Source organism: Streptomyces sp. NPDC030798, from assembly GCF_055572275.1.
On record NZ_JBVIDR010000012.1, the window covers coordinates 169,896 to 226,494 of the forward strand.

The following is a 56,599-nucleotide window of genomic DNA, read 5'->3' on the forward strand; positions in this document are numbered from 1 at the left end:
TCACGCCGAGGGCCTGGGTGAGCCGGCGCAGCCGCCGCGTGTCCTCGGCGGCCACCACGTCGGCGCCCGCCAGCTCCTCGGCCAGCCGGGGCGGGGCGTCCGCGATGTCACCGATGGGGGTACCTGCCAGGACAAGGGTTCCAGTCACGCCCCCATCCTCCCAGGGCTGCCCGGAGCGGAGAAAACGCCCGCAACCGCGACCGGTAACGGCCATGCACGGGACTCACACAGAACGTTTCCCTACGATGGCGCGGTGACCAGTACCGCGTCCTCCACGGACCTACGGCAGGGCCAGGCACCGCACGACCAGCGGCCGACATGGCAGCAGCGGCTGCGCCGATTCGGCTACGCGCCCGCCCAGGACGCCCTCGCGGGCGACGTGCGCCGCCGGCTGGTGCCGCCGTACGTCGCGCCGAGCCCGCGCCTGTGGCAGGTGCTGGGCCTGCCGCCGGTCCTGGCCGACCGGATCGCCCGCTGGTCCGGCTGGATCGGGCCGCTGCTGGTGACGCTCGTGGCGGGCGTGATGCGGTTCTGGAACCTGGGCAGCCCGCGCGCGGTGATATTCGACGAGACGTACTACGCCAAGGACGCGTGGGCGCTCGTCCACCGCGGCTTCGAGGTGAACTGGGACAAGAACGCCAACGACCTGGTGCTGCAGACGCACGGGCATCTCGCGATCCCGACGGACGCGGCGTACGTCGTCCACCCGCCGGTCGGCAAGTACGTCATCGGCCTCGGCGAGCTGATGTTCGGTTTCAACCCGTTCGGCTGGCGCTTCATGACCGCCCTGCTCGGCACGCTGTCGGTGCTGCTGCTGTGCCGGATCGGGCGCCGGATGTTCCGCTCGACGTTCCTGGGCTGTCTGGCGGGCGCGCTGATGGCGGTGGACGGGCTGCACTTCGTGATGAGCCGGACCTCGCTGCTCGACGGCGTGCTGATGTTCTTCGTGGTGGCGGCGTTCGGGTGCCTGATCGTCGACCGGGACAAGGCACGCGAGAAACTCGCCGCCGCGCTGCCGGCCGGACCCGACGGCCTGGTGCGCCCGAACGCGCACGTGGCCGACACCTTCCGCTTCGGCCTGCGGCCGTGGCGCTGGGGGGCCGGGCTGATGCTGGGACTGGCCCTGGGCACCAAGTGGAACGGCCTGTACATCCTCGCCGCGTTCTGTGTCATGGCGGTGCTGTGGGACGTCGGCGCCCGCAAGGTGGCCGGCGCCCGGCAGCCGTACATCGCGGCGCTGCGGTACGACACCGGGATCACCTTCCTCGCGACCGTGCCGGTGGCGATCGGCGTCTACCTGCTGTCCTGGCTCGGCTGGATCCTCTCCCCGGCCGACGGCACCGGCGGCTACTTCCGCAACTGGGCGGCGACCGACGGCAAGGGCGGCCACTGGACCTTCCTGCCGGACTGGCTGCGCAGCCTGTGGCACTACGAGCACGAGGTGTACGAGTTCCACATCGGGCTGTCGTCCCCGCACACCTACCAGTCCAACCCGTGGAGCTGGCTGGTGCTGGGCCGCCCGGTGTCGTACTTCTACCAGTCGCCCTCCCCCGGCGTGGACGGCTGCCCGTCCGACGCGGGCCAGAAGTGCGCCCGGGAGGTGCTGGCCATCGGCACACCGCTGCTGTGGTGGGCGGCGTGCTTCGCGATCCTGTACGTCCTGTGGCGCTGGGCGTTCCGCCGCGACTGGCGGGCGGGTGCCATCGCCTGCGGCATCGCGGCCGGCTACCTCCCCTGGTTCATGTACCAGCAGCGCACGATCTTCCTCTTCTACGCGGTCGTCTTCGTCCCGTTCCTCTGCCTGGCGGTCGCCATGCTGATCGGCGCGATCATCGGCCCCCCGCACTCCTCCGACACCCGCCGCGTCATCGGCGCCTCGGCGGCAGGCGTCCTGGTCCTCCTGATCACCTGGAACTTCATCTACTTCTGGCCCCTGTACACGGGCACGGCCATCCCGATCGACTCGTGGCGCTCCCGGATGTGGCTGGACACCTGGGTCTAGCTGCGCAGACGCGCCAGAACGGCCCGGCATCACGCCAGGCCATCCTGGTCGTTGTTGGTCGTCCGAGGTCGTCACCGGCCATCCTCGGACGGCCCGGAGACGGCCCCACCGGGCGCGGCCGGCAGTTTTACAGTCTGGTCACGGTAGGCAGGCCGCACAGCTTTTGACCTCCGGCGATGCCGGTCAGCAGTCCCTGGTGGGCCTACACCGTCCACATCTCGTCCACGGCCGAACCCAGGCAACTCACTCGATCATGAAGCGATGCGCAGCGAGGCCGAGACTTGCAGCACCCATGAACGCGGCCCCACTCGCGCCCATCACTCCCAGAGCCGCCGCTCCAGCCATATGGAAGACCACTCCGGCGGCAGCGGCCACGCACAGGCTGGCCAGCAGGATGATCGCCAGCCAGATGCCCCTCTGCGACGGGTTGTTCCCGTTCACCTGCACCCCTCCCCTTAGCGCTCCGCGCTAAGTGACCTCGTTCGCCAACGCCTCCCTGGCGGGCAAATTCAAGGTGACAGAGACGAAAGTGCAGGTCAAAGAGGGTTACCAACCTTTGTGATGGCGAACTTCCTCGCTTGAGATGGACAACTGCGGAGCCAGCACAGGAGAGGTGGGGTGCTTATACAGGAGAACTGACACCTTCGTGATGGAAAGTAATAGGAAGTATCTCCTAGTACCCCTGGTACGCCTAGTATCCCTGTACCCCCCGTTTCTCCTTCAGGAAGGTCAACGAGTTTGCCGAACCCTCTTCACCCCTCCGCAGTGCGGCTCCTCGAGAAGGCGGCTGACCGGGCCGGACGCCATGGCAAGGTCCCCTTCCCTCCTACCTTCGTGCGGTCACAGGACGAAGGTGCGAAACCTCCGCTAGCCCGGCTGATCCAAGGAGGCCGAGGCGGAGAGGTGCGACTGAAGCTCTACCTCTGCATCACGATGATGGCCACGGCGGCGCCGTACGACATGCGCCAGCCCCCAACGCCTCAGTCGTGGACACGCATGCTCGCTCTACCACCGGAAAACGGTCCGCGCCGCATCACTAGCAACCTTCGGTGGCTGAGCGAGAATGGATTTATCAAGCTGGAACCTCGACGCGGTAACACCCCTGCCATTAGACTGGTTTCCCTAAGCGACCCTGACGCCCCGTACATGAGAGCCAGTACGCAGGGTAGATACCTAGGAATTCCTATCGAGTTCTGGACCGAAGGCTGGATTCTTTATCTCAGCGCTACCGGTATCGCACTTCTTTTTGCCCTTCTGGAAGCACAGGGCGGCTACACGGAGCCGCGGTATCTGACCAGAGACAGGCGGGAGTCTTATGGGCTTTCCCACAACACCTGGACCGTGGCCAGAAAGGAACTGGAGGCGCACAAAATATTAGCGGTTAAGCGCGCACCCCAGGGGGATGACTTTGACTACAGGAGACTACGTAACACTTATCGGATCGACGAAGAACGCCTGCTGCAAGTACCTCATGATCCCCGGTGCTTCATGTCCATACGATGAGGCGCTTTACAAGCTAGGCGTCGCATCTCAGCCCCCCGATGCCGGCCAGCAACTCCATGCACACCGGGCGCGGGACTCGTCGGGCTCTTCGGGGCGTTCGTCCAGTTCGAGGACTCCCGGGGGCCGCCGAAGAGCTGACGCCTGGCGGTCGGACATGCCGGCCCGAGAGATGCACAGGCCACCCGCGGAGTCGGGCTCGGCACGTGCGCGAGGCGAGCTGTACGCATCGGTGCGCGAGCATGGCATGCACGCGCTCAGACACTTGAAGGGCGCACGAGACAGGCAGTCGATCAAATCTTGTGGCCTTCATCAAGTGGAGGACTGCGGCGAACAGGCTGCGGACAATGTTCTGATGGATCAAGGGATAGCCGCAGCCCTCGCTGGCGTCGCGGGGCTCGTCGGAGCCGGTATCGGCGGCCTGGCCACCGCCTATGGCGCGAGGGTAGGTGCCCAGACGTCGCTGGAAGCGGCACAGATGCAGGTGGATCGGCAGGCGCGCGCCGAACATGAGCACTGGATACGAGATCAGCGCAGGCAGGTCTGCAGCGAGGTGACAGTTGCCTGGCAACAGCTGATCACGCCCCTGGCCGCATGCCTCACCTACCTGGACAGGGGCCAGCAGATACCGGAAGCGCAGCGCGGGGAGTTGGACGCCCGCCATGAAACGCTCCTCAACGCTTGCATTCTGACCGCCCTTTGGGGCCCGGATGCGCTGGTAGAAGCCGCCAACGACCTCGCCAAGGCCTCCCAGAAACTCTTCACCCTGACTGCCGAATGGAATCTAGCCCTGCAGAGCAGTGATCAGCCCGCTATCGAAGCCCACCAGCGGCGTACTCTCGCTGCGGGGGAGGAGTTCGGACCAGCACACAAGCTGTTCGTCACCACGGCGCGGAGTCTTCTGGAGAGGCCCAGCTAGAACATCCCGAGACCCGGGCCCAGCCGGGCGGTGGTGCGGAGGGGACCGCGTGACCGGGGGTCGGTGGGGTCGTTGGGGCGGGTATGAAGAGGATCACCGCGCTCACCGCGCTCACGCTGACCGGGCTCGCGCTCGCCGCGCCCGCCCACGCCGACAACGGCGGTCACGCCCGGGGCGGCATCAACGTCAACAACCGGAGCCTGTCCACCGCCAACCTCTGCGAGCGGGCCCTCGCACTCGTCCCGGTGGCCGCGCCGTGGACCGGCGACGCGGTGGACGACGCCTGCAACGACCGGCCCCACGAGCACCTGCGCGACTAGGCGCGGGGACCCGCCCGTCACGGTTGCGTCACTCCCTGGTCCTGCGTCCCGGCAAGCGCATACAGTTCTTCCGCACGCCCGCTTTTGAACATGTTCAGTAATGGCGGGGTGAACACGGGGAAACGGGGAGGGACCGGGGATGGGCAAGGGGGCCAAGGCCGTCATAGTCGGCGGGGTCTGTGCGGCGATGGTGGGCGGAGCCGGGTACGGGTTCTACACCATCGCGTCCGCGCTGAACGACGACGGCACGGCGGGCAGCACGACGAAGGCGGCGAGGACCGGGCCGCCCGGCGCCGGCGAGGTCGAGGAGGCGAGCCGGGCCTTCTTCACCGCCTGGGAGAAGGGGGACGCCCAGGCCGCGGCGGGCTACACCAACTACCGGGACGCGGCCCGGCAACTGCTCACGGCGTACGGGGACGACGCGCACATCACCAAGGTGCACATCAGGCCCGGGACGGCCAGGGGAACGACGGTGCCCTTCCATGTGACGGCGGTCGTGTCGTACCGGGGGAAGTCCCGGCCGCTCAGCTACGACAGCAGTCTGACGGTCGTGCGCGGCGAGACCTCGCACCGCGCACTGGTCGACTGGCAGCCCTCCGTCGTCCAACCCCTGCTGCGCAAGGGGGACACCCTGGTGACGGGCGAGTCCCAGGCGCCGCCGATCGAGGCCGTGGACCGGAGCGGGAAGGTGTTGACGGCCGAGAAGTACCCCTCCCTCGGCCCCGTCCTGGACGAGCTGCGCAAGCGCTACGGCGACAAGGCCGGCGGCCGGCCCGGCGTGGAGCTGGCCATCCGCCACGAGGCGAACGCGGACGGCAGCGAGGCCGCCGACACCCCGCTCGTCACCCTCGCCAAGGGCAGGGCGGGCAAGCTGCGGACGACCCTCGGCGCCGGCACCCAGGCGGCGGCCGAGGCGGCCGTGCGCGCGTACCCCAACGCCTCGGTGGTGGCCGTCCAGCCCACCACCGGCGAGATCCTGGCGGTGGCCAACCACCGCGACGACGGCTTCGACGCGGCCCTCTCCGGTGAGCGCCCGCCCGGCTCCACCATGAAGATCATCACCGCCGCGACCCTCATCGACCACGGCCTGACCACCGCGAACGGCCCGGCGCCCTGCCCGCCCTCGGCCGTCTCCGACAGCCAGACCTTCCACAACCTCAAGGATCTGCAGCCGGACGAGCACGCCACCCTCTCCGACAGCTTCGCCCGGTCCTGCAACACGGCGTTCGTCAAGTTCGCGGACGACTTGAAGGACGACACCCTCGCGCAAGAGGCGCAGGACCGGTTCGGACTCGGCCGCAACAACTGGAAGATCGGCGTTCCCTCCTTCGACGGCCGGGTCCCCGCCGCGTCCGGCTCCGACAAGGCGGCCGGGCTGATCGGCCAGGGCCAGGTCCAGATGAGCCCGCTGAACATGGCCTCCGTGACGGCCACCGCGATGACCGGCGTCTTCCGGCAGCCGGTCATCGTGCCGCTCAGCCTCGACCACCGCACTCCGGCCCGCGCGCGCGGGCTGTCTTCGAGCACCTCGCAGCAGTTGCGCGCGATGATGAACCGCACCGCGCGCAGCGGCACCGCCGCCGGGGTGATGGCGGGACTCACCGGTGACATCGGCGCGAAGACCGGCTCGGCGGAGGTCGACGGCAACGTCAAGTCCGACAGCTGGTTCGCCGGGTACCGGGGTGATGTGGCGGCCGCCGCGCTGGTCCAGGACGGCGGGCACGGCATCGACGCGGCCGGGCCGATTGTCGCAACCGTGCTACGGAGTGCGGGCTGACATCACCCGCAAAGGCGGGGACCTTACTGTGGTAGCCGTCGTTGGGGAATGTGAGGGCTGTGGGGACCCTGGGAAAGGCGCGGAGGAACTGAGACTGTGGGCAAGAGAAGGCGCGTCGCCGAGCGACGTAGGACCAGACCCGCCGTACTCGGCGGGATGATCGCCCTGGTCGTCGGCGGCGCCGGCTTCGGGGTCTACGCGCTGTACGACGGCGGTGCGTCGGCCGACGAGCGGACGGCCTCCACGACCGGCCACCGGCAGGTGAAGACCGGCCCGCTCACCGCCGCCGAGGTGCGCACCGCCTCCACCCGGTTCCTCACCGCCTGGCAGCAGGGCAAGGTCTCCCGCGCCGCGGCCGCCACCGACGACGCTACGGCCGCCACCGCCCTGCTCACCGGCTACGCCAAGGACGCGCACCTCAAGGACGTCACGCTCACCCCCAAGCCGGCGACCGGCGCGAAGGTGCCGTTCTCCGTCAAGGCGACGGTGTCGTACCAGGGCCTCGGCAAGCCGCTCGCCTACGACAGCGCGCTCACGGTCGTCCGCCGGGCGAGCGACGGCACGGCGGTCGTCGACTGGCACGCCTCCGTCGTCCACCCGGACCTCGAGGACGGCGACACGCTCGTCACGGGCGAGTCCGGCACCCCTCCGGTGACGGCGCTGGACCGCGACGGCGGGGAGCTGACCGCCGCCAAGTACCCCTCGCTGGGCACGGTGCTGGACGGCCTGCGCGAGAAGTACGGCAAGAAGGCGGGCGGCAAGGCCGGCGTGGAGCTGCGCGTCGTGCGCGGCAAGGCGTCGAAGGCGGCCAAGCTGTCCGACAAGACGCTGGTGGAGCTGAGCAAGGGCACGCCGGGGACGGTGAAGACCACGCTGAGCCCCGCCTTCCAGGCGGCGGCCGAGCGGCAGGTGGCCGCCAAGCAGCGGGCCTCGGTGGTGGTCGTGCGCCCCTCGACGGGTGAGATCCTCGCGGTCGCCAACAGCGGGCACGGCTTCAACACCGCTTTCCAGGGCTCCCTGGCGCCCGGCTCCACGATGAAGATCGTGACGTCGACCATGCTGTTCGAGAAGGGCCTCGTCACCCCGGACGCCTCCCACCCCTGCCCCAAGACGTACAAACTCGCCGGCTGGACGTTCCACAACGACGCCGACTCCGAGATCAAGAAGGGCACCTTCAAGCTCAGCTTCGGTGCCTCCTGCAACAACGCCTTCATCAACTTCGCGCCGAAGCTGTCCAACAGCGACCTGACGAAGGAGGCACAGGAGGTCTACGGCCTCGGCCTGAACAACTGGGCCATCGGCGTCCCGTCGTTCGACGGCTCGATCCCGGTGCAGAGCGGCGCGCAGATGGGCGCCTCGCTGATCGGGCAGGGCGGGGTGCGGATGAGCCCGCTGAACATGGCGTCGGTCGCGGCGACGGTGGAGACGGGCGTCTTCCACCAGCCGTACCTGGTCTCCCCGGCCGTGGACCACCGCACGCTGGCGAAGGCCGCGCGCACCATGTCGTCCAGGACGCAGGCCGAGCTGAAGGAGGTCATGCAGTACACGGCGGCGTACGGCACGGCCGCCAAGGCGATGGCGGGCCTCGGGCCCGACTACGGCGCCAAGACGGGCTCCGCCGAGGTCGACGGCCAGAAGAAGCCGAACGGCTGGTTCACCGCGTACCACGGCGACCTCGCCGCGGCGGGCGTGGTGCAGGCGGGCGGCCACGGAGGCGACACGGCCGGACCGATCGTGGCCGCCCTGCTGAAGATGGGCGGCTGACCACCCCGACGGGCCGCTCAGGCCCCCACCGGCTCGGCCGTGTAGGTGCGGCGCAGGAAGCTCAGCAGCGTCTTGCTCTCGAACTGGACCACATCGACACCGTTGTCGGAATGGAATTCCACGACGGCCTGGACGCGCCCGCAGGGCCACACGCGTACGTCGCCGCTCTCGGCCGGCGCACGCAGCCCTCGTTCGAGCAGCGCGCGGGAGAAGGACCACTCGTGCGTGCCGGGCAGCCCGATGCGAACGGAACGCGGATCACTGTCGGGGTCGTACCGCAGTACCACGGGTACGGCCCCCGGGTCCTCCTCGTCCGTGACGATATGGGCGCGTGCGTACTGTTCGACTACAGACATCGGACCGCCCTCTCACGTTCAGTGACCTGTGCGGAAGCTGCGCTTCTGCTTCCTCTCCAATGTCCCATATTTCCGGTTTCACGCCCGTCGGGCCGAACGAGACCGACTCCCTCTTGCAAAGCGTTTGCAACAAGCCTCTAAAATCGTACGGTGCATGTACCTGACGGATTCATCGACACCCCGACCTCCGCGGTCACCGGAGTCGTCGCCGCCGGCGCCCTCGCGGTGAGCCTGCGCGGCGCCCGCCGCGAACTCGACGAGCGCACGGCACCCCTGGCCGGACTGGTCGCGGCGTTCATCTTCGCCGTGCAGATGCTGAACTTCCCCGTGGCGGCCGGTACCAGCGGCCATCTGCTGGGCGGCGCGCTGGCCGCGATACTCGTCGGTCCCTGCACCGGCGTGCTCTGCGTGTCGGTCGTGCTGCTGATGCAGGGCGTGCTGTTCGCGGACGGCGGGCTGACCGCGCTCGGCGTGAACATCACCGACATGGCGATCGTCACGACGGTCGTGTCGTACGCCGTCTTCCGCGCGCTGCTCGCCGTGCTGCCCCGCGGGCGGCGCTCGGTCACCGTCGCCTCCTTCGTCGCGGCGCTGGTGTCGGTGCCGGCCGCCGCCGTCGCCTTCACGCTCATCTACGCCGTCGGCGGCACCACGGACGTGGCCATCGGCAAGGTGGCCACCGCGATGATCGGCGTCCATGTGCTCATCGGCATCGGCGAGGCCGCGATCACCGCGCTGACGGTCGGCGCCGTCATCGCCGTACGCCCGGATCTCGTGCACGGCGCGCGCGGCCTGGGGCAGCGGCTGAAGCTGCGGGTCGACGGCGAGCTGGTGGACGCGCCCGCCGCGGCGCCCGCGCCGGCCGCCGCCCGCACCTCGCGGCGCACGCTGTGGATCACCGGCCTGGTGACGTCCCTGGTGCTCGCCGGGTTCGTCAGCTTCTACGCCTCCGCCAGCCCCGACGGCCTGGAGAAGGTCGCCCACGACAAGGGCATCGACCAGAAGGCCGAGCAGCACGCGGCCGCCGGCTCCCCGCTCGCCGACTACGGCGTGAAGGACGTCGCGAACGCCCGCCTCTCCGGCGGCCTCGCCGGCGTGATCGGCGTCGGCGTGACCGTCGTCGCGGGCAGCACGGTCTTCTGGGTGGTGCGCCGGCGCCGGACGAGCGAACCGGCCGAGGCGGCCTGAGATGGGGGCAGATGGGGGTACCTCCCGCGCGAGCGCATTCGAGCGTGGGGGAGCGCACCGGCTGTACCGGCACGGGCACTCGCCCGTGCACGCCCTGCCGCCGCACACCAAACTGGCCGCCGTGTTCGCCTTCGTGGTGGTCGTGGTGTCGACTCCCCGGGAGGCGATGTGGGCGTTCGCGCTGTACGCGGTGCTGCTCGCGTCGGTGGCGCACCTCGCGCGCGTGCCCGCCGGGTTCCTGCTCAAGCGGCTGCTGATCGAGGTGCCGTTCGTGGCGTTCGCGGTGCTCATGCCGTTCGTGGCGGAGGGCGAGCGCGTGCACGTGCTCGGGCTGTCGCTGAGCGTCGGCGGCCTGTGGGGCGCCTGGAACGTGCTGGCCAAGGGCACCCTGGGCGTCGCCGCCTCCGTGCTGCTGGCCGCCACCACCGAGCTGCGCGAACTGCTGCTGGGGCTGCAGCGGTTGAGGCTGCCGCCGCTGCTGGTGCAGATCGCCTCCTTCATGATCCGCTACGGCGACGTCATCACCGACGAGATGCGCCGGATGCGGATCGCCCGCGAGTCCCGCGGCTTCGAGGCGCGGGGCGTACGGCACTGGGGGGTGCTCGCCAAGTCCGCCGGGGCCCTGTTCATCCGCTCCTACGAGCGCGGGGAGCGCGTGCACCTGGCCATGGTGAGCCGGGGGTACGCCGGTTCGATGCCGGTGATCGACGAGGTGACCGCGTCCCGGGCGCAGTGGTCGTACGCCCTCGCCCTCCCCTGCGCCGCCCTCGTCGTCCGTCTGCTGGGATGGGTGCTGTGACAGCTTCTCTTCAGGTCTCCGGTCTCGCCTTCGCCTACCCCGACGGCCACCAGGCCCTGTTCGGTGTGGACTTCACCATCGGGCGCGGCGAACGGGTCGCGCTGCTCGGGCCGAACGGCGCCGGCAAGACCACCCTGGTGCTGCATCTCAACGGCATCCTGGGCGGCGGCACCGGCACGGTGACCGTGGCCGGGCTGCCGGTCGGCAAGCGGCACATGGCCGAGATCCGGCAGAAGGTGGGCATCGTCTTCCAGGATCCGGACGACCAGCTCTTCATGCCGACCGTGCGCGAGGACGTGGCGTTCGGGCCGGCGGCGGCCGGCATCAAGGGGGCCGCGCTGCAGGAGCGGGTGGCCACCGCGCTGGAGCGGGTCGGCATGCAGGACTTCGCCGACCGGCCGCCGCACCACCTGTCCTTCGGGCAGCGGCGCCGGGTCGCCGTCGCGACCGTACTGGCGATGGAGCCGGAGATCCTGGTCCTGGACGAGCCGTCGTCCAACCTGGACCCGGCCTCCCGGCGCGAACTGGCCGACATCCTGCGTTCGTTGGACGTGACGGTCCTCATGGTCACGCACGACCTGCCGTACGCGCTGGAGCTGTGCCCGCGCAGCCTGGTCCTCAGTGACGGCGTGATCGCGGCGGACGGCCCGACCGGGGAGCTGCTCGGCGACGACGAGCTGATGCGGGCCCATCGGCTGGAGCTGCCGTTCGGTTTCGACCCGAAGTCCGTGACAATGGGCGCGTGACGAACGAGGACCGCGCCGCCCCGGGCTCGCTGCTGCTGGACGACCAGCTCTGCTTCGCGCTGTACGCCGCCCAGCGCGCCGTGACGGCCGCCTACCGTCCACTCCTCGAGGAACTGGGGCTCACCTACCCGCAGTACCTGGTGCTGCTGGTGCTGTGGGAGCGCGGTGAGACCAGCGTGAAGGAGCTGGCGGGCGCGCTGCGCCTGGACTACGGCACCGTCTCGCCGCTGCTGAAGCGGCTGGAGGCGGCGGGGCTGGTGCGCAGGGAGCGCGCGGCCGGCGACGAGCGCTCGGTGCTCGTCGCGTGCACCGGCAGCGGGGAGCAGCTCAGGGAGCGCGCGGCGCGCGTGCCCGGCGCGCTGCTCTCGGCCACGGGGCTCGACGCCGAGGAGATCGCGCGATTGCGCGAGGAGCTGTGGAGGCTCGCGGAACGGGCGGACGGGGCGGCTCGGCCGCGCCGCTGATCACAGGTCACCCACATTTCGCCGTTCGGTGCGGACAACTGACCTACCGGCCAGTACCTTGTGCACGATGTACTTGCGCACACTTGTTCCACGGGGAGGCCACCCATGACCGACGGCACCTCAGCCGACACCGCTGTCGACGCCCCTGTCGACAGCCGTCCGACGAAGATCGTGTACGTGGCCGAGGCCACCGCCCACGGCGGCCGCGACGGGCATGTGACCAGCCAGGACGGCCAGATCGGGCTGAAGGTGGCGATGCCGCCGGCGCTGGGCGGGGACGGCAACGGCACCAATCCCGAGCAGTTGTTCGCGGCCGGGTACAGCTCGTGCTTCCACAACGCGCTGATCCTGGTCGGCAAGCGCGCGGGCTACGACCTGACCGGCTCCACGGTGGCCGCGAAGGTCGGCATCGGCCCCAACAAGCACCGCGGGTACGGCCTCGCGGTCGCGCTCAGCGTCTCGCTGCCCGTGCTGGACCGGGAGATCGCCGGGAAGCTGGTCGACGCGGCGCACGAGGTGTGCCCGTACTCGAACGCCACCCGCGGCAACATCGACGTAACGATTCTGCTGGGCTGATCCCACCGAGGAATCGCAGGCGGCGGGCCGGTGTTGCACCGACTGTCGCAGGCGATCGGAAGGGACGGCGGACGTGGACGTGAACGGCACTGTGGCCGAGGGCTTCGAGCCGGTCAGGAAGGCGTTCACCGCGAACTTCGCCCTGCTCGGGGAGCGGGGCGCGGCGCTCGCCGTGTACCGGCACGGACACCGGGTCGTCGACCTGTGGGCGGGGACGAAGGACGTCGACGGCACGGCCCCCTGGGAGCCCGGCACGGCCCAGATCGTGCGCTCGGCGACCAAGGGCGTCGTCTCGGCGGCCCTCCTGCTGCTGCACCAGCGCGGCGAACTGGACCTGGACGCGCCCGTCGGCGCCTACTGGCCGGAGTACAAGGCGGCCGGCAAGGAGCGCACCCTCGTACGGCACCTGCTGGGCCACCGCGCGGGCGTGCCGGTGCTGGACCGCCCGCTGACTCCCGAGGAGGCCGCCGACCCCGACCTCGGTGCGGCGGCCGTCGCCGCGCAGGCACCGGTGTGGGAGCCCGGCACGGACCACGGCTACCACGCGCAGACCTTCAGCTGGCTCACCGGGGAACTCGTCCGGCGCGTCACCGGGCGGCCGGTGGGTGAGTGGATCGCCGAGGAGATCGCCGCCCCCGTCGGCGCCGATCTGTGGCTCGGCCTGCCGGAGACGGAGCAGGCCCGCGTGGGCCGCGTCGGCCCCGTCGAGGCGCCGGGGGCGGCGGGGGCGGCCGGCGGGCTGAAGCTCCGCCCCAAGCGGGCGGTCTCCGAGGCCTACGCCGACCCGGACTCGCTCACCCGCCGCGCCTTCGCCGCGATCACCCCGCTCCCGGACGAGAACGACCCCGCCTACCGGGCGGCCGCCCTGCCCGCCTCCAACGGCATCGCCACCGCCGACGGCCTGGCCCGCTTCTACGCGGCGCTGATCGGCGAGGTGGAGGGCGGCACGCGGCTGTTCACCCCGGCGACCATGGAGCTGGCCCGCGCCGAGCAGTCCTCCGGCCCGGACCGGGTCCTGGTGGTCGGCACCCGGTTCGGCGCCGGCTACATGCTGCACGGCAGCGCGTCCCCACTGCTCTCCCCCGGCTCCTTCGGCCACCCGGGCCGCGGCGGCGCCCTCGCGTTCGCCGACCCGGAGTCGGGCATCGCCTTCGGCTACGTCACCAACGGCTTCCACAAGAGCGTGACGGCAGATCCGAGGGCCCAGGCACTGACACGAGCGGTGCGCTCGGCGCTGGGGCACCAGGCCTGACGCGGGACGCCCGGCACTCGGCTGAGGGCAGGGCACCCGGCGCTCGCCCACCCGGCGCGACGCAGGTCGCTCGCCGCTCGGGCACCTGGCCTGACGCGGGACGCCCGGCACCCAACCCGAGCGGGGCGCCCGGCACTCGGCACTCGGCTCAGGGCAGGGCGCCCAGCGCTCGCACACCCGGCCCGACGCAGGTCGCTCGCCGCTCGGGCACCCGGCCTGACGCGGGGCGCTCGGCGCCCAACCCGAGCGCCGCCTGGCGCTCGCACACCCCCGCCCGGCACCCTCTGCTCGCCGCTAGGACACCCGGCCTGACGCGGTGCGCTCACCGCTAGGACACCCAGCCCGACACCCTCTGCTCACCGCAAGGACACCCAGCCCGACGCGGTGCGCTCACCGCAACGACACCCAGCCCGGCACCCTCTGCTCGCCGCTAGGACACCCGGCCCGATGCGGTGCGCTCACCGCAAGGGCACCCGGCCCGATGCCGTCGGCTTGCCGCTGGAACGTCCGGTGGGGCGCTCGAGCCTCGGCCGAGGGCCGACCGCGGAGGCCGGGTGCCGAGCCGGGTTCTCATACGTGGATCGGGTGCGACGTGCGGCCGGACTCCGAGTCGATCTCGCCGTGCGCCTTCGTCAGCAGCTGCATCGCCAGTTCGTTCAGGGCGCGGGCACCCGCTATCTCCTCGCCGACCCGGGGCTGGTTGGAGTCGACGCGGTGCCGGGTGGCGTGGCCGTGGGCCCGGACCTCCGTGCCGTCGGGCAAGCGCACCAGGGCCGCCGCGCGCGTGTGCTGATCGTCCTCCTGGAACTCCAGCTCGACGTGCCATCCCACAGCGGTGTGCATCATGTCGACCACCTCCGAATCACTGATTCCAGAGTGCTCCCGGGCGCGCGGATCGTCACGTCGGCGAACGCGTCCCTCAGCCACCGCTCTTCTCGTCGAAGCTCGCGAAGTAGGCGGCGGCCATGTCCTCGTCGGCGTGCCCCTGGGCCGCGGCGCGGGCGAAGCGCTCGGCGGTGGCGGCGGCCACGTCGAGCCGTACGCCGGCGCGCTCGCCCGCCGCCACGATCAGCCGCGCGTCCTTCTCGGCGGTGGCCACGGCGAACGACGGCGGGGTCAGCCGCCCGTCCAGCACCAGCGCGGACTTGGCCCGCAGGTACCCCATGTCGAGCGGGCCGCCCTCGATGAGGCCGAAGAAGCTCTGCGGATCGACGTCGAGCCCCCGGGCGAGGGCCAGCACCTCGCCGGCCGCCGCGGTGGCCGCGAGGACCCAGCTGTTGGCGACCAGCTTCAGCCGGCTCGCACTGCCCGCGCCGCCGTCGTCCCCGGTCCACACGGTCCGGGCGCCGACCGCGTCGAAGACGGGCGCGACCGTCTCCCGGCCCTCCTCGGGCCCGGCGGCCAGCACGGTCAGCTGACCGGCCTCGGCGGGCTGGCGGGTGCCGAGGACGGGGGCGTCGTAGAAGACGAGACCGTGCTCACGGGCGAAGGAGCCCAGGTCGGCGACGAGTTCGGTCCCGGCGGTGGTGCACTGCGCCCACACGGCCCCCGAGCGCAGGCCGGGCGCGGCCTCGCGCATGACGTCCAGGACGGTGTTGCCGTCGTACAGCATGGTCAGCACGACGTCGGCGCCCTCGACGGCCTCGGCCGGGGTGTCGCTGACGCGGGCGCCGTCCGCGGCGAGCGGTTCCGCCTTCTCGCGGGTGCGGTTCCACACGCGGACGGCGAGCCCGGCCCGGCACAGGTTGCGCGCCATGGCGGCGCCCATGATGCCGGTGCCCAGAACGGTGACGGTCGGCTGCTCGGTCATTGACGGCTCCCTCGTACGGCAGGTGACGTTGCTGTCATCCTGCTACCCGGTGTGCAGCATCAGCCCGATTCCCACGACCACCAGACCGGCCGCCGCGATCCTGGGTGCCCCGAAACGCTCCTTGAAGAACACGGCGCCGATGGCCGCTCCGACCAGGATCGAGGACTCCCGCAGGGCGGCGATGGGTGCGAGGTCGGCGCGGGTCTGCGCCCACAGGACGAGGCCGTAGGCGGCGACGGACAGCGCGGAGCCGAGGAGCCCGAGCGGGGCGAAGGGGCGCAGGACGCGCACCGTCTCGCGCCGCCACCGGCAACAGACGGCGTACGCGGGAATCGTCAGCCCCTGCAGCACCATCAGCCAGGCGGTGTACCCGAGCGCGGAGCCGGAGGCGCGGACGCCGAGCCCGTCGACGACGGTGTAGGAGGCGATCGACAGCCCGGTCGCCAGCGCCGCCCCGATCGCCGTCCAGTCGGGCCGCCGCCCGCGCAGCCCCCACAGCGCGACCCCGGTCAGGCCGGCGCAGGACAGGGCGACTCCGGCGGCGGCCCAGCCGTCGGGCACCTCATGCGCGAAGAGGGCCGCGAACACGGTGACGACCAGCGGGGCACTGCCGCGGGCGATCGGATAGGCCTGCCCGAAGTCACCGAGCCGGAACGAGGTCATCAGCAGGACGACGTACACGAGGTGGATGACCGCCGAGCCCAGCAGGTACGGCCAGGCGCCGGCGGCCGGCAACGGCGCGAACGGCGCCAGGAGCAGTCCGATCAGCACCCCGCCGGCGAGGATCAGGGTGAAGCCGACCAGCTTGTCGGTGATGCGGTGGGCGATGGCGTTCCAGCTCGCGTGGGTGACCGCGGCGAGCAGTACCGCCGCCGTGACCAGCGGCGTCACGCGGTCCGCTCGCGGACGTCCACGAGCGTGGCGCCGGCGTGGGCGACCAGGTCCTGCGGCCCGATGGGGAAGACGGCGTGGGGTGTCCCGGCGGCCGCCCACACCACGTCGTGCGCGAGCAGCGAGCGGTCGGCGAGGACGCGGGTGCGGGTGCGGTGCCCGAAGGGCGGCACGCCGCCGATGGCGTACCCGGTGGTCTCGCGGACGATCCCGGCGTCGGCCCGGGTCACCTTCCCGGCCCCCAGCTCCGCCCGCACCCGCTCCACGTCGACCCGCGAAGCACCGTCCATCAGCACCAGCACCGGTACCCCGTCGGCGGCGAAGACCAGCGACTTGCAGATCCGGCTCAGCTCGCACCCGATCGCGGCGGCGGCCTCGGCGGCGGTCCGGGCGCTCTCCGGGAACCGCCGGGTACGGGCCAGCACCTCCTCGAGCCCCAGCGCCCGCAGGGCCTCGGCGAACCGGGGATGCGCCCCGAACTCTTCCACGTCAGTGGCGGCTGTCGTCATGAAGGGCACGCTAGCGGTGGCTGTACGGTGCACGCGACCGGGTTGTTCTCAGCCCACCTGGACCCAGCTCCACACCGTGAGACCGGCCGGTACCGGGCAGGCCAGGGCCCCGAGCAGGAGCACACGGACCGGCGGGGTGAGGCGGCGGACGCCGGGGGCGAAGGCCAGCGCCGTCAGGGCGCCGCCGGCAGCGGCGACGACCAGGGCGTACGGCAGCGCGAAGGCGCCGATCTCGGTCAGGGACCCGCCGACCGCCAGGCCCCACACCAACGTCATGGCCACGAGGAACCCCAGCCAGGCGAGCGAGGCGAAGGTGAGCGTCCAGAGCAGGGCGGCCACCAGGGTGACCAGGGGCTGGTCCCGGCGCTGGTCCCGGCGCGACGCCGGGAGCTGCCAGGGGCCGTGCGGGGACGAGGGGGTCTGGGGGTTCACCGGCGGATCCTTCCGTGCCATTCGTGAGGGACGGGAACGATCCTGCGGGGCGGGGCGGTGCCCCGGCATGGGCGCGGATACTCATCCGTCCCCGCTTCCCTGCCTACGGCGAGCGGGCAGAAGGAGAAGCCGGTGAGGGGGCCCGTGCCTACGGGTCCCCTCACCGGCCGGTGTGCGTCAGGCGCGTACCAGTTCCCGTTCCTCGTCGGGGTCGGTGTCCCTGCGGTCCTCGGCGGCGCGCAGGCCCTCGCCCTCGACGTCGACGTTGGGCAGGAGGCGGTCGAGCCACTTCGGGAGCCACCAGGCGCGCTTGCCGAGCAGGGCGAGCACCGCCGGGACGATGGTCATGCGGACGACGAACGCGTCGAAGAGGACGGCGACCGCGAGGCCGAAGCCGATCATCTTGACCATGGACTCGCTGGAGCCCATGAACCCGGAGAAGACGGCGATCATGATGACGGCGGCGGCGGTGACCACGCGGGCGCCGTGCCGGAAGCCGGTGACGACCGCCTGGCCGGGCTTCTCGCCGTGGACGTACGCCTCGCGCATCCGGGTCACGAGGAACACCTCGTAGTCCATCGCGAGTCCGAAGACGACGCCCACCATGAAGATCGGCATCATCGACATGACGGGCCCGGTCTGCTCGACGTTCATCAGGCCGGACAGCCAGCCCCACTGGAAGACCGCGACCACGGCGCCGAGGGCCGCCAGCACGCTGAGCAGGAAGCCCAGCGCCGCCTTCAGCGGGACGAGGATCGAGCGGAAGACCACGATGAGCAGCAGGAAGGCCAGGCCCACGACCAGCGCGAGGTAGGGCACCAGGGCGTCGTTGAGCTTCTGCGAGACGTCGATGTTCATCGCCGTCGAGCCGGTGACCAGCACCCTGGCGTCGGTGGTGGCGGTGATGCCCGCGCCCTTGCCGCGGATGGCGTGGACCAGGTCCTCGGTGCGGGTGGAGGACGGCTTGGAGTCGGGGACGACGGTGATCGTCGCGGTGTCGCCCGCCTTGTTGGGCGTGGCCGGGGTGACCGTGACGACGTCCTTCAGGCCCTTGATCTCGTCGCCGACCTTGGTGAAGGCCGCCTTGGGGTGGGCGCTGTCCTTGGCGTCGACGACCACCATCAGGGGACCGTTGAAGCCGGGCCCGAAGCCTTCGGACAGCAGGTCGTAGGCGCGGCGCTGGGTGGTGGAGACGGGCTGGGAGCCGTCGTCCGGCAGACCCAGCTCCAGGGAGCCGGCCGGGACGGCCGCCGCGCCGAGGCCGATCACGCCCAGCAGCAGCACCGCCACCGGCCGGCGGACCACGAAGCTCGCCCAGCGGGTGCCCATGTTGGGCCGGTCCGCCTTCTTGCGCGCCCGGCCGCCACCGAGCAGCTTGCTCTTCTCACCGGCCGGCCTGATCCTGCGCCCGGCGTAGCCGAGGAGGGCCGGGACGAGGGTGAGGGCGATGAGGACCGCGACGGCGACCGTTCCGGCGGCCGCGACGCCCATCTTGGTCAGCATCGGGATGTTGACGACCGACAGGCCGACCAGGGCGATGACGACGGTGAGGCCGGCGAAGACCACCGCAGAGCCCGCCGTGCCGACGGCCCGCCCGGCCGCCTCCTCGCGCTCACGGCCCTCGGCGAGCTCCGAGCGGTAGCGGGAGACGATGAAGAGGGCGTAGTCGATGCCGACGGCGAGGCCGATCATCGAGGCCAGGGTGGAGGTCGTGGTGCCCAGGTCCAGAGCGCTGGCCAGCGCGGTGATGGTGGAGACGCCGATGCCGACGCCGATGACGGCGGTGAGCAGCGGGAACCCGGCGGCGAGCAGCGAGCCGAAGGTGATGACGAGGACCACCGCGGCGACCGCGAGGCCGATGATCTCGCTGGAGCCGGTCTCGGGGGTGGCGTTCAGCGCGTCACCGCCGACCTCGACGGTGAGCCCGGCGTCCCGCGCGTCCTGCGCGGCCTCCTTCAGCGCGTCGCGGGAGGAGTCCTCGAGCTCCATGCCGGAGACCTTGTACTTCACCGAGGCGTAGGCGATGGTGCCGTCCTTGCTGACGGCGTGCCCGGTGTAGGGGTCGGCGACGGTGGCGACCTCGGAGCCGGTCTTCAGCTCCTGGACGGTGTGCCGGACGGTCTTCTTGTTGTGCTTGTCGGTCATCTTCTCGCCGCTCGGCGCCTTGAAGACGACGCGGGCGGTCGCGCCGTCGGCACTCATGCCGGGGAAGCGCTGTTCCAGCAGGTCGAAGGCCTTCTGGGCCTCGGTGCCGGGGACGGAGAAGGACGAGTTGCCGGCGGGCGGCGCGGAGGCGGCGCCCACCCCGGCGAGGGTGAGCAGCGCGACCCATATCAGGGCGACGAAGTGCCGGCGCCGGAAGGCGAGACGGCCGAGTCGATGGAGGAACGTGGCCATGGAGGCGTACTCCCGGTCAGGTCGTGGGGTTCATCTGGGCAGGGGTGATCAGCCCGACGACGTGAGCGGGACGTCAGGTGGTGGGCTTGCTGGGGAAAGGGATCAGAAAACGGGTCAGGCGGCCGGAACGCCGAGGGCGGGGAGGACCACGGCGTCGATGTACGACCGCAGGAACGCCTGGGTCGGCGGTTGGGCGTCGATGATCGCGCGCGTGGCGAACGCGCCGATCATCATGTGCACCACGAACTGCAGCGCCGGGTTGCCGGGGTCGACCTCACCGCGGTCGACGGCCCGCTGCAGCACCCGGCCGAACTCGGCCATCTCGGGCTCGATGAGCTGCTCCCGGAACGCCTGGTGGAGGTCCGGGTTGGTGTGCATCGCCATGGCCAGACCGCGCATCAGGGCGTTGTTCTGCTCCATGGCGCAGTCGTCCTCGCGGGTGACGAGGGCGTGGAAGTCGCCCCGCAGCGACCCGGTGTCGACGTCGGCGATGCTGCCCGGCTTGCTGTGCCGGATCGCCCTGGCCACCAGCTCGGCCTTGCCGCCCCACTGGCGGTAGAGGGTGGCCTTGCTGGACCGGGTGCGGGCGGCGACGGCGTCCATGGTGAGGGCGTCGTAGCCGACTTCGCGGAGCAGGTCGAGCACGGCCTCGTACAACTCGGCCTCGCGTGCGGGTGTGATCCGACTGCGACGCGCGGTGGCGACCTCAGTCATGCCTCTCACCTTCCCTGTGCGGCTGCCCGCTCCGAACGACACGGTTTCGTATCTGCTTCCTGCATGACGAATGTACCGCAACACTCATCGAAACGAAACGGTTTCGTACGTGGGCTGGCTCACGTCTGCCGCTTTCCCCACAAGTTGCTGTGCTTTCTCCCGCGGAAAAGCATGGGGAGGGTGAGCTATCTGCGTCTTCCCCACCTCAACGGCGACCTGCTGTGCTTCGTGACCGAGGACGACCTGTGGCTGGCCCCCCTCGACGCCCCGGGCCGCGCCTGGCGGCTCACCGTGGACCGCACCAAGGCCGGCCACCCCCGCTTCTCCCCCGACGGCAGCCGCATCGCCTACACGTCGTGGCGCAGCCTCGTGCCCGAGATCCACCTCGTCGGCACCGACGGCGGGCCCGCACGCCAGCTGACCTACTGGGGCAGCCCGGACACCCAGGTGTGCGGCTGGAGCCCGGACGGCGACATCCTCGCCGTCGCCTCCCACGGCGAGCCCTTCTCCTACTTCACCTGGGCCTACAAGGTGGGCACGGACGGCGACCCGGGGCGCAAGCTGCCCTGGGGGCCGGTCTCCGACCTCCAGGTCGCCGACGTCGACGGGCAGCACATGACCCTGCTGCTCACCGGCACCCCGCCGCACGAACCGGCCTCCTGGAAGCGTTACCGGGGCGGCGCCACGGGCCGGCTGTGGCTGCACGGGCAGCGGCTGCTGCCGGACATCGGCGGACATCTGGCCTGCCCCATGTTCGTCGGCGGCCGGATCGCCTTCCTCTCCGACCACGAGGGCGTCGGCAACCTCTACTCCTGCGCCCACGACGGCTCCGACCTGCGCCGCCACACCGACCACGACGCCTTCTACGCCCGGCACGCCGCCAGCGACGGCACGCGGGTGGTCTACCAGTGCGCGGGCGACCTGTGGCTGGTGGACGACCTCGCCGCCGGTGCCGAACCGCGCCGGCTCGACATCCGGCTGAGCGGCCCGCGCGCGGGGCGCCGCCGCTACCAGGTGCCGGCCGCCCAGCACGTGGACGGCATCTCCGTGGACGAGACCGGGCGGGCCAGCGCCGTCGTCGTACGCGGCAGCCTGTACTGGCTCACGCACCGCGACGGCCCGGCCCGCACCATCACGGACACGCCCGGCGTCCGGGTCCGGCTGCCGGAGATGCTCGGCTCGTCCGGGCAGGTGGCGTACGTGACGGACGCCGAGGGCGAGGACGCCCTGGAGATCGTCCGGCTGCCGCGCGCCAGCGGGGAGCGGACCACGCGCCGCCTGGCCTCCGGGCAGGTGGGGCGGGTGCTGGAGATGGTGGCCGACCCGCAGGGCGAACGGGTGGCCGTGGCCTCGCACGACGGGCGGCTGCTGCTGGTCGACGTCGCCGAGGAGGAGGCCGGCGAGGGCTCCGGGAGCGGCGACGGTGCGGCGGTCACGGAGCTGGTCCGCTCCGTCAACGGCCCCGTCCGCGACCTGGCCTTCTCCCCGGACGGCTCCTGGATCACCTGGTCCCACCCGGGCATCGGCCGCTCCCTGCGGCAGATCAAGCTGGCCCGCATCAAGGACCGGCTGGTCGTGGACGTCACCAACGGCCGCTTCGAGGACGAGAACCCCGTCTTCACCCGGGACGGCCGCTACCTGGCCTTCCTGTCCTGGCGCGGCTTCGACCCGGTCTACGACGTCCACACCGGCGACCTGTCCTTCCCGCTGGGCTGCCGCCCGTACCTGGTCCCGCTGTCCTCGGCGACCCCCTCGCCCTTCGCCCTGAACCCCGAAGGGCGCCCCGCCGCCGGCGGGCTGGACCCGCTGGAGGACGAGGAGACCGGCGAGCACGGCACGGTCACCGTGGAGGTGGAGGGACTGGAGAACCGGGTGACGCCGTTCCCGGTCGTCGCCTCCAAGTACTCGGCGCTGTGCCCCGTCGCCGGCGGCGGACTGGTGTGGCTGCGCTGGCCCATCTCCGGCGCGCTCGGCGAGACCTTCGCCAACCCGGCCGACATCAGCGGCCGGCCGACGCTGGAGTACTTCACCATCGCCAAGGCGAAGAAGTCCGAACTGGTCGATCACCTCGACTGGTTCGCGGTCAGCGGCGACGGGACCCGGCTGGTGGTGGTCGACGAGGGCGACCTGCGGGCGGTGCCGTCGACCGAGTCCGGCGACGCCGACACCACCGTCTGGATCGACCTGCGCCGCATCCTGCACCAGGTGGATCCGGGCGCCGAGTGGCGCCAGTCGTACGACGAGGCCGGCCGGCTCATCCGCGCCTACTTCTGGGACCCGGGCATGTGCGGCATCGACTGGGACGCGGTCCTCGACCAGTACCGGCCGCTGGTCGAACGCGTCGCCTCCCCCGACGAGTTCGCCGACCTGCTGCGCGAGGTCCTCGGCGAGCTGGGCACCTCGCACGCCTACGTCACCGCCGCCCGCCGCAACGAGGGGCCGCCCCACTACCAGCGCTGGCAGGGCCTGCTCGGCGCCAACTTCGTCCAGCGGGAAGGAGGCTGGGCCGTCAGGCGCATCCTGCCCGGCGACTCCTCCGACTCCAAGGCCCGCTCGCCGCTGGCCGGCACGGGCATCCGCGAGGGCGCCGTCCTGACCCACGTGGACGGCCGTCCCGTCGACCCCGTCGCCGGACCCTATCCGCTGCTCGCCGGCTCGGGCGGTACGACGACGGAGCTGACGTTCACTCCGCCGCCGGGCGAGCCGGGGCGGGCCCGGCGGGTCGCCGTCGTCCCGCTGATCGACGAGCGGCCGCTGCGCTACCAGGACTGGGTGGCCAAACGCCGGGCCGTCGTCCGGGAGTTCAGCGGCGGCAAGTGCGGCTATCTGCACATCCCCGACATGGGCGGCTCGGGCTGGGCGCAGTTCAACCGGGACCTGCGCATGGAGATGTCCCGGCCCGCGCTGATCGTGGACGTGCGCGGCAACGCGGGCGGGCACATCAGCGAGCTCGTCATCGAGAAGCTGACCCGGACGATCCTCGGCTGGGACCTGACCCGCAACGCCCAGCCGGTGTCGTACACCTCGAACGCGCCCCGGGGCCCGGTGGTGGCCCTGGCGGACGAGGCGACCTCCTCCGACGGCGACATGATCACCGCCGCCTTCAAGCTCCTGAAGCTGGGCCCGGTGGTCGGCCAGCGCACCTGGGGCGGCGTCGTCGGCATGACCGGCCGCCACCGCCTCGGCGACGGCACGGTCATCACGGTGCCGATGAACGCGGCCTGGTTCGACGCCTACGGCTGGTCCGTGGAGAACCACGGCGTGGCCCCCGACCTCGAGATCCTCCGCACCCCCCTGGACTGGGCGGAGGGACGCCACGCCCAGTTGACCGACGCGGTGGAACTGGCCCTCGGTCTCCTGGAGTCCAGCCCCGCGGCGTCTCCCCCCGGCTACAGCGACGTCCCGGACCGCTCCCGCCCGAAGCTGCCACCAAGGGCAACTTCATAAGAGGGACGCGGATACAAGGGGCGCGGGGAACTGCGCGCCCAGCCCCCACGGCCCGCAGCGAAAAGACAACGCGACGCACCCCGCACAACAACGCAGGGTGCCCTCCGGAAACAACCGAAGGGCACCCCGCATCACATCGGCCGAGGCCGAGCGCAGCGACTAGGCGTCGTAGTCCTGGTCGAAGCGGTCCTCCATCTCCTGCTCCGTGTCCTCGATGTCACGGAAGTTCTGGCGGCCCCGCTCGGGCGGCTGCTGACCCTGCCGGCCCTGCTGACCCTGACCGTGCTGACCCGGCTGGCCCGGCTGCTGGCCGCGCTGACCGGTCCGCTCACGGGCCTGGCCCATCTTCTGCTCGGCCTGGTTCTGCCATTCGTTGGACTTGTCCTTCATACCCATGTGGGTTCACTCCTGTGGTGAGTGAGGGTGGGGGCTCGGCCCCGGGGGTCAACCCCTCGGTGGGGCCTCGACCAGATTCACACGGGTGAACACGCTGCGCATGTCGATCAGTTACGGTGCGTAGCACGGGCGGCCTCGTCCGCCGCCCCACCTGCGCCGACGAGCCCCGACCGCATCCCCTGCAGCCGCGACCCGAACCGCCGCATCTCGCGCTGGCCGACGGTGCCGATGAGCCCCGGCAGGTATCCGCGCACGCCCTGCATGCCGCGCAGCCACCACTGTCCGTACACGTGCGCCGAGCGCCGCTCGATCCCGGCGACGATCCGGTCCACGGCCGGGCCCAGCGGGTAGGTCTTGTTCGACGGCCACGGCAGCCGCTGCCGCAGCTCCCGCATCACCTCGTCCTGGTCGGCGCCGCGGACCATGTCGGTGTCGGTCCAGGACAGGTAGGCGACGCCGACGCGCACGCCCAGGTGGCCGACCTCGGCGCGCAGGCTGTGCGCGTACGCCTCCACTCCCGACTTGGAGGCGCAGTACGCCGTCATCATCGGCGCCGGGGTGATCGCGGCGAGAGAGGCGATCTGCAGCAGGTAGCCGCGGCTCTCGACCAGCACCGGCAGGAACGCACGGGCGGTGACCGCCGAGCCGATCAGGTTGACCTCGATCACACGCCGCCAGGCCTCCGGGTCGGAGTCCGCGAACGGACCGCCGGTCGCCACCCCGGCGTTGGCGACCACGATGTCGACCTTGCCGAAGCGCTCCTTGACCTCCTGCGCGACCCGGCTCATCGCCTCGTGGTCGGTGACGTCGGCGTACCAGTACGCGCTGTCGCTGTGCAGCCGCCCGGAGACCTCCTTGAGGGCCTCCTCCTCCAGTCCGACCAGCGCGACCTTCGCGCCGCGCGCGGAGAGTCTGCGCGCCAGCAGCTCGCCGACGCCGCGCGCCGCTCCGGTGACGACGGCGACCTGCCCTTCGAGACCGACCCTGCTCATGCGCCCTCCTCGAGGTGCGGTACGGGGGTGGAGTGGGACCCGGGGGCGGTCCCGGTGACGTACGTGGTGACGAGTTCCCGGATCCGGCCGGTCACCTGCTCGGGAACCTCGATCGGCGTCATGTGGCCGACGCCGGGCAGCTCGGTGAGGCCGACGCACTGCGGCAGCGCGGCGACCAGCGCGCGGGCGTGCACCGGGGGCGTGAGCCGGTCGGACGCGCCGTGCAGCACCGCGGTGGGCGCGTGCAGCTGCCGTACGCCGTGGTCGAGATCGAGCGCCGCGAGCACACCGCCCCAGGCGTGGCGCGCGGCGCGGGGGCAGGCGTGCACGATCCGCGCGCACGCCTCCACCATGTGCGGGGCCGAACCGGCGCCCATGGTGGCGTACTTGAGGATCCGCATCGCGAGCGGCGTGACCGGCCCGAGGGGGGCGCGCGAGCCGAGGATGCGCCCGGTGATCCAGGTGCGCACCCGCCCGGCGCGCAGCGGCACCACCAGTGACTCCGGCACCAGCCGGGAGCTTCCGGTGCTGCACAGCAGGACGGCGGCGGCGTGCCGGCGGAAACGGGGGCGCCCGGCGGCCGCCATGACCGTCATCCCGCCCATGGAGTGGCCGACGACCAGCGCCTTCTCCTGCGGCCCGAGCGTCTGCGCGAGCACCGCTTCGAGGTCGTCCGCCAGCGCGTCGGTGGTGCACGCGGGGCTCGCGGGGCTGCGCCCGTGCCCCCGCTGGTCGTACGCGATGACCCGGTACTCCCCAGCCAACTCCCGTATCTGCGCGGCCCAGAAGGCGGTCGAGCAGGTCCAGCCGTGCGCGAGGACCACCGCGGGCGCGTCCTCGGGCCCGTGCACCTCGACGTGCAGCCGTGCGCCGTCGGCGGAGACTACGCCGAGGGTGCGGGTGGGGGTGGGCGGGGCGTAGGGGCCGGAGGCCACGGAGGCGATGCGGCTCATGCGGCGGTCTCGCTCTTCTTCTCGCTCTTCGTTGCGTTGGTCGCGCCGTTCTTCGTTCCGCTCTTCGTTCCGCTCTTCGTTCCGTCCCGCTGTCCGGACACCGCTGCCGTCCTGCGAAGGACCTCGTACTCCGCCAGGTCCACCCGACGGGTCGCGCGCCGGAACTCGGTCGTCGTACCGGGCCAGATGGTGGTGTTGCGGCCACCGGCGTCCAGGTACCAGCTGGTGCAGCCGCCGGTGTTCCACACGGTTCGCTTCATCCGCTCCTGGACCTTGCGGTTCCAGTCCTCGACGGCCGCCGGCCGGGCATCGAGAGCCGTACGGCCTCCCCCGGTGCCTGGAGGGCCTGAGGGGACCCCCAGGACGTTCAACTGGCGCAGATAGTCGGCCAGATAGTTCAGCTGGGACTCGATCATGAGGATCATGGAGGAGTTCCCGAGGCCGGTGTTGGGCCCAATGATCGTCATCCAGTTCGGGAACCCGGCCACCGAGGCGCCGCGCAGCGCCCGCATGCCGGTCTTCCAGGACTCGGCGAGCGTGATGCCCTCCGCCCCGACCACCCGCTCGGCGATCGGCATGTCCGTGACGTGGAAGCCCGTGCCGAAGATGATCGCGTCGACCTCGGCCTCGCTGCCGTCGGCGGCGACGACGGTGGAACCGCGGATCTCGCTGAGCCCGCTCGCGACCACGTCGACGTTGGGCCGGGTCAGCGCCGGGTAGTACGTGCTGGACAGCAGGATCCGCTTGCAGCCGATGCGGTAGTCGGGGGTCAGTTTGGCGCGCAGGGTCGGGTCCTTGACGGCGCGGGCCATGTTGCGCTTGGCGAGCCGCTCGACCATGCCGAGTTCGTCGGGGTGCTTGGTGAACGCCTGCACCTGCAGCTCCCGGATGCCCCACAGCACCCCGCGCCGCACCTGCGTGGTGAAGGGCAGCGCCCGGTGCAGCCGGCGCTCGGCGTCGCTGATGGCGCGGTCCACGCGGGGCATGACCCAGGGCGGGGTGCGCTGGAAGAGGGTGAGCCGGGCGACCTCGGGCTGGATGGCGGGCACGATCTGGATGGCGGAGGCGCCGGTGCCGACCATGGCGACGCGCTTGCCGGCGAGGTCGTAGTCGTGGTCCCAGCGGGCGGAGTGGAAGACCTTGCCCGGGAAGGAGGCCAGGCCCGGGATCTCGGGGATCTTCGGCTCGGACAGCGGCCCGGTGGCGGAGACGACGACGTCGGCGGTCAGCGCCCCGCGGGTGGTCTCGATGTTCCAGCGCAGCAGGTCGTTGTCCCAGCTCATCAGCTTGACCTCGGAGTCGAGCCGGATGTGCGGGCGCAGCCCGAAGGTGTCGGTGACGTGCTCCAGGTAGGCGCGGATGTGCTCCTGTCCGGAGAAGGTGCGCGGCCAGTCGGGGTTGGGTGCGAAGGAGAAGGAGTACAGGTGGGAGGGCACGTCGCAGGCGCACCCGGGATAGCTGTTGTCGCGCCAGGTGCCGCCGACGCTGTCGGCCCGTTCCAGGACGACGAAGTCGGTGATCCCCTCCCGGCGCAGCCGCACGGCGGCCCCCAGCCCGCCGAACCCGGACCCGATCACCGCCACCCGTACATGCTCGTGCTCGGCCATCCCGACGCCTCCACGCATCGCCTAGGACTCTGCCAGTGAACACTGGCGCAATGGGACTGTAGAGCAGCGGCGTACCGAGCGGTAGGGGTAGGCGGAAGGAAGTTACCGGCGGTACAACATAGGCTGCGACCGTGGCAGACGACGGCGGACACGAGGACGAGCAGGGCGGCGCACCGCGCGAGTACCGCATGGAGGAACTGGCCCGGCTGGCCGGCATCACCGTGCGCACGCTGCGCTTCTACCGCGAGCGCAAACTCATCCCCCCGCCCCGCCGCGAGGGCCGTATCGCCTGGTACGACGACCACCACCTGGCCCGCCTGCGCACCATCGCCGCCCTGCTGGAGCGCGGCCACACCCTGAGCGGCATCGCCGAGCTGGCCGAGGCCTTCGACCACGGCCGCGACGTCGCCGACCTGCTCGGCGTCGGCGCCCCCACCGAGGAGGAGCCGGTCCACCTCACCCCCGAGGAGCTCGCCGCCCGCTTCGAGGGCGAAGTCACCCCGGAGAACCTGGCCGCCGCCATGGACCTCGGCTACCTCGGCACCGACGGCGACCGGATCGTGCACATCAGCCGCCGCCTGCTGGACGTCTCCTCCGCCCTTGTCCGCGAGGGCATCCCGCTCGCCGAGGTCCTCGCGGCCGGCGTGCGCGTCCGCGAACACGCCGAGGCGCTGGCCGCCCTCTTCACCGACCTGATCCGCCGCCACGCCCCGGAGGAGGACCTCCACCGCCTGCGCCCCCTGGCCCGCAGCGTGGTGGAGGCGGAGCTGTCCCTCGCCCTGGACCGGCGGCTGAACAAGCGGGACTAGGTCTTTCGTTCGGATCAGGCCGAGACCCTGGGGCCGACCCGGCTCTGTGCGCCGGAAAACCGGTGGCAGGGCGCCGCCGCGCGCCCTTACCGTGCTGCCCGACCGAGTCGTCTGGGCAAGGACGTGCCGTTGTACACCGTGTGAGACCTCCCGAGCGCTGAATCGTCGCGCGTCGCGCATGTGCGCCGCGCCCCTTTTTGCTGCGGACTTCTCACTGAAACCGGTGTACCTCTGTGCTCACCACCTGGGTGGTCATGCCCACCTGCCTTCCTCTCGTGCTGCGCCGCTGCCACGCCTGCGCGTCCGGGCGCTTCCGGGCGAACGGCAAATTCCGCGTCAACGCGAACCACAAGCTCCTCGACGCCTGGCTGCTCGTGCGCTGCACCGCATGCGGCGACACCGCGAAGCTCGCGGTCCTGGAGCGGATGAACGTGCGCTCCGTACGACCCGAGTTGCTGGACCGGCTGCACGACAACGACCCCGGCCTGGCAGCCGAGCTGCTCCAGGACCCTGCCGTACGGCGCCGCAATCGCATCGCCCTCGACTGGGACGACGCCTGGCGCCTCGACACCGGCGGATCGGATCACCTGGACCACGAGGTGATCGACGTCTCGGTCCGCTTCGCGGCGCGGATTCCCGTCCGGCCGGTGCGGCTGATCGCCGAGGGCTGCGGTCTTTCGCGGGCGGAGGTCGGGAGGCTGATCGCGGAGGGCGGACTCGTCTCGGCGGTCCGGCTGAGCGGCAAGCTCTCCGGCGACTTCACCTTCACACTCAAACGCTGAGCCCGAAGGTCACCGTCACAGGAGCGTGGTCCGACCAGCGCTCCTGATGACTGGCCGCCCGCTCCACCACCGCCTTGACCGCCCGGGCCGCCAGCCCGGGGGTCGCGACGGCGAGATCGATCCTCCATCCCGCGTCGTTGTCGAAGGCGCGCCCCCGGTACGACCACCAGGTGTACGGCCCCTCGGCGTCCGGATGCAGGGCGCGCACGACGTCGACGTAACCGCCCTCCTCGGCGGCGAACACGCGGCCGAGCCACTCGCGTTCCTCCGGGAGGAAGCCGGAGTTCTTGGTGTTGCCGCGCCAGTTCTTCAGGTCGGCCTGCTGGTGGGCGATGTTCCAGTCGCCGCAGACGAGGACCTCGCGGCCGTCGGCGGCGGCCCGCTCCCGCAGCTCCTTCAGATACGCGAGGAACTCCCCCATGAAGCGGATCTTCTCGTCCTGCCGCTCGGTGCCGACCTCGCCGGAAGGCAGGTAGAGGGAGGCGACCGTGACGCCGGGCAGGTCGGCCTCGACGTAGCGGCCGGCGGCGTCGAACTCGGCGGAGCCGAAGCCGACCTGGACGCGGTCGGGTTCGCGGCGGGTGCAGAGGGAGACGCCGGCGCGGCCCTTCGCGGCGGCCGGGGCGTGGACGACGTGCCAGCCTTCCGGCTGCCGCACCTCCTCGGGCAGCTGGTGCGGCTCGGCGCGCACCTCCTGCAGGCAGACGACGTCCGCGGAGGTCCGGGCGAGCCACTCCACGAAGCCCTTCTTGGCCGCGGCCCGCAGCCCGTTCACGTTCACCGAGGTCACAGTCAGCACCAGGGCACGATACCGGCACACTGGTGGGGCCCCACCGCCCACTCTGCATAGAAGTACGATACCCAGCATGATTATTCGCCCCGTTCGTTTCGACCACCCCGACGCCGTCAAGCTCAACGACGAGGTCCAGGCCGAGTACGCCCTGCGCTACGGCGACGACGGCGACGCCACCGTCCTCGCCGCGACCGACTTCGACCCGCCCCGCGGCGTGTACCTGATCGCGTACGACGAGCGCGACCGCCCGGTGGCCACCGGCGGCTGGCGCAGCCAGGACAGCAACGGCGAGGGCAACGAGGACGGCGACGCGGAGCTGAAGCGCATGTTCGTCGTCGCCGGCATGCGCGGCCGGGGCATCGCCCGCCGGATACTCGCCGCCCTGGAGGAGGACGCCCGCATGGCGGGCCGCACCCGCATGGTCCTGGAGACCGGCGTCAAACAACCGGAGGCGATCGCCCTGTACACCTCCTGCGGCTACGAGCCCTGCGCCAAGTTCGGCTACTACCGCCACTACGAGGACAGCCGCTGCTTCGCCAAGCGCCTGTGAACGCGCTGAAGCCCCGGTCGGCTTTCGCCGATCGGGGCTTCATGCTGCGTGGACCTGAGGGGATTTGAACCCCTGGCCCCCTCGATGCGAACGAGGTGCGCTACCGGACTGCGCCACAGGCCCTTGCAACGAGTGAAACTCTAGCATCCCCGTCGGGGTGCTTGGAAATCCGTTCCCGGACTGGTCAGGGGCGGGTCTCCAGGGGCGTGACAGCGGTCACTCGTTGGCCGCGCGGGGGCGGTCGCCGTCCTCGTACTGGTCGAAGAGGGGCGTGCGGCCGCGCTCGCGGGCCCGGCGGGCGGAGGCGGCACGACGGGCGTCGGTACGGCCGTCCGCCGGCCTGTCGTCGTACGGGGACTCCTCGGCCTCGGACTCCGGTGCGTGGTGCGCCTCCGGCTCCGGGAGGGCCGAGCTGGAGCGTGCCGAGCTCCAGGTGTCGGGTGCCCCGAGGTCCACGTCGCTGGTGGCCCGGGGTGCGACCGGCGCGGTCACATAGGTGGGCAGGGGGACCGGGACCGGGTCCCAGCTGTCGCCCTGGCCGGGGCGCCGCCGGCGCTCGCGCTGCTGGTCGACCCACTCGGCGTGGTCGGTCTGCTCCACGAGGGCGCGGCGGTCCGCGGCGAGCGCGGAGAGGCCGGGGTCGGTCTCGGTCCCCAAGGCCTCCTCCGGTTCGTCGGCGGCGGTGCCCGCCTCCAGGGGCGCACGTCGGCGCGGCTGGCGCTCGCGCAGGCGCTGGGCCGCGACCTCGGCGCGCCGGCGGTCCATCTGGTAGGCGAAGCGGCGGCGTTCCTGGGAGCGCAGGTAGGCGATGTACGCGCTGAGCATGACCGCGGGGACGCCGGGGGCCCACAGGAAGGCGAGGCCCCCGACGGCGGCGACGATGGCACCCAGGGTGAAGGCGAGGAAGAGCATCACGGTGGTGCGCCGACGGCGCGCGAGCACCTTCGAGCGCCGGGCCCGTGCCGCGGCCGCCTGCCCCGAGGGGGCGCGCCGCGGGGCCGGGCCGCGCTTCTGCGCGGGCACGGTGCCGGAGGTGCCGGACGCGGGGGCGGGCCGGGGCGCCGGGGTGGCGTGCGGGCCGCGTGCCGGCTCCGGCCGGTCGACCGGCTCCGGCTCGGCGTCCACCCGGACCTGACGGCGGGTCGGAGGCATGGCGAAGGCCCGGACGTCCACCGAGTCGGTGACGGCGTCCGGGTCGCCGGTGTCCGGCTCCCCCTCCTGGGCGGAGCGCGCCCGCAGGTCCTTGGCGTACCGGCGCTCCATACCCGCCCGTCCGGACAGCAGCCGGATGGCGGTGCTGAAGCGTTCCGTCGGACGGGCCTCGTTCAGCTCGTCCTGCCTACGGAGCCACATCGGCACCAAGTAGGCGGCCCAGGCCCCGACGATGACTGCGTAGATGAGGCCGCTGCTGCTCACGCCTCACACGGTAGAGGGGTTTGCATGAGGCCATCTGCCAATTGGGCCGGTGTGTCGCACGATCTGGCTGATATTTCCAGCATTTTTTGCCACCGATGCGATCAGCGGACCACCGAAGTCGCGAATTGAATGCCCCGAGACGGTCGCCCACCGATCAATTTCGAACACTTATTCAATTTCCGGGCCGGCCGGCATTCCCCGGACCCGGCGTGTGCTGCTCCCGCTGCTCGCCCTGCCGCTCCCGCTCCCGTTCGGAGCGGGTCCGGCGCCAGCGGGCGAGCAACCCCTCGGGCACTTCCTCCGCCGTGAGGGCGAAGACGAGGTGGTCGCGCCAGGCTCCGTCGATGTGCAGATAACGCGGCCGGAGCCCCTCCTCGCGGAATCCGAGTTTCTCCACCACCCGGCGGCTGGGCCGGTTCTCGGGGCGAATGCAGACCTCGATGCGGTGCAGACCTACGGTGCGGAAACAGTGGTCCACCGCGAGGGCGACGGCCGTCGGCATGACGCCGCGCCCCGCCACCGCCTCGTCCACCCAGTAGCCGACGTGGCCCGAGCACATCGAGCCCCAGGTGATCCCGGCGACCGTCAACTGCCCGACGAGCTGCCCCTGGTACTCGATGACGAACGGCAGCATCCGGCCCGCGCCCGCCTCGGAGCGCAGGTGCCGGACCATCTGGCGGTACGTCGGCCGGTGCACGATCGGGCCGCTCGGCGTGGGCGGCGGGATGGTCGCCTCCCAGGGGCGCAGCCAGTCCCGGTTGCGCCGGTTCACCTCACGCCACACCCGCTGGTCGCGCAGCTTTATCGGCCGGAGGACGACATCTCCGTCCGCCAGCACGACGGGCCAGGAAGGGCTGTTCAGCTCGCACCCCCGCTGCTGGTGGGTCTCGGGTGGTCGCCGCCGCGGATCTGGTCGACGGCGTGCGCCAGCAGGGGCTCCAGGACGGCGAGCCCGTCCCGCACCCCGCCGGTGGAACCCGGCAGGTTGACGATCAGCGTCCGCCCGGCCACCCCGGCCAGGCCCCGGGACAGCGCCGCGGTGGGCACCTTCTCCCGGCCGTACGCCCGGATGGCCTCGGCGATGCCCGGCACCTCGTGGTCGAGGACCGCGCGGGTCGCCTCGGGGGTGCGGTCGGTGGGGGAGACACCGGTGCCGCCCGTGGTGACGACGACGTCGTACCCGGCCTCGACGGCGGCGCGCAGGGCCGCCTCCACGGGGTCGCCGTCGGGGACGACCTGCGGGCCGTCGACGGTGAACCCGAAGCCCTTCAGGCCGTCGGCGACCAGCGGGCCGCCCTTGTCCTCGTAGACCCCGGAGGCAGCCCGGTTGGAGGCGGTGACCACCAGAGCGCGGTAGCTCATGACCGGCTCCAGTCGCCCGACTTGCCGCCCGTCTTCTCCTCCACCCTCACGTCCGTGATGACCGCTCCCTTGTCGACCGCCTTGACCATGTCGATCACGGTGAGCGCGGCGACGGAGACCGCGGTGAGGGCCTCCATCTCGACACCCGTGCGGTCCGTCGTCTTCACGGTGGCCCGGATCTCCACGGCGTCGTCCGCGACCGACAGGTCCAGTTTCACACCGGACACCGACAACGGGTGACACAGCGGGATCAGGTCCGGGGTGCGCTTGGCCCCCATGATCCCGGCGATGCGCGCGGTGGCCAGGGCGTCCCCCTTGGGGACCCCCTCGCCGCGCAGCAGCTCGACCACGCGGGGCGACACCAGGACCCGGCCGCTCGCGCGGGCGGTGCGCGCGGTCACGTCCTTGCCGGACACGTCGACCATGCGGGCCGCGCCCGCCTCGTCCAGGTGGGTCAGGTGGTCCTGCGCAGGGGCTCCGGGGGTCTCCCCCCGGGAAGGCTCAGTCATGCTGTGTGGCGCTCCCGGTCCGGGCCCGTCGCAGTGCGGTGCACGGGCCTGCTGTGCGCGACACGGTACCGCCAACCGGGCGGGCTCAGCCGAGCAGGACCACCTCGACCTCGGCACCCGGCGCCACCGACTCGGTGTCCTCGGGGACGACGATCAGCGCGTCGGCGTGGGCGAGCGCCGCGATCAGATGGGAGCCGGAGCCGCCGACCGGCGTGACCTCGCCGTCCGCGTACACCCCGCGCAGGAACTGCCGGCGGCCCTTCGGCGAGCTCAGCGCCTCGTCCGTCCGCAGGGTGGCCCGGGCGCGGGGGCGGTGGACGTCGCTCAGGCCCATCAGCGTGCGGATCGCGGGGCGGACGAACAGCTCGAAGGAGACGTACGACGACACCGGGTTGCCCGGCAGGGCGAGCAGGGGGGTGTGGTCACGGCCGATGGAGCCGAAGCCCTGGGGCTTGCCGGGCTGCATGGCGAGCTTGCGGAACTCCACCCCGCTGCCCGGCTCGTCCTCGTCACCGGCGTACGACAGCGCCTCCTTGACCACGTCGTACGCCCCGACGCTCACCCCGCCGGTGGTCACCAGCAGGTCGGCGCGGATGAGCTGGTCCTCGATGGTGGCGCGCAGGGTGTCCGCGTCGTCGGCGACGGCACCGACCCGGTAGGCGATCGCGCCGGCGTCGCGCGCGGCCGCGGTGAGGGCGAAGCTGTTGGAGTCGTAGATCTGGCCGGAGCGCAGTTCCTCGCCGGGCTGGACGAGTTCGCTGCCGGTCGACAGCACGACCACGCGCGGGCGCGGGCGCACCCGGACCCTGCCGCGGCCGACGGCGGCCAGCAGGGCGATCTGCGAGGGGCCGAGGACCGTGCCGGCCTCCAGGGCGAGGTCGCCGGCCTTCACGTCGCTGCCCTGGGCGCGCACGTGCGCGCGTGCCTCGGCGGGGCGGTGCACGCGCACCTGCCCCCGGGCGCCCTCGGGCGCGAGGCTGCGGGCCCGCATCCCGGTGACGGGGCCCTCGCCGAGCCCGCCGTCGGTCCACTCGACGGGGACGACGGCCTCGGCGCCGGGCGGCAGCGGGGCGCCGGTCATGATGCGGGCCGCCTGGCCGGGGCCGACCCGGAGCAGCTCGGCGGCGCCCGCCGCGACGTCCCCGACGACCTCCAGGACGGCCGGGAACTCCTCACTGGCGCCCGCGACGTCCGCGACCCGCACCGCGTACCCGTCCATGGAGCTGTTGTCGAACGGCGGCAGGGACACGGGCACCCTGATGTCGTCGACCAGGACGCACCCCTGGGCCTCCAGGAGGTGCAGCTCGATGGGTTCCAGGGGACGGACGGTGGTGAGGATGTCCTCCAGGTGCTCGTCCACCGACCACAGGTCGTCCGGGGCGGCGGGGCGGGTCGCGGCGCTGCTCAACGTTGCTGCATCTCCTCGGCTACGTAACTGCGGAGCCAGGTCCGGAAGTCCGGGCCCAGGTCTTCACGTTCGCACGCGAGTCTGACAATGGCACGCAGATAGTCGCCACGGTCGCCGGTGTCGTAGCGGCGGCCCTTGAAGACGACGCCGTGCACCGGACCGCCGACCTTCTCGTCCTGCGCGAGCTGCTGCAGGGCGTCGGTGAGCTGGATCTCGCCGCCGCGCCCGGGCTCGGTCTTGCGCAGTATGTCGAAGATGTGCGGGTCGAGGACGTAGCGGCCGATGATCGCGTAGTTCGACGGGGCGTCCGCCGGGTCCGGCTTCTCGACCAGCCCGGTCACCTTGACGACGTCGCCGTCGGCGGTGCTCTCCACGGCCGCGCAGCCGTAGAGGTGGATCTGCTCGGGCGCGACCTCCATGAGGGCGATCACGCTGCCGCCGTGCTGCTCCTGGACCTCGATCATGCGCTGCAGCAGAGGGTCGCGCGGATCGATCAGGTCGTCGCCGAGGAGCACCGCGAAGGGCTCGTGGCCGACGTGCGGGGCCGCGCACAGCACCGCGTGGCCGAGGCCCCTGGGGTCGCCCTGGCGCACGTAGTGCATGGTGGCCAGGTCGCTGGACTCCTGCACCTTCGCGAGCCGCTCGGCGTCGCCCTTCTTCTCGAGCGCCGACTCCAGCTCGTAGTTGCGGTCGAAGTGGTCCTCGAGAGGGCGCTTGTTGCGTCCGGTGATCATGAGGACGTCGTCGAGCCCCGCCGACACGGCCTCCTCGACCACGTACTGGATCGCAGGCTTGTCGACGACCGGCAGCATCTCCTTGGGAGTGGCCTTGGTGGCCGGCAGGAACCGGGTACCGAGGCCGGCTGCGGGAATGACAGCCTTGCTGATCCTGGGGTGGGACTGAGTCATGCCCGCAACCTTATCCGGTGCCTTGCCAGGGAATCTGCGGCTCCGGTCAGTTGGCCCTCATATGAGCACATCTCGTACGAGCACCTGGAGAAAGGCGCGAACGACCAGTGGAACACGACGGACGCACGGCCGAGCCTGACAAGCGCACATTGCGGCGGGAGTTCCTCGGGGTGAGGAACAGATTGCCGGAGGATGTCGTCCGGGCGGCGGGCGACACGCTGGCCGAGCGCGCCCTCGAGCTGCCCGAACTGGCCGCCGCGCGCACGGTGGCGGCGTACGTCTCCGTCGGCAGCGAGCCCGGCACGCTCGCGCTGCTGGACGTGCTGCGCGCGCGGGGCGTGCGCGTCCTGCTGCCCGCGCTCCTGCCCGACAACGACCTGGACTGGGGCGAGTACGCCGGCCCCGACTCCCTGGCGCGCGTCCAACACGGCGGGAAGATGGCCCTGTTCGAGCCGTCCGGCGAGCGGCTCGGCCCGGCCGCCGTGACGACGGCGGACGTGGTCCTGCTGCCCGGGCTCGCGGTCGACGCGCGCGGGATGCGCCTGGGCCGCGGCGGAGGGTCCTACGACCGGGTGCTCGCCCGGCTGGAGCGCGCGGGGGCGCGCCCCGCGCTCGTGGTGCTCCTGTACGACACCGAGGTCGTCGCCCGCGTTCCGGAGGAGGCGCACGACCGGCCGGTGCAGGCGGTGGTGACGCCCTCGGGAGTGCGCCGCTTCCCCTGAGCCCTGGTCCCGGTCCCGGTGCCGGTGCCGGTGCCGGTGCCGGTGCCGGTCCGGGTCCCGCCGGGGAAGACGGAAAGCGGCCCTCCACGCGCGCGTGGAGGGCCGCTTCACCGTCGGTGTCGCTCAGTGGCTCACGGCCTGAGGACGAGGGTGTCGCTCGTGCTCCGGTCGACCGCCTTGTCCGAGAACGACCACGGCAGCAGCTCGCCCTTGACCCACTTGCCGGTCTGGTCGGTGTAGTGGGCGCTGTAGGCGTGCCCGGAGGCGCCGGTGAGGTTGATCCACTTGGACTTGTCGAGGTCGGCGAGGTTGACCACCATCCGCATGGACGGCACCCAGACCACGCTGTAGCCGCCGGCCGCGTTCCAGCCGGTGGCGTCCACGGCCGCCTCGCCGCCGCTGAGCTTCCAGGGGCCGCGGTTGAGGACGTACTGCACTATGCCGGGGCCCCCGGTGCCGAGCGTCTGGTTCTTCAGGAACAGGCGGTGCAGCCGGCCCCAGCTCCAGGTGTCGATGTCCTTGCCGAGCTTGGCGGTCAGCTCCCAGCGGGCGTCGATCATGGCCCGCGCGAACAGCTCGTCCCGGTTGTTCGCCGCCGGGCGGGTGCCCGCCTTGGGCGCCTTCCACCAGTCGCTGTTCGGCTTGTCCATCAGGGTGCGCACGACCTCGAACCACCGGTCGCCGCCGTCCGGCTGGGCCTGGTCGGCGTCGCGCTGGCCGCACTCGCGCACCTTGGTGTCGTCGTCCACCGGGCCGGTGCTGTCGATCTTGTCGACCCACAGGCACTGGCCCTTGACGCGCAGCTCCTTGGGGAGCTTGTTGCCGAAGGCGAGCTTGAGGATGTTGCGCCAGACGGCGTTGAAATACGCGGCCGCCGCGGAGTCCGCGTCCTGGGTGTAGTCCCAGCCCTCGAGCAGCTTCTGGGCGTCGCGGACGTCCTTGTCGTCGAGGTTGATCTTCAGCAGCTTGGGCACCAGCAGCTTGGCGATGTCGCTGCTGTTGTCCAGCTGCATCTGCCGCATGTCGTCGGTGGAGATCTTGCCGCCGTCCTTGATCTTGGACTCGATCAGGTCGGTGATGCGCTGGCTGCGGGCGCCGTAGCCCCAGTCGGTGGTCAGCGTGTACGGGTACCTGTCCGGGTCGATCACGGCCTGGTTGGCGGTGACGATGTAGCCGCGCTCGGGGTTGTACTCGTAGGGCAGCTCGTCCTGCTTGATGAAGCCGGTCCACTTGTACTTCGAGTCCCACCCCGGCGCCGGGATGGCGCCGTCGTCCACCGAGGAGCGCGTCGGGATCCGGCCCGGCAGGGTGTAGCCGATGTGGTTCTCGGTGTCGGCGTAGATCAGGTTCTGCGAGGGCACGTCGAACAGGGCGGCCGCGGCGCGGAAGTCGCTCCAGTTCGCCGCCTTGTCCAGGGCGAAGACGGCGTCCATGGAGGTGCCCGGGTCGAGCGCGGTCCACCGCAGGGCGATGCCGTAGCCGTCGCCGCGGTCGGGAGCGGCGGTGTTGACGGCGGCCTTCTTGCCCACCTGGACGAGTTCGTCGTCCCGGTCGGACAGCAGCGGCATGCCGTCCTGGGTCTGGCGCACGACGATGGTCCTGGCCGAGCCGCCGGCGACCTCGATGGTCTCCTCGCGGGTCTTGAAGGGCCGGACCTTGCCGTCGTACAGGTAGCCGTTCGCGGTGACCTTCTCCAGGTAGAGGTCGGTGACGTCGACCCCGGAGTTGGTCATGCCCCAGGCGATGTCCGCGTTGTGGCCGATGATCACACCGGGCATACCGGCAAACGTGTAGCCCGTGACGTCGTACTGGCACTTGCTGGAGACGGTGCGGCAGTGCAGGCCCATCTGGTACCAGACCGACGGCAGCGACGCCGACAGGTGCGGGTCGTTGGCGAGCAGCGGCTTGCCGGTGATGGTGTACTTCCCGGAGACGACCCAGGAGTTGGAGCCGATGCCCTGGCCGTTCACGCCGACGGCCGTCGGGACGTTGTCCAGGACCTTGTACAGGCTCGTGAGCTGGCTCGTGAGGGCCGAACCGGCGGCGGAGGAGGTGGCGGTGGAGCTCGTGCCCGTGGTGCTCTGAGCGGAGCTCGTGGCGCCGCTCTGCCGGAACGTCCTGGTCACCTCGTTGTACTGGCCGTCCTGCACGATCGGCTTGTTCCGGCCGTACGGGTACTCCGGGTACAGGTCCTGGATCTGCTGCGGGCCGAGACGGCTGGTCATCAGGGCGCGGTCGATCTCGTCCTGCATGTTGCCGCGCAGGTCCCAGGCCATCGCCTTGAGCCAGGAGATCGAGTCGACCGGGGTCCACTTCTCCGGCTTGTAGTCGTTGGTGAGGCCCAGGGCCGCGTACTCCAGGGAGATGTGCTTGCCGTCCTTGCCCTGGAGGTAGGCGTTGACCCCCTTGGCGTAGGCGTCGAGGTACTTCTTGGTGGAGGCCGACAGCTTCGTGTCGTACTCCTGCCGGGCGATCCGGTCCCAGCCGAGGGTGCGAAGGAACTCGTCGTTCGTGACCTGGCTCTTGCCGAACATCTCCGACAGGCGCCCGGCGGTCATGTGCCGGCGCACGTCCATCTCGTAGAACCGGTCCTGCGCCTGGACGAAGCCCTGCGCCATGAACAGGTCCTCGTCGGAGGAGGCGTAGATCTGCGGGATGCCGTTGCCGTCCCGCTTGACGTCGACCGGGCCCGACAGGCCCTGGAGCGTGAGGGATCCCTTGGTCTGCGGGAAGGAGGCGCGGACGGTGCTGATCGACCAGTAGGCCCCGCCGGTGACGCACGCGATGACGGCCAGCACCAGTACGAGCACGACCAGTCGGGCTTTTCGCCCCTTCTTCCTGCCGGACTTGCCGGGCTTGTCACCCGTTGTGGCGGTGGTGTTGGGGGGCATCGCTGTCCTTGCTGTCCTAACGCGAGCGGCAGGTCGGGCTGTGACTTTCAATGAGCGCTGGAGCAACCATAGGCGCAGGGCCCGATCCCCCTTGACGCGGAGTCGGGTACCGACGCGGACGGGCGTTCGATCCTGCCCGGCCGAGCGTCAAGAAAGCGTCAAGAGTTAGGTAAGGTAACGAAGTAACCGGAGAAGCCCAGGGGAGGAAACGCCGCTGACTGTCCACCACCTCAACCAGCTCCTGCTCGCCTGCTCGCTCGTGCTCCTCGTCGCGGTCGCGGCCGTCCGGATCTCCTCGCGCAGCGGGCTCCCCAGCCTGCTCGTGTACCTGGGGATCGGCATCCTCATGGGGCAGGACGGCCTCGGCCACATCCACTTCAACAACGCCGAGCTGACCCAGGTCATGGGGTACGCGGCCCTGGTCGTGATCCTGGCCGAGGGCGGTCTCGGTACGAAGTGGACGGAGATCCGGCCGGTCCTGCCGTCCGCCTCCGTGCTGGCGCTCGCGGGGGTCGCGGTCAGTGTCGGCGTCACGGCGACGGGCGCGCACTACCTGGTCGGGCTGGACTGGCGGCAGTCGCTCATCATCGGTGCGGTCGTGTCCTCGACGGACGCGGCGGCCGTCTTCTCGGTCCTGCGCAAAATCCCCCTCCCCGCGCGCGTGACGGGCACGCTGGAGGCCGAGTCCGGCTTCAACGACGCCCCGGTGGTCATCCTGGTCGTCGCCTTCTGCACGGCCGGCCCGATCGAACACTGGTACGTGCTGCTGGGCGAGATACTCCTCGAACTGGCCATCGGCGCGGTCATCGGACTCGCGGTCGGCTGGATCGGCTCCTGGGGCCTCAAGCGCGTCGCCCTGCCCGCCTCCGGCCTCTACCCGATCGCCGTCATGGCGATCGCCGTCGCGGCGTACGCGGTCGGCGCCCTCGCGCACGGCAGCGGCTTCCTCGCCGTCTATCTGGCCTCGATGACGCTCGGCAACGCCAAGCTCCCGCACTGGCCCGCCACGCGCGGCTTCGCCGACGGGCTCGGCTGGATCGCCCAGATCGGCATGTTCGTCCTGCTCGGTCTGCTCGTCACCCCGCACGAACTGGGCGACGACGTGGTGCCCGCCCTCGTCATCGGACTGGTGCTCACCATGGTGGCCCGCCCGCTGAGCGTGGTGCTCAGCCTCGCCCCGTTCCGGGTGCCGTGGACGGAGCAGGCCCTGATGTCGTGGGCCGGGCTGCGCGGCGCGGTGCCCATCATCCTGGCGACCATCCCCATGGTGAACGGCATCGGGGGCAGCCGCCGCATCTTCAACATCGTCTTCGTGCTGGTCGTCGTCTACACCCTGCTCCAGGGCCCGACCCTGCCCTGGCTGGCGCGCACGCTGCGGCTCGGCGAGCAGGGCGAGGCGTCCGACCTCGGCATCGAGTCCGCGCCCCTGGAGCGGCTGCGCGGCCATCTGCTGTCCATCACGATCCCCGAGGGCTCCCGGATGCACGGCGTCGAGGTCAACGAGCTGCGGCTGCCGGCCGGGGCCGCCGTCACGCTCGTCGTACGGGAAGGAAAATCGTTTGTTCCGCTGCCCACGACGGTGCTGCGGCGCGGCGACGAACTCCTCGTCGTCGCCACCGACCCCGTCCGCGACGCGGCGGAGCGGCGCCTGCGCGCCGTGGGCCACGGCGGCAAGCTGGCCGACTGGCTCGGGACGAACGGGGCGGGCGCGGGAAGCTCGCGCTGAGCGGAGCCGTTTCGTCCGCTTCACCCCGTCTCGGAACCGCAGGTGGACGGCGCCGTGGTGCTCGTTTTCACAGGCTGACGGGGCGATGATCCTTGTACGATAAAGGCGCACCCTGATCGAACCAACTCTGCCTGACGCAGAGCTGGCGCGACCGTATGGCGGCCGTGTCGCCCCCACCCTCGCGTGGGCGCCGGTATCTACCGCAGTCCGCGCAAGAGGACAGCTCTCGGCGCCCGGGCCCGCACGGGGCCCGCGCTACCAGGCGGCAGAAAGGCACGGGCCGTGGGATCCACGGTCACCACCGAACCGGAGAAGACCTCGCCGGCACCGTCCCGCCCGGGATACGGACAGCTGCTGCGCACCCGCGGCGCCTGGACGTTCCTGCTCCCCGGCTTCGCGGCGCGCCAGCCGTTCGCGATGCTCACCCTCTCCATCGTGCTGCTGGTGCAGCACACCACCGGCTCCTACGGCGCGGCCGGCGCCGCCGCAGCCGCCACCGGCGTCTCCATGGCGCTGTTCGCGCCCTACAGCGGCCGCCTCGCCGACCGCTACGGCCAGCGCGCCGTACTGGTCCCGGGCGTCCTCGTGCACGTCCTGTCCGCCCTCTCCCTCACCGCGCTCGCGCTCGCCCACGCACCCCTGTGGGCCCTGTTCGCGGCGGCCGTGCCGACCGGAGCATCGGTGCCGCAGATCGGCCCGATGGTGCGCGCCCGCTGGGGCGTCAGGCTCCAGGACTCGCCCCTGATGGCCACGGCGGCGGCCTTCGAGTCCGTCACCGACGAACTGACCTTCGTCTTCGGCCCCCTGCTGGCGACCGCCCTGTGCACCACCGTGGCCCCGGCCGCGGGCCTGGTCACGGAGGCCGCGCTGACCCTGGTCGGCGGTCTGCTGTTCGCCGCGCAGCGGAGCACCCAGCCGCCGGTGACGGCTCCGGCCGGCCACGCGCGCGTGCAGCACGCCTCCGCCCTGCGGGTGCCGGGCGTGCGCGTGCTGGTCGTGACCTTCCTCGGCATCGGCTCGGTCTTCGGCGGCATGCAGGTCTCGCTGGCCGCGTTCACCGAGTCGATCGGCGAGCCCGGCCTGAACGGCGTGCTGTACGGCGTCTTCGCCGCGGGCAACATGCTCTCCGGCATCGCCTGCGGCGCCATCGCCTGGAAGGTCGCCCCCCAGCGGCGCCTGGTGGTGGGCTACGCGGCCCTCGCGCTCACCGCGTCCGCGCTGTGGACGGCACACTCGGTGCTGCTGCTGGCCGGGCTCGGCCTGCTGGTCGGCACCTGCATCGCCCCCTCCCTGATCACCGGCTACACCCTGGTCGAGAGCCTGGTCCCGGCCGGTGCCCGCACCGAGGCGTTCACCTGGCTGACCGGCGCCGTCGCCCTCGGCCAGGCGGCCGCCGTCACGGTCGCCGGCCAGCTGGAGGACCGGCTCTGGGGCGGCGCCGGCTTCCTGGTCCCGATGACCGGCACCCTGCTCGCGCTGGCCACCCTGGTGGCGCTGCGGTCGCGGCTGGCCACCGGGTCCCGGAACCGCACCGTCGCACGTGGCGTCGGTCACCGCGTGCCGGTGACGGTGGACTGAACCGACGGAATGCGTCACTATGGATCGTCGTTAGCACTCATCGAGTGAGAGTGCCAGGAGGAAGACAGTGCCGACGTACCAGTACCAGTGCACCGAGTGCGGCGAGGGCCTCGAGGCGGTGCAGAAGTTCACCGACGACGCCCTGACCGAGTGCCCGAGCTGCGGTGGCCGCCTGAAGAAGGTGTTCTCCGCCGTCGGCATCGTCTTCAAGGGCTCCGGCTTCTACCGCAACGACTCCCGCGGCTCCACGTCGAGCAGCAGCCCGGCGTCCAAGCCGTCCGGCTCCTCGTCGTCGTCCGACGCGAAGTCGTCCACGGCGTCCACCTCGGCCTCGTCGTCGACGTCCTCGTCGTCGCCGGCCGCGTCGTCGGGCTCCGCGGCCTGACCTCTCACTCCCGGGCCCTGCCGTCGCCTGTGACCGCAGGGCCTTCGGTGTACCCGGGCACCGGCTCCCTGTGCGCGGGCCCGGCCAGCTAGTGTGCTGGCCATGGCGAACGCAGAGATCGGCGTCATCGGCGGCTCGGGCTTCTACTCGTTCCTCGACGACGTGACCGAAGTCCAGGTGGACACCCCCTACGGGCAGCCCAGCGACTCCCTCTTCCTCGGCGAGATCGCCGGCCGGCGGGTCGCCTTCCTGCCCCGGCACGGGCGCGGCCACCACCTGCCGCCGCACCGCATCAACTACCGCGCCAACCTCTGGGCGCTGCGCTCCGTCGGCGTCCGCCAGGTCCTCGGCCCGTGCGCGGTGGGCGGCCTGCGTCCCGAGTACGGCCCGGGCACCCTGCTCGTGCCGGACCAGTTCGTGGACCGTACGAAGTCCCGGGCGCAGAGCTACTTCGACGGACTGCCGCTGCCCGACGGCACGGTGCCCAACGTGGTGCACGTGTCCCTGGCCGACCCCTACTGCCCTGTCGGGCGGGCCGCGGCGCTCAAGGCGGCGCGCGGCCGGGACTGGGAGCCGGTGGACGGCGGCACGCTGGTGGTGGTGGAGGGGCCGCGCTTCTCGACGCGTGCCGAATCGTTGTGGCACCAGGCGCAGGGCTGGTCGGTGGTCGGCATGACCGGGCATCCGGAGGCGGCGCTCGCCCGGGAGCTGGAGCTCTGCTACACGTCGCTGACCCTGGTCACCGACCTGGACGCCGGCGCGGAGACCGGCGAGGGCGTCTCGCACGAGGAGGTGCTCCAGGTGTTCGCGGCCAACGTGGACCGGATGCGAGGGGTTCTGTTCGACGCGGTGGCGGCCCTGCCGGAGACCGGTGCGCGGGACTGCCTGTGCGCGAAGGCACTGGGCGGGATGGATCCGGGGTTCGCGCTGCCGTAGCGGGGCTGAGCAGCTGCTTCGGCCGGGGTGGCGCCGGGCCTGCGCGGGTGTTTTCCCCTTTCGGGTGAGCGGGTTTTCCACAACCGGTGAGTAGCGCACGGGCTCCGGCGGACATCGGCGCGAGGCGTCATCGTGGCAGCGCAGACCCGAACTCCTCGTCGCAGGCGGTGACCCCGTGCCCTTGACCCCGTCGACCCCCCTGACCCCCTCGTCCCTGACCTCCTCCTTGCCCCCGTCGTCCTCCTCGCCCCCGCTCCCCTTCCGTCTCCCGCACCCGCTCGGTACCGACGCCCCCGCGACCAGCGAGGTCCCGCCGTTCGCCCCGGTGCGGGTGCGCGGCGGGCGGTATGCGCTGCAGCGGCTGGTACGGCACCGCAGGCGGGCCCTCGTGGCCTCGCTCGCCGTGGCCGCGGCGGCCCTCGTGGCGGCGGGACCGGGGTCCGCGCCGCAGCCACCGGGTGACGACCGGGCCCGCGGGCACCCGGTCACCCACCCGATGCGCCGGCACGCACCGCCGGCGGACGTGGTGACGGCGCCGGTGCGGATCGCCGACGCCGAGACCGTCCGGCTGCTGCGGCCCGGCGACCGGGTCGACGTCATCGCCGCCGAGGACCCCTCGACCGGGGGCGGCGCCCGGGTGCTCGCCCGCGGGGTGCGGGTGACGAAGGTGCCCGAGCCGTCGGCGGGCGCGGCGGAGAGCGGGGCGCTGGTCGTCCTGGCGGTGCCGCGCACGACGGCGGCCCGAGTGGTGGGGGCGAGCGCCACGGCCCGGCTGGCGGTGACGCTGTGCTGAGCAGGGACTGGACACGGTGGCCGCCCTGTGCCGTAGGTTGCGGAGCGTTTCGTTCCACAACCTGTGCAGACGAGGAGAGTCCCCGAGGTGAGCGCGAAGAAGGAACCGGGCGTCTGGGAGGGCTTCAAGGCCTTCCTGATGCGCGGGAACGTCGTCGATCTGGCAGTCGCGGTGGTCATCGGCGCCGCCTTCACGGGCATCGTGAACGCGGTGGTGAAGGGCCTCATCAACCCGCTGGTCGGCGCGATAGGCACGCAGAACCTGGACAGTTACAGCTCGTGCCTGAGCTCCTCCTGCCGGGGCACGCACGGCATCCGGCTGATGTGGGGGTCCGTCCTCGGCTCCACCCTGAACTTCCTGATCACCGGGACGGTCGTGTACTTCCTCATGGTGCTGCCCATGTCGAAGTACCTGGCCCGGCAGGCGGCCCGCAAGGCCGCGCGCGAGGGCACGCACGAGGTGGTCGAAGTGACCGAGCTGGAGGTGCTCAAGCAGATCCGCGACGAGCTGATCGCCCAGCGCGGTGCGGGGCGCGACCCGCGCTGACGTTCCTGCCGGGCGGGGCTCAGATGTGGTGGGGCGGCTTCTCGTCGAGGAAGCGCCGCAGGTCTGCGGCGCTGTCGCCGTCCGCGCGCTCGCCCCATCCGCGGTCGGTGTCGTCGGAGGACTGCTGGCTCAGCGGGTCGTCGAAGACCAGCGCGGCCCTGGGGTCGCGCGGCTCGGCCTGGGGAGCGGTGCTCATGCCTCCAGGGTACGGCCCGGTGGCGCCGGGACCTGGGGTGGTGTGACGTGGAGGACATGACGTCGAGTTCCGCTCCGGCGCCCGCCTCGCCGGGCGCACCGCAGCCCCGGGGCCCGGTGCGCAGGCTCACCGCGCGCGGCCGCGACGAGGCGCACCGGGTGGCCTCCCCGCTCGAGCTCCTCTTCGACCTGTGCTTCGTCGTGGCTGTCGCCCAGGCGGGCCGACAGCTCGTGCACGCGGTGGCGCAGGGGCACGCGGGCACCGGGATCCTGAACTACGCGATGGTCTTCTTCGCCATCTGGTGGGCCTGGATGAACTTCACCTGGTTCGCCTCCGCCTACGACAACGACGACGCGCTGTACCGGGTCGTCACCCTGGTGCAGATCGCCGGCGTGCTGGTGCTGGCGGCGGGGGTGTCGCGGGCCTTCGACCAGCACGACTACCTCCTGGTCTGGCTCGGCTATCTGATCATGCGGCTGGCGCTGGCCGCGCAGTGGCTGAGGGCCGCGCGGTCGGCCGAGGGAGCGGAGCGGACCGCGGCGCTCAGATACGCGGGCGGGGTGCTGCTCTGCCAGGTCGGCTGGCTGGGGCTGGTGCTGCTGCCCGGGCCCGCCCGGCCGTGGGTGTTCCTGGTGATGGCGGTGGCGGAGCTGTGCGTGCCGGTGTACGCCGAGAAGGATTACGAGACGTCGTGGCACCCGCATCACATCGCGGAGCGGTACGGCCTGTTCACGATCATCGTGCTGGGCGAGACGATCGCGGCGGCCACGGTGGCGGTGCAGTCGGCGGTGGAGGAGCACGGCGCGCTCGGGGAGCTGCTGCCGATCGCGGCGGGCGGTCTGCTGATCGTCTTCTCCGCGTGGTGGATCTACTTCGTGGTGCCGATCCACGGCCATCTGCGCTCCAACGGCCAGGCGTTCCTGTGGGGATACGGCCACTACGTCGTCTTCGCCTCGGCGGCGGCGATCGGGGCGGGGCTGGAGGTGGCGGTGGAGCAGGCGGTCGGCAAGGCGCACATATCGGTGCTGTCCGCCTCGGCGGCCGTGACGCTCCCGACGGCGCTGTACCTGCTGGCGGTGTGGGCACTGCACGCGCGGCACTTCAAGGTGGGCATGGCCCAGCAGTCGGTGCTGCCGGTGACGGCGCTGCTGGTGGTGTGCTGCACGTTCCTCGGTGACTGGGCGGTGCTCGCGGCGGGGCTGGTGTCGGCGGCGGCAGTGGCGGTCGGGGTGGCGCTCACGGCGCGTACAACGGCTCGCGGGCGGGAGGCGCGTGCCGGGGCGCCGGCCGCCTGACCTCTGCGGAAGGCTTCCCGGGGTGGGTCACACTGGCCCGCATGACAGTTGACGCCTTGACGGATGTCGCCGGGCTGCGGGTGGGGCACGCCACCCGTGCCGGGGACGGGTGGCTCACCGGGACCACGGTCGTCCTCGCGCCCGAGGGCGGTGCGGTGGCCGCCGTGGACGTGCGCGGCGGGGGTCCCGGCACCAAGGAGACCGACGCCCTCGATCCGCGCAACCTGGTGCAGAGGGTCGACGCGGTGGTGCTGACCGGGGGCAGCGCGTACGGTCTGGACGCGGCGTCCGGTGTCATGGCCTGGCTCGAGGAGCACGGGCGCGGGGTGCCGGTCGGTCCGGATCCGGCGCACGTCGTGCCGGTGGTGCCCGCCGCGTGCCTCTTCGACCTGGGGCGGGGCGGCGACTTCCGGGCCCGCCCGGACGCGGCGACGGGGCGTGCAGCGGTGGAGGCGGCAGCGGCGAGCACGCCGGGTGCGCCGGTGCCGCAGGGGTGCGTGGGCGCCGGTACGGGTGCGGTGGCGGGAGGACTGAAGGCAGGGGTGGGCACCGCGAGCACGGTCCTCGGCTCGGGCGTCACCGTGGCCGCGCTGGTCGTGGTGAACGCCGTGGGAGCGGTGGCGGATCCCGGATCGGGGGTGCTGTACGGGGAGTTGTTCCAGGGGCCCGCCCGGTACCCGGACCAGCGGGTGCACGAGGCGGCGCGCCGGCGGCTGGACGAGGCCGCGTCCAGGAACCAGGCGCCGCCGCTGAACACGACGCTCGCGGTGGTCGCGACCGACGCCGATCTCACCCGGGCGCAGGCGCAGAAGCTGGCGGGGACGGCGCACGACGGCATCGCGCGCGCCGTACGGCCGGTGCACCTGCTGCACGACGGCGACACGGTGTTCACGCTGGCGACGGGCGCCCGCCCGCTCGGCGGCGCGGGCCCGCTGGCGCTCAACGACGTCCTCGCGGCCGGGGCCGATCTCGTGACGCGGGCGATCGTACGGGCGGTGCGCGCCGCCGCGTCGGTGGACGGGCCGGGCGGAGCGTGGCCGTCGTACGAGGCGCTCTACGGGCCCGGGCGGCCGTAGCGGCGCGGTCCGGGATGTCGCGGCGGGACGGGGCATTGTCGCGGTTCTGTCACGTGATCGCCTTCGCCGGCGCCGGCGGGAACCCTCCGGGGTGCGCGGACCCTCTTTCCCCACGCTCGGAACGGACCACACACATCACACGAACAGGGAGCAGCCCGTGACAACGCCGGACATTGCAGCGCGGCGCGTACTGGGGGCCTGTGCCGCCCTGATGGTCGGCACCCTCACCCTCACCGCCTGCGGCGGCGACGCCAACGCCACCAGCGACGACGGCAAGGGCGGCGCCTCCCCCAGGACGTCGACGGCCAGGATCCGGATCTCCGCCGAGGACGGCTCGACCAACGCGTCCATCAACGCCACGGGCGTGAAGGTCAGCGGCGGCAGGCTGACCGACGTGAGGATGACCGTCGCCGGCTCGGGGCAGGCCGTGCCGGGGGTGATGTCCGCGGACGGCTCCACCTGGAAGCCGAAGGAGCAGCTGGAGCGCGGCACCAAGTACCGGATAGCGGCGCAGGCGAAGGACGCGAACGGCCGCAGCGCCGCGGCCAACTCCATCTTCACCACCGTCACCTCGGCGAACAGCTTCATCGGCACCTACACGCCGGACAACGGCACCACGGTCGGCGTCGGCATGCCCGTGTCGTTCAGCTTCGACAAGGCCATCACCGACAGGAAGGCCGTGCAGTCCCACATCACGGTCACCTCCAGCAGCGGCCAGCAGGTGGTCGGGCACTGGTTCGGCGCGCAGCGGCTCGACTTCCGGCCCCAGGAGTACTGGAAGGCCGGTTCCAAGGTCACCATGAAGATCGACCTGGACGGCGTGCAGGGCGCGCAGGGCGTCTACGGCGTCCAGAAGAAGACGGTCACGTTCACCGTCGGCCGCTCGCAGGTCTCCACCGTCGATGTCCGCACGCAGACCATGACGGTGGTGCGGGACGGCAGGACGCTGAAGACGGTGCCGGTCTCCACGGGCAGCCCGGAGCACACCACGTACAACGGGCAGATGGTGATCTCGGAGAAGTTCGCGCAGACCCGGATGGACAGCCGCACGGTCGACCTGGGCGGCGAGTACAACATCCCGGACGTGCCGCACGCGATGCGCCTGACGAACACCGGCACCTTCATCCACGGCAACTACTGGTACAACCGGGGCAATCCGCCCTTCGGCCGCGAGGGCACCAGCCACGGCTGCGTGGGCATGGCGGACGTGCAGGGCGGCCAGGGCGCCACGACCGCCAAGTGGTTCTACGACAACTCCCTCCTCGGCGACGTCGTGATCGTCAAGAACTCCCCCGACAAGACGGTGGCCCCGGACAACGGCCTCAACGGCTGGAACCTGCCCTGGAGCGCCTGGACCGCGGGAAGTGCGGTCTGACCGGCCGGTTTTGACGGTGCGTGGGGCCGCGCGGGAACTTCTCGCGCGGCTTCCGCGTTTTCCCGGCAGACGTTTTCTCGGTTCCCGGGCACGATGTCCGACCGAGGGGCTACGGTATGCACCCACAAGGTGACATGCAGCAACGCCGGGAGAAACCTTGAGCGTTCCGTACGAGACGGCAGCGTACGAACCCGCCGAGTCGCCCGAGTCTCCGGAGGAGCACCTCGCGCGGCTCCTCGGCCGTGCCCTGAACTCCTTCGAGCTGCCCGACGAGGTGCTGGTCCGGCTCGACTGCGCGCTGGCGCACGACAGCTCCCTGCACTCCGCGCACCACAGCGCGGGGCTGCACCGCGAGACGTACCGGCACACCTGGCTGCTCGCCGACGGCTCGGCGGTGACCCTGTGGGAGCTCGTGCACAACACAGCCCCGGGCGGCGAGGCCCAGCACGAGGTGTACGTCGACGACGAGGAACTGCACGCCGCCACCGCCCGGCTCCCGCTGCCGCCGGACACCCCGGACTTCGAGCTGCCGGTGCTGTTACAGCTCTCCGCGATCCCCGAGCCCCGGCATGTGTTCGCGCCGGAGGACTCGGCGGACCACGCGCGCCGGCTGCTGCGCCGCGCCGAGAACGCCGACCGGCCGGACGCGGAGCTGGCGGCGCTGCTGGCGACGGCGGCAGGGCACCAGATCACCCAGGCGTTCGGGCGCCCCGGCCGGACCGTCCGCGCGGGACTGAGCTACGCGCTGTACGAGCACGCGTTCCTGCTGCCGGACGGCCGGGAGGTCTCCCTGTGGGAGGTCGAGCACACGGCGACACCGGACGGCCGTCACATGTGCGAGGTCTACGCGACGGAGGACGCGGCACGCGGCGCCATGGAACGCCGGGCGGCGCGGCAGGCGTAGGGCGAGCGGGGGCGGGTGCGGCCGGCCGAGGCCGAGGAGCGGGCGGCGCAGAGCGGGCCCGGGCTCGTGCACGGGCTCGGCAAGGACGCCGGGGCTCAGCCCAGGCGCCGCAAGGATCCGGCCCTCAGCGGTCGCGGAGTCGTCGTACCAGGCCCGCGAAGGCGTCCTGCTCCGCCGAGGTCAGTTCGACGGACTCGCGGTCGGGTCCGGCCTGGCGCTGGTGCGGGAGGGCCTGGAGCACTGCGGTGGAGGGCAGCTCGGCGGCCTGGACACGCGCCCGGCGCATGAGGCGCGTCATCGTGACGGCCCAGACGACGCCCGCCACCGTGAGCGCGGCGGCGCCGATCAGCTGGAGAGTCGAGGCGTGCTGAGGCATGGGTCAAGTACACACCACGGTCCGGGACGTTGGCCCCGGACCGTGATGTATCTCGCAAATGCCCCCGTCAGGCGGCGACCGGCTGCTTCGTCTCCTTGGCCGGACCGGAGGTGCCCGCCGCGGAGTCGGCGGCCGTGGCCTCCGGGGCCGGCTTGCGCATGCTCTTGAGGAGGACGACCAGGCCCGCGCTGACACAGACGCCGGCCGCGATGGCGATCAGGTAGGTGAACGGGTTGCCGATCAGCGGGACCACGAAGATGCCGCCGTGCGGGGCGCGCAGGGTGGCGCCGAAGGTCATCGACAGCGCACCGGTGAGCGCACCGCCGACCATGGAGGAGGGGATGACCCGCAGCGGGTCCGCCGCGGCGAACGGGATCGCGCCCTCGGAGATGAAGGACAGGCCCAGCACCCAGGCGGCCTTGCCGTTCTCGCGCTCGGTGTGGGTGAAGAGCCGGCCGCGCACGGTCGTGGCCAGGGCCATCGCCAGCGGCGGGACCATGCCGGCCGCCATCACCGCGGCCATGATCTTCATCGCGGAGTCGCTCGGGGTGGTGACCGCGATGCCGGCGGTGGCGAAGGTGTACGCGACCTTGTTGACCGGACCGCCCAGGTCGAAGCACATCATCAGGCCGAGCAGCGCGCCGAGCAGGACGGCGTTGGTGCCGGTGAGGCCGTTCAGCCAGTCGGTCATGCCCTTCTGGCCGGCGGCGATGGGCTTGCCGATGACGACGAACATCAGGAATCCGACGACCGCCGAGGAGATCAGCGGGATCACCACCACCGGCATGACACCGCGCAGCGCCGGTGGAATGTTGACCTTCTGGATCGCCATCACCACGCCACCGGCGATCAGACCGGCCGCCAGACCGCCGAGAAAACCGGCGTTGATGGTGAGCGCGATCGCTCCGCCCACGAAGCCGGGGACGAGGCCCGGCCGGTCGGCCATGCCGTAGGCGATGTAGCCCGCCAGGACCGGGACGAGGAAGCCGAAGGCGACGCCGCCGATCTGGAACAGCAGGGCACCCCAGCTGTCGGCCTGGGTCCACACGAAGTGGTCCATCACCGACGGCGCCTTCTTGATCTCGTAGCCGCCGATCGCGAACCCGAGGGCGATGAGGAGGCCGCCCGCGGCGACGAACGGGACCATGTAACTGACGCCGGACATCAGCCACTTGCGCAGCTTGGTGCCGTAGCCCTCGGTGGAGTCGCCGGCCCGCTCGACCGGGGTCGCGTGGGCGGTGCCCGCGGTGACCTCGCCGCGTTCGGCCTTGCCGCGCACCTCGGCGATCAGGTCGGCGGGGCGGTTGATGCCCGCCTTCACCCCGACGTCGACGGTCGGCTTTCCCGCGAAGCGGTCCTTGTCGCGTACGGGGACGTCGTGCGCGAAGATCACGGCGTCCGCCGCGGCGATCACCGCCGGGTCGAGCCGGGTGAAGCCGGCCGAGCCCTGCGTCTCGACGAGCAGCTCGACACCGGCCTCGCGTCCCGCGTTCTCCAGGGACTCGGCGGCCATGTAGGTGTGGGCGATGCCGGTCGGGCAGGAGGTGACGGCGACGATCCGGAAGGGACGCTCGGCCGGGGCCGTGGCGCCCGGCGCCGGGGCGGGCGCGCCGGTGGCGGCCGCACCCGGAGCCGGGGCCGTACTGCCCGCTGCGGCGCCGGCGGAGGCCGCCACCGGCGTCGCAGCGGAACCTTCAAAGGCGCCTGCGGCGCCCTCAGCGGCGTTCTCAGCGCCGGCACCGGCGTCCGAAGCGCCCTGCGCGCCCGCCGCCCCGCCGGAGGCACCCTCGGCTGCGCCCTCCGCCGCGGTCGCCGCCTCCGGTGTCTCCTCCCCCCGGATCAGCGCCGCCGCGGCACCCGCGTCGCCCACCGACCGCAGCGCGTCCGTGAACTCGGTGTTCATCAGCTGCCGGGCCAGGGAGGACAGGATCGTCAGGTGGGCGTCGTCGGCGCCCGCGGGGGCGGCGATCAGGAAGATGAGGTCGGCGGGGCCGTCCGCCGCGCCGAAGTCGATGCCGGCGGCGCTGCGGCCGAAAGCCAGGCTCGGCTCGGTGACGTGGGCGCTGCGGCAGTGCGGGATGCCGATGCCGCCGTCGAGGCCGGTCGGCATCTGCGCCTCGCGGGCGGCCACGTCGGCGAGGAAGCCCTCCAGGTCGGTGACCCGGCCCTGGGCCACCATCCGCTCGGCGAGGGCGCGCGCCGCCGCTTGCTTGGTGTCGGCGGACAGGTCGAGGTCGACCAGGTCCGCGGTGATCATGTCGCTCATCGCGGGCTCCTCTGCACGCGTATCGCCCGGGGAGTGTCAGGGGCGGGAGGGGGGACGGGGGTGCCGTGGGCGGAGGGGAGGAGGGTGCGGGAGGCGGGGCCGGGGAAACCCCGCCTCCCCCGGCCGGCCCGGCGGCTCAGGCGGCCTGGCCGGTCGGCCCGGGCGGCGAGTAACGGGGATCCCCGCCGCTGTGAGGCCAGTCCGGAAGGAGCCACCGCGCAGGCTCGCGCGGCCGCGCACGCTGCCCGTGCCGGTGCTCGGCGGGCGCCCGGGTGCCGGAGTCCGGGGCGGGTGGGGTGCGGCGCGTGCGGGGTCATGACACCGGCTCCGTGAGCTCGCGGTCGGCCGGGATGTCGGCCGTGACGGTCACCGCCGCCGGGTCCAGGTCGGCCGGCGTCGGCATCACGCTGCCGGGAAGCTGGACGGCGGCGGCGCCATGGGCGACGGCGGAGGCGAGGGCCTCCGGGCCGCTGCCGCCGGCGATCAGGAACCCGGCGAGCGCCGCGTCACCGGCGCCCACGTTGCTGCGTACGGCGTCCACGCGGGCGCTGCCGAACCAGGCGCCCGTGTCGTCCACGAGGAGCTGCCCGTCGGCGCCGAGACTGGCGAGCACGGTCCGGGCGCCCATCGCGCGCAGGTCCTCGGCCGCCTTGACCGCGTCGCCCACGGTCGCCAGGGGGCGCCCGACGGCCTCCGCGAGTTCCTCGGCGTTGGGCTTCACCACGTCGGGCCGGGCGCGCAGCGCCTCCAGGAGCGCCTGCCCGGAGGTGTCCAGGGCGATGCGTGCGCCCCCGGCGTGCGCTCGGGTGACGACGTCGGCGTACCAGGAGGGCGCGAGGCCCCCGGGCAGGCTGCCGCAGCACGCGATCCAGTCGGCGTCGCACGACTGTTCGCGGACGGTCTCCAGAAGCAGTTCCTGCTCGGCCGCCGACAGGTCCGGGCCCGGCGCGTTGATCTTCGTGAGGACCCCGTCCGCCTCGGCGAGCGCGATGTTGGAGCGGGTGGCTCCGGCGATCGGGACGGGTGCGACCTCGATGCCCTGCGCGTCGAGAAGGTCGGCGACGAGCGCGCCCGGCGCACCGCCGAGGGGCAGGACGGCGACCGTGCGCCGTCCGGCGGCGGCCGCGGCGCGCGAGACGTTCACACCCTTGCCGCCGGGGTCCATGCGCTCGGTCTCGGCGCGGATGACCTCGCCGCGCTTGAGGGCCTGGACCTCGTAGGTGCGGTCGAGGGAGGGGTTGGGGGTGACGGTGAGGATCATGCGCGCACCACTTCCGTGCCGCCGCGCTCGATGACCGCGGCGTCTTCGGGGCTCAGCCCGCTGTCGGTGATCAGCAGGTCCACGTCGCTCAGGTCGCCGAAGCGGGCGAAGTGCTCCTGGCCGTGCTTGGTGGAGTCGGCGAGGAGGACGACCCGGCGGGCGGCGGCCACGGCCGCGCGCTTGACCGCGGCCTCGGCGAGGTCGGGGGTGGTCATCCCGTACTCGGCGGAGAAGCCGTTGGCGGCGAGGAACAGTACGTCGGCGCGGATCTCGCCGTACGCGCGCAGCGCCCACGCGTCCACGGCGGCGCGCGTACGGTGCCGGACGCGCCCGCCGACCAGGTGGAGCTGGATGCCCGGGTGGTCGGCGAGGCGGGCGGCGATGGGCAGGCTGTGCGTGACGACGGTGAGGGAGGCCTCCAGCGGGATGGCCGCGGCGAGTCGCGCCACGGTCGTACCGGCGTCGAGGACGGTCGTGCCCTCGGCCGGCAGTTCGGCGAGGGCCGCCTTGGCGATGCGGTCCTTCTCGCCGGCGGCGGTGGACTCGCGCTCGGCGAGGTCGGGCTCGAAGTCGAGACGGCCGACCGGGATGGCACCGCCGTGCACCCGGCGGACGAGGCCGGCGCGGTCGAGGGCCTTCAGGTCACGGCGGATGGTCTCCGCGGTCACCTGGAACTCCTCGGCCAGCGACAGGACGTCCACCCGGCCGCCGTCACGGGCGAGCCGGAGGATCTCCTGCTGCCGCTCCGGTGCGTACATGTCCGTTCGCCTCCGACTGATGCCCGAACGTGTGGTTTCACTGCGAGGCTACGCCCGGTTTTCCGGAAAGTAAACGGCTTCGGGGTCAATTCGGGCATGAACGGACTTCGCCAGGGCACAGCACGGAGGCCCGGTACCCCCCGGTACCGGGCCTCCCGTCGTCGTGCCCGCTCAGGCCACCAGCTCGCGCTCCGTCTCCGCCACCGCCGGCTGCTCCGCCCCCGCCGCGCCCTCCACGTGCTGCGCGGGCCGCTTGGGCAGGGCGGACATCAGCAGGAAGATCACGCCCATCACCCCGGCGACCCACCACAGCGCGTGCTGGAAGGCGTGCACGAAGGCGGGACCCACCTGGAGGCGCGTCAGCCGGTCGCCGATCTCCCCGTAGAAGACCACCGAGACCAGTCCCAGTCCGAGCGCGTTGCCCATCTGCTGCACGGTGTTGATCAGGCCGGACGCGGACCCGGCGTGCTCGCGCGGCACCTCCGAGAGGACCGCGTCCGTCAGCGGGGCGACGATCAGCCCCATGCCGGTGCCCATGACGACCAGCGGCAGCGCCATCTGCCAGGGGGCGATGGAGAGGCCGTACCGGTGGGCCTCCCAGATGTAGACGAGCACACCCGCGCCCATCACCAGCGCGCCGGCCTGGAGCACCTTGCGGCCGAACCGCGGCACCAGCTTCTGCACCGACATCCCGGCCGCCGTGGACACCGCGATCGAGAACGGCACCCCGGTCAGCCCGGCCCGCAGCGGGCTCCAGCCCAGGCCGATCTGCATGTACAGCGTCCAGACGAGGAAGAAGATGCCGAGCGCGACACCGAACACGGTCTGGACGGCGATGCCGGCGGCGAAGCTCTTCACCCGGAACAGGGACAGCTCGACCAGCGGGGAGCCGTCGCGGGCCGCCTTGCGCCGCTCGTAGGCCACCAGCGCCACGAAGACACCGAGGGCGCCGGCCATCGAGACGTACCCCCACAGGGGCCAGCCCAGCTCACGGCCTCGGGTGAGCGGGTAGAGCAGCATCAGCAGGCCCAGCGTCACCAGCGCGACGCCGACCAGGTCCAGCTTCAGGGCCTTGGGCGCGCGGGACTCGGTGATGAAGCGGCGGCCGAGGAGGAAGGCGACGACGCCGACCGGCAGGTTGATCAGGAAGATGGGCCGCCATTCCAG

54 protein-coding genes and 1 tRNA gene (2 of these 55 only partly in view) are annotated in these 56,599 nt (G+C 72.0%); 26 read left to right on the forward strand and 29 right to left on the reverse strand.

Annotation, left to right across the window (positions count from 1 at the left end; translation table 11 throughout):
• A protein-coding gene (gene rsmI / locus ACZ404_RS26610; protein ID WP_468444046.1) for a 16S rRNA (cytidine(1402)-2'-O)-methyltransferase crosses the window boundary here: on the reverse strand, positions 1–148 show its 5' portion. 710 nt of this gene lie to the left of the window's left edge; 148 of the gene's 858 nt are visible here — the first part of the coding sequence; it begins with the start codon at positions 146–148; its stop codon lies beyond the left edge, outside the window.
• Positions 149–253: 105 nt separating this feature from the next.
• On the opposite strand from rsmI, the gene ACZ404_RS26615 reads away from it, so the two are divergent.
• On the forward strand, positions 254–2,002 hold the full coding sequence (locus ACZ404_RS26615) for a dolichyl-phosphate-mannose--protein mannosyltransferase (RefSeq protein WP_468444048.1): 1,749 nt from the start codon (positions 254–256) through the stop codon (positions 2,000–2,002).
• 243 nt (positions 2,003–2,245) lie between these two features.
• Here ACZ404_RS26615 and ACZ404_RS26620 read toward each other — a convergent pair whose 3' ends face one another.
• A complete protein-coding gene (locus tag ACZ404_RS26620; protein WP_468444050.1) occupies positions 2,246–2,443 on the reverse strand; it encodes a hypothetical protein in 198 nt (65 codons plus the stop codon).
• 1,414 nt (positions 2,444–3,857) lie between these two features.
• Between ACZ404_RS26620 and ACZ404_RS26625 the strand changes: the two genes are divergently transcribed.
• From ACZ404_RS26625 to ACZ404_RS26640, 4 genes are all read left to right on the forward strand, one after another.
• Positions 3,858–4,421 (forward strand): hypothetical protein, encoded by a 564-nt coding sequence (locus tag ACZ404_RS26625; RefSeq protein WP_468444052.1) that lies wholly within the window; start codon positions 3,858–3,860, stop codon positions 4,419–4,421.
• 83 nt (positions 4,422–4,504) lie between these two features.
• Entirely contained in the window at positions 4,505–4,741 is a 237-nt protein-coding gene (locus tag ACZ404_RS26630; RefSeq protein ID WP_468444054.1) for a hypothetical protein, read from the forward strand.
• A 139-nt stretch (positions 4,742–4,880) separates the two neighbouring features.
• On the forward strand, positions 4,881–6,518 hold the full coding sequence (locus ACZ404_RS26635; RefSeq protein ID WP_468444056.1) for a penicillin-binding transpeptidase domain-containing protein: 1,638 nt from the start codon (positions 4,881–4,883) through the stop codon (positions 6,516–6,518).
• A 96-nt stretch (positions 6,519–6,614) separates the two neighbouring features.
• Complete coding sequence (locus ACZ404_RS26640; RefSeq protein ID WP_468444058.1) at positions 6,615–8,282, forward strand: penicillin-binding transpeptidase domain-containing protein; 1,668 nt, start codon at positions 6,615–6,617, stop codon at positions 8,280–8,282.
• A 17-nt stretch (positions 8,283–8,299) separates the two neighbouring features.
• On the opposite strand, the gene ACZ404_RS26645 is transcribed toward ACZ404_RS26640, so the two are convergent.
• The gene (locus ACZ404_RS26645; RefSeq protein ID WP_468444060.1) at positions 8,300–8,638 is read right to left on the reverse strand and encodes an SsgA family sporulation/cell division regulator; all 339 of its coding nucleotides are present in this window, start codon (positions 8,636–8,638) and stop codon (positions 8,300–8,302) included.
• Between the two features lie 150 nt (positions 8,639–8,788).
• Between ACZ404_RS26645 and ACZ404_RS26650 the strand changes: the two genes are divergently transcribed.
• From ACZ404_RS26650 to ACZ404_RS26675, 6 genes are all read left to right on the forward strand, one after another.
• On the forward strand, positions 8,789–9,826 hold the full coding sequence (locus tag ACZ404_RS26650; protein ID WP_468444062.1) for an energy-coupling factor ABC transporter permease: 1,038 nt from the start codon (positions 8,789–8,791) through the stop codon (positions 9,824–9,826).
• 1 nt (position 9,827) lies between these two features.
• Entirely contained in the window at positions 9,828–10,625 is a 798-nt protein-coding gene (gene cbiQ, locus ACZ404_RS26655) for a cobalt ECF transporter T component CbiQ (RefSeq protein ID WP_468444064.1), read from the forward strand.
• On the forward strand, positions 10,613–11,371 hold the full coding sequence (locus tag ACZ404_RS26660; RefSeq protein WP_468444066.1) for an energy-coupling factor ABC transporter ATP-binding protein: 759 nt from the start codon (positions 10,613–10,615) through the stop codon (positions 11,369–11,371). Before cbiQ ends, ACZ404_RS26660 begins: the two co-directional genes overlap by 13 nt.
• The gene (locus tag ACZ404_RS26665) at positions 11,368–11,835 is read left to right on the forward strand and encodes a MarR family winged helix-turn-helix transcriptional regulator (RefSeq protein ID WP_468444068.1); all 468 of its coding nucleotides are present in this window, start codon (positions 11,368–11,370) and stop codon (positions 11,833–11,835) included. Before ACZ404_RS26660 ends, ACZ404_RS26665 begins: the two co-directional genes overlap by 4 nt.
• A gap of 105 nt (positions 11,836–11,940) precedes the next feature.
• The gene (locus ACZ404_RS26670; protein WP_468444070.1) at positions 11,941–12,411 is read left to right on the forward strand and encodes an organic hydroperoxide resistance protein; all 471 of its coding nucleotides are present in this window, start codon (positions 11,941–11,943) and stop codon (positions 12,409–12,411) included.
• 73 nt (positions 12,412–12,484) lie between these two features.
• Positions 12,485–13,663, forward strand: a complete 1,179-nt coding sequence (locus tag ACZ404_RS26675) for a serine hydrolase domain-containing protein (protein WP_468444072.1) — start codon at positions 12,485–12,487, stop codon at positions 13,661–13,663.
• A 570-nt stretch (positions 13,664–14,233) separates the two neighbouring features.
• On the opposite strand, the gene ACZ404_RS26680 is transcribed toward ACZ404_RS26675, so the two are convergent.
• The 7 genes from ACZ404_RS26680 to ACZ404_RS26710 form a co-directional block, all read right to left on the reverse strand.
• Positions 14,234–14,509, reverse strand: a complete 276-nt coding sequence (locus ACZ404_RS26680; protein ID WP_468444074.1) for a DUF1876 domain-containing protein — start codon at positions 14,507–14,509, stop codon at positions 14,234–14,236.
• Positions 14,510–14,582: 73 nt separating this feature from the next.
• Positions 14,583–15,473, reverse strand: a complete 891-nt coding sequence (locus ACZ404_RS26685; protein ID WP_468444076.1) for an NAD(P)-dependent oxidoreductase — start codon at positions 15,471–15,473, stop codon at positions 14,583–14,585.
• Positions 15,474–15,515: 42 nt separating this feature from the next.
• Complete coding sequence (locus tag ACZ404_RS26690; protein WP_468444078.1) at positions 15,516–16,364, reverse strand: EamA family transporter; 849 nt, start codon at positions 16,362–16,364, stop codon at positions 15,516–15,518.
• Positions 16,361–16,873 carry a YbaK/EbsC family protein gene (locus ACZ404_RS26695; protein ID WP_468444080.1) on the reverse strand — a complete coding sequence of 171 codons (513 nt, stop codon included), beginning with the start codon at positions 16,871–16,873 and terminating at the stop codon, positions 16,361–16,363. Before ACZ404_RS26695 ends, ACZ404_RS26690 begins: the two co-directional genes overlap by 4 nt.
• Before the next feature lie 48 nt (positions 16,874–16,921).
• Positions 16,922–17,305, reverse strand: coding sequence for a hypothetical protein (locus tag ACZ404_RS26700; RefSeq protein ID WP_468444082.1), 384 nt, complete (start codon positions 17,303–17,305; stop codon positions 16,922–16,924).
• A 177-nt stretch (positions 17,306–17,482) separates the two neighbouring features.
• Positions 17,483–19,702: an MMPL family transporter gene (locus tag ACZ404_RS26705; protein WP_468444084.1), complete on the reverse strand. Its 2,220-nt coding sequence runs from the start codon at positions 19,700–19,702 to the stop codon at positions 17,483–17,485.
• Between the two features lie 114 nt (positions 19,703–19,816).
• Positions 19,817–20,416, reverse strand: a complete 600-nt coding sequence (locus ACZ404_RS26710; RefSeq protein WP_468444086.1) for a TetR/AcrR family transcriptional regulator — start codon at positions 20,414–20,416, stop codon at positions 19,817–19,819.
• Between the two features lie 180 nt (positions 20,417–20,596).
• Here ACZ404_RS26710 and ACZ404_RS26715 point away from each other — a divergent pair, with 180 nt between their 5' ends.
• Positions 20,597–23,863, forward strand: coding sequence for a S41 family peptidase (locus ACZ404_RS26715; protein WP_468444088.1), 3,267 nt, complete (start codon positions 20,597–20,599; stop codon positions 23,861–23,863).
• 159 nt (positions 23,864–24,022) lie between these two features.
• On the opposite strand, the gene ACZ404_RS26720 is transcribed toward ACZ404_RS26715, so the two are convergent.
• The 4 genes from ACZ404_RS26720 to ACZ404_RS26735 all read right to left on the reverse strand — a co-directional run bounded on the left by ACZ404_RS26720 (position 24,023) and on the right by ACZ404_RS26735 (position 27,811).
• Positions 24,023–24,259 (reverse strand): hypothetical protein, encoded by a 237-nt coding sequence (locus tag ACZ404_RS26720; RefSeq protein ID WP_468444090.1) that lies wholly within the window; start codon positions 24,257–24,259, stop codon positions 24,023–24,025.
• 107 nt (positions 24,260–24,366) lie between these two features.
• Positions 24,367–25,251 (reverse strand): SDR family oxidoreductase, encoded by an 885-nt coding sequence (locus ACZ404_RS26725; protein ID WP_468444092.1) that lies wholly within the window; start codon positions 25,249–25,251, stop codon positions 24,367–24,369.
• Positions 25,248–26,204: an alpha/beta fold hydrolase gene (locus ACZ404_RS26730; RefSeq protein WP_468444094.1), complete on the reverse strand. Its 957-nt coding sequence runs from the start codon at positions 26,202–26,204 to the stop codon at positions 25,248–25,250. Before ACZ404_RS26730 ends, ACZ404_RS26725 begins: the two co-directional genes overlap by 4 nt.
• Positions 26,201–27,811 carry a flavin-containing monooxygenase gene (locus ACZ404_RS26735; protein ID WP_468444096.1) on the reverse strand — a complete coding sequence of 537 codons (1,611 nt, stop codon included), beginning with the start codon at positions 27,809–27,811 and terminating at the stop codon, positions 26,201–26,203. Before ACZ404_RS26735 ends, ACZ404_RS26730 begins: the two co-directional genes overlap by 4 nt.
• A gap of 188 nt (positions 27,812–27,999) precedes the next feature.
• Between ACZ404_RS26735 and ACZ404_RS26740 the strand changes: the two genes are divergently transcribed.
• On the forward strand, positions 28,000–28,620 hold the full coding sequence (locus ACZ404_RS26740; protein ID WP_468444251.1) for a MerR family transcriptional regulator: 621 nt from the start codon (positions 28,000–28,002) through the stop codon (positions 28,618–28,620).
• A gap of 233 nt (positions 28,621–28,853) precedes the next feature.
• Positions 28,854–29,402 (forward strand): DUF1062 domain-containing protein, encoded by a 549-nt coding sequence (locus ACZ404_RS26745; RefSeq protein WP_468444098.1) that lies wholly within the window; start codon positions 28,854–28,856, stop codon positions 29,400–29,402.
• Here the strand turns inward: ACZ404_RS26745 and ACZ404_RS26750 are convergent.
• On the reverse strand, positions 29,392–30,192 hold the full coding sequence (locus ACZ404_RS26750) for an exodeoxyribonuclease III (protein WP_468444253.1): 801 nt from the start codon (positions 30,190–30,192) through the stop codon (positions 29,392–29,394). The two genes, ACZ404_RS26745 and ACZ404_RS26750, sit on opposite strands and share 11 nt — an antisense overlap.
• Positions 30,193–30,268: 76 nt before the next feature.
• Here ACZ404_RS26750 and ACZ404_RS26755 point away from each other — a divergent pair, with 76 nt between their 5' ends.
• Positions 30,269–30,745, forward strand: coding sequence for a GNAT family N-acetyltransferase (locus tag ACZ404_RS26755; RefSeq protein WP_468444100.1), 477 nt, complete (start codon positions 30,269–30,271; stop codon positions 30,743–30,745).
• A gap of 49 nt (positions 30,746–30,794) precedes the next feature.
• On the opposite strand, the gene ACZ404_RS26760 is transcribed toward ACZ404_RS26755, so the two are convergent.
• The 7 genes from ACZ404_RS26760 to galU form a co-directional block, all read right to left on the reverse strand.
• A tRNA-Ala gene (locus ACZ404_RS26760) sits at positions 30,795–30,868 on the reverse strand.
• 93 nt (positions 30,869–30,961) lie between these two features.
• A complete protein-coding gene (sepX, locus tag ACZ404_RS26765; protein ID WP_468444102.1) occupies positions 30,962–32,161 on the reverse strand; it encodes a divisome protein SepX/GlpR in 1,200 nt (399 codons plus the stop codon).
• Between the two features lie 172 nt (positions 32,162–32,333).
• Positions 32,334–32,999, reverse strand: a complete 666-nt coding sequence (locus ACZ404_RS26770; RefSeq protein ID WP_468444104.1) for a GNAT family N-acetyltransferase — start codon at positions 32,997–32,999, stop codon at positions 32,334–32,336.
• Between the two features lie 20 nt (positions 33,000–33,019).
• Complete coding sequence (locus ACZ404_RS26775) at positions 33,020–33,523, reverse strand: MogA/MoaB family molybdenum cofactor biosynthesis protein (RefSeq protein ID WP_468444106.1); 504 nt, start codon at positions 33,521–33,523, stop codon at positions 33,020–33,022.
• On the reverse strand, positions 33,520–34,032 hold the full coding sequence (moaC, locus tag ACZ404_RS26780; protein ID WP_464817762.1) for a cyclic pyranopterin monophosphate synthase MoaC: 513 nt from the start codon (positions 34,030–34,032) through the stop codon (positions 33,520–33,522). The genes ACZ404_RS26775 and moaC overlap by 4 nt, the downstream gene beginning before the upstream one ends.
• Positions 34,033–34,117: 85 nt before the next feature.
• Positions 34,118–35,440: a molybdotransferase-like divisome protein Glp gene (glp, locus tag ACZ404_RS26785; protein ID WP_468444108.1), complete on the reverse strand. Its 1,323-nt coding sequence runs from the start codon at positions 35,438–35,440 to the stop codon at positions 34,118–34,120.
• Complete coding sequence (gene galU, locus ACZ404_RS26790) at positions 35,437–36,348, reverse strand: UTP--glucose-1-phosphate uridylyltransferase GalU (protein WP_468444110.1); 912 nt, start codon at positions 36,346–36,348, stop codon at positions 35,437–35,439. The genes glp and galU overlap by 4 nt, the downstream gene beginning before the upstream one ends.
• Positions 36,349–36,455: 107 nt before the next feature.
• Between galU and ACZ404_RS26795 the strand changes: the two genes are divergently transcribed.
• On the forward strand, positions 36,456–37,070 hold the full coding sequence (locus ACZ404_RS26795) for a 5-formyltetrahydrofolate cyclo-ligase (protein ID WP_468444112.1): 615 nt from the start codon (positions 36,456–36,458) through the stop codon (positions 37,068–37,070).
• 131 nt (positions 37,071–37,201) lie between these two features.
• Here ACZ404_RS26795 and ACZ404_RS26800 read toward each other — a convergent pair whose 3' ends face one another.
• Complete coding sequence (locus tag ACZ404_RS26800; RefSeq protein ID WP_468444114.1) at positions 37,202–39,961, reverse strand: penicillin acylase family protein; 2,760 nt, start codon at positions 39,959–39,961, stop codon at positions 37,202–37,204.
• 214 nt (positions 39,962–40,175) lie between these two features.
• On the opposite strand from ACZ404_RS26800, the gene ACZ404_RS26805 reads away from it, so the two are divergent.
• From ACZ404_RS26805 to mscL, 6 genes are all read left to right on the forward strand, one after another.
• Complete coding sequence (locus ACZ404_RS26805) at positions 40,176–41,687, forward strand: potassium/proton antiporter (protein ID WP_468444255.1); 1,512 nt, start codon at positions 40,176–40,178, stop codon at positions 41,685–41,687.
• 282 nt (positions 41,688–41,969) lie between these two features.
• Complete coding sequence (locus ACZ404_RS26810; RefSeq protein WP_468444116.1) at positions 41,970–43,265, forward strand: MFS transporter; 1,296 nt, start codon at positions 41,970–41,972, stop codon at positions 43,263–43,265.
• 67 nt (positions 43,266–43,332) lie between these two features.
• Complete coding sequence (locus ACZ404_RS26815) at positions 43,333–43,650, forward strand: FmdB family zinc ribbon protein (RefSeq protein ID WP_468444118.1); 318 nt, start codon at positions 43,333–43,335, stop codon at positions 43,648–43,650.
• A gap of 102 nt (positions 43,651–43,752) precedes the next feature.
• Positions 43,753–44,586 (forward strand): S-methyl-5'-thioadenosine phosphorylase, encoded by an 834-nt coding sequence (locus ACZ404_RS26820; protein ID WP_468444120.1) that lies wholly within the window; start codon positions 43,753–43,755, stop codon positions 44,584–44,586.
• Positions 44,587–44,761: 175 nt separating this feature from the next.
• The gene (locus tag ACZ404_RS26825) at positions 44,762–45,379 is read left to right on the forward strand and encodes a hypothetical protein (protein ID WP_468444122.1); all 618 of its coding nucleotides are present in this window, start codon (positions 44,762–44,764) and stop codon (positions 45,377–45,379) included.
• Positions 45,380–45,466: 87 nt separating this feature from the next.
• Complete coding sequence (mscL, locus tag ACZ404_RS26830) at positions 45,467–45,925, forward strand: large conductance mechanosensitive channel protein MscL (RefSeq protein ID WP_468444124.1); 459 nt, start codon at positions 45,467–45,469, stop codon at positions 45,923–45,925.
• Between the two features lie 19 nt (positions 45,926–45,944).
• Here mscL and ACZ404_RS26835 read toward each other — a convergent pair whose 3' ends face one another.
• Positions 45,945–46,121, reverse strand: a complete 177-nt coding sequence (locus ACZ404_RS26835) for a hypothetical protein (RefSeq protein ID WP_468444126.1) — start codon at positions 46,119–46,121, stop codon at positions 45,945–45,947.
• Positions 46,122–46,177: 56 nt separating this feature from the next.
• On the opposite strand from ACZ404_RS26835, the gene ACZ404_RS26840 reads away from it, so the two are divergent.
• From ACZ404_RS26840 to ACZ404_RS26855, 4 genes are all read left to right on the forward strand, one after another.
• Entirely contained in the window at positions 46,178–47,416 is a 1,239-nt protein-coding gene (locus ACZ404_RS26840; RefSeq protein WP_468444127.1) for a low temperature requirement protein A, read from the forward strand.
• Between the two features lie 41 nt (positions 47,417–47,457).
• Complete coding sequence (locus ACZ404_RS26845) at positions 47,458–48,492, forward strand: P1 family peptidase (RefSeq protein WP_468444129.1); 1,035 nt, start codon at positions 47,458–47,460, stop codon at positions 48,490–48,492.
• 157 nt (positions 48,493–48,649) lie between these two features.
• Positions 48,650–49,867 (forward strand): L,D-transpeptidase, encoded by a 1,218-nt coding sequence (locus ACZ404_RS26850; protein WP_468444131.1) that lies wholly within the window; start codon positions 48,650–48,652, stop codon positions 49,865–49,867.
• A 157-nt stretch (positions 49,868–50,024) separates the two neighbouring features.
• Positions 50,025–50,771 carry a DUF6227 family protein gene (locus ACZ404_RS26855; protein ID WP_468444133.1) on the forward strand — a complete coding sequence of 249 codons (747 nt, stop codon included), beginning with the start codon at positions 50,025–50,027 and terminating at the stop codon, positions 50,769–50,771.
• Between the two features lie 124 nt (positions 50,772–50,895).
• Here ACZ404_RS26855 and ACZ404_RS26860 read toward each other — a convergent pair whose 3' ends face one another.
• From ACZ404_RS26860 to ACZ404_RS26880, 5 genes are all read right to left on the reverse strand, one after another.
• Positions 50,896–51,147 carry a hypothetical protein gene (locus ACZ404_RS26860; protein WP_468444135.1) on the reverse strand — a complete coding sequence of 84 codons (252 nt, stop codon included), beginning with the start codon at positions 51,145–51,147 and terminating at the stop codon, positions 50,896–50,898.
• A 67-nt stretch (positions 51,148–51,214) separates the two neighbouring features.
• Positions 51,215–53,413, reverse strand: coding sequence for a PTS fructose transporter subunit IIABC (locus ACZ404_RS26865; RefSeq protein WP_468444137.1), 2,199 nt, complete (start codon positions 53,411–53,413; stop codon positions 51,215–51,217).
• Positions 53,414–53,726: 313 nt separating this feature from the next.
• The gene (pfkB, locus tag ACZ404_RS26870) at positions 53,727–54,674 is read right to left on the reverse strand and encodes a 1-phosphofructokinase (protein WP_468444139.1); all 948 of its coding nucleotides are present in this window, start codon (positions 54,672–54,674) and stop codon (positions 53,727–53,729) included.
• Positions 54,671–55,432, reverse strand: a complete 762-nt coding sequence (locus ACZ404_RS26875; RefSeq protein ID WP_468444141.1) for a DeoR/GlpR family DNA-binding transcription regulator — start codon at positions 55,430–55,432, stop codon at positions 54,671–54,673. Before ACZ404_RS26875 ends, pfkB begins: the two co-directional genes overlap by 4 nt.
• Before the next feature lie 171 nt (positions 55,433–55,603).
• Positions 55,604–56,599, reverse strand: the 3' portion of a protein-coding gene (locus tag ACZ404_RS26880) for an MFS transporter (RefSeq protein WP_468444143.1). Its footprint extends 540 nt past the window's final position; the window shows 996 of its 1,536 coding nt (coding positions 541–1,536); its start codon lies beyond the right edge, outside the window — the gene reads right to left on this strand; its stop codon occupies positions 55,604–55,606.

What these genes read in the sequence shown, in the direction of transcription:
- ACZ404_RS26625 (WP_468444052.1), top strand. Translation starts at nt 3,858, where the DNA reads ATGGATCAAGGGATAGCCGCAGCCCTCGCTGGCGTCGCGGGGCTCGTC.
- ACZ404_RS26630 (WP_468444054.1), top strand. Translation starts at nt 4,505, where the DNA reads ATGAAGAGGATCACCGCGCTCACCGCGCTCACGCTGACCGGGCTCGCG.
- ACZ404_RS26635 (WP_468444056.1), top strand. Translation starts at nt 4,881, where the DNA reads ATGGGCAAGGGGGCCAAGGCCGTCATAGTCGGCGGGGTCTGTGCGGCG.
- ACZ404_RS26645 (WP_468444060.1), bottom strand. Translation starts at nt 8,638, where the DNA reads ATGTCTGTAGTCGAACAGTACGCACGCGCCCATATCGTCACGGACGAG.
- cbiQ (WP_468444064.1), top strand. Translation starts at nt 9,828, where the DNA reads ATGGGGGCAGATGGGGGTACCTCCCGCGCGAGCGCATTCGAGCGTGGG.
- ACZ404_RS26660 (WP_468444066.1), top strand. Translation starts at nt 10,613, where the DNA reads ATGGGTGCTGTGACAGCTTCTCTTCAGGTCTCCGGTCTCGCCTTCGCC.
- ACZ404_RS26670 (WP_468444070.1), top strand. Translation starts at nt 11,941, where the DNA reads ATGACCGACGGCACCTCAGCCGACACCGCTGTCGACGCCCCTGTCGAC.
- ACZ404_RS26680 (WP_468444074.1), bottom strand. Translation starts at nt 14,509, where the DNA reads ATGATGCACACCGCTGTGGGATGGCACGTCGAGCTGGAGTTCCAGGAG.
- ACZ404_RS26685 (WP_468444076.1), bottom strand. Translation starts at nt 15,473, where the DNA reads ATGACCGAGCAGCCGACCGTCACCGTTCTGGGCACCGGCATCATGGGC.
- ACZ404_RS26695 (WP_468444080.1), bottom strand. Translation starts at nt 16,873, where the DNA reads ATGACGACAGCCGCCACTGACGTGGAAGAGTTCGGGGCGCATCCCCGG.
- ACZ404_RS26705 (WP_468444084.1), bottom strand. Translation starts at nt 19,702, where the DNA reads ATGGCCACGTTCCTCCATCGACTCGGCCGTCTCGCCTTCCGGCGCCGG.
- ACZ404_RS26710 (WP_468444086.1), bottom strand. Translation starts at nt 20,416, where the DNA reads ATGACTGAGGTCGCCACCGCGCGTCGCAGTCGGATCACACCCGCACGC.
- ACZ404_RS26720 (WP_468444090.1), bottom strand. Translation starts at nt 24,259, where the DNA reads ATGGGTATGAAGGACAAGTCCAACGAATGGCAGAACCAGGCCGAGCAG.
- ACZ404_RS26725 (WP_468444092.1), bottom strand. Translation starts at nt 25,251, where the DNA reads ATGAGCAGGGTCGGTCTCGAAGGGCAGGTCGCCGTCGTCACCGGAGCG.
- ACZ404_RS26730 (WP_468444094.1), bottom strand. Translation starts at nt 26,204, where the DNA reads ATGAGCCGCATCGCCTCCGTGGCCTCCGGCCCCTACGCCCCGCCCACC.
- ACZ404_RS26735 (WP_468444096.1), bottom strand. Translation starts at nt 27,811, where the DNA reads ATGGCCGAGCACGAGCATGTACGGGTGGCGGTGATCGGGTCCGGGTTC.
- ACZ404_RS26740 (WP_468444251.1), top strand. Translation starts at nt 28,000, where the DNA reads ATGGAGGAACTGGCCCGGCTGGCCGGCATCACCGTGCGCACGCTGCGC.
- ACZ404_RS26755 (WP_468444100.1), top strand. Translation starts at nt 30,269, where the DNA reads ATGATTATTCGCCCCGTTCGTTTCGACCACCCCGACGCCGTCAAGCTC.
- ACZ404_RS26775 (WP_468444106.1), bottom strand. Translation starts at nt 33,523, where the DNA reads ATGAGCTACCGCGCTCTGGTGGTCACCGCCTCCAACCGGGCTGCCTCC.
- moaC (WP_464817762.1), bottom strand. Translation starts at nt 34,032, where the DNA reads ATGACTGAGCCTTCCCGGGGGGAGACCCCCGGAGCCCCTGCGCAGGAC.
- galU (WP_468444110.1), bottom strand. Translation starts at nt 36,348, where the DNA reads ATGACTCAGTCCCACCCCAGGATCAGCAAGGCTGTCATTCCCGCAGCC.
- ACZ404_RS26800 (WP_468444114.1), bottom strand. Translation starts at nt 39,961, where the DNA reads ATGCCCCCCAACACCACCGCCACAACGGGTGACAAGCCCGGCAAGTCC.
- ACZ404_RS26820 (WP_468444120.1), top strand. Translation starts at nt 43,753, where the DNA reads ATGGCGAACGCAGAGATCGGCGTCATCGGCGGCTCGGGCTTCTACTCG.
- ACZ404_RS26835 (WP_468444126.1), bottom strand. Translation starts at nt 46,121, where the DNA reads ATGAGCACCGCTCCCCAGGCCGAGCCGCGCGACCCCAGGGCCGCGCTG.
- ACZ404_RS26840 (WP_468444127.1), top strand. Translation starts at nt 46,178, where the DNA reads ATGACGTCGAGTTCCGCTCCGGCGCCCGCCTCGCCGGGCGCACCGCAG.
- ACZ404_RS26845 (WP_468444129.1), top strand. Translation starts at nt 47,458, where the DNA reads ATGACAGTTGACGCCTTGACGGATGTCGCCGGGCTGCGGGTGGGGCAC.
- ACZ404_RS26860 (WP_468444135.1), bottom strand. Translation starts at nt 51,147, where the DNA reads ATGCCTCAGCACGCCTCGACTCTCCAGCTGATCGGCGCCGCCGCGCTC.
- ACZ404_RS26865 (WP_468444137.1), bottom strand. Translation starts at nt 53,413, where the DNA reads ATGAGCGACATGATCACCGCGGACCTGGTCGACCTCGACCTGTCCGCC.
- pfkB (WP_468444139.1), bottom strand. Translation starts at nt 54,674, where the DNA reads ATGATCCTCACCGTCACCCCCAACCCCTCCCTCGACCGCACCTACGAG.
- ACZ404_RS26875 (WP_468444141.1), bottom strand. Translation starts at nt 55,432, where the DNA reads ATGTACGCACCGGAGCGGCAGCAGGAGATCCTCCGGCTCGCCCGTGAC.